Source organism: Anaerolineae bacterium (assembly GCA_016931895.1).
Lineage (GTDB): Bacteria > Chloroflexota > Anaerolineae > 4572-78 > J111 > JAFGNV01.
Map to the genome: position 1 here is coordinate 1 of JAFGDY010000213.1, position 47,797 is coordinate 47,797.

Here is a 47,797-nt window from a genome sequence, read left to right on the forward strand (position 1 = left end):
ACCCCTGGAGTGCGGAATTTATTCCGCTTTTTGGCAGAGGCAGAATGAATTCTGCACTCCTTCAACTGATTTGAAACACACCCTATTTATTAATATCCCGGATCATTTGGTAAAGTTGTCCGGCAATTTCCAGATTGACTGCTTGATTGGGGTGAGCATCAAGGGGACTGGTGGTAGTTTCAGCCGGATCCCGGCCGGCCAAAAGAGAGCTTATATCCAATACCGGCACGTTTTGTTCTCTAAAAAAATCAACCACAATTTGGGTGATAGAACGGCTTTTTTCAACATCGTCCAGGCTGGGAAAGACCACCACCAAAAGAGGAATGTTTTCGGCATGAGCGCCCTCGATAATGGTGAACAATTCTTGACGATGCTGCCACCATAATTCGGGATTCCGGTAAAGAGAAGCGATCCAGGTTAAATAATCGGGCCGGGGCGGCGGTTGGGTAAAACGGTACCAACGCCAGTAGAGAAAATTCAAGGCGTAAGAGTTGTTGACCAGGCTGCCCCAAATTCCGGTGGGCCTGGACACAAACTCCGGCCGCTCAAAGCCCCGGTTATAGGCCGCCTGTTCAATGTCGTTGATAAAATAGGATAAAATCAAAATATCAGGGGCGTGGGGGTAGTCAATCATGGCCTTGATTTCGTTTTCAGTGGACCAGCCCGGCGACGCCACGACAAAAACCGCGTATTCCGGCCCCAACAATTTAGCCAGTTGGTTGGGAAAACGGTCTTCATAGTTTTTGATGCCCGTGCCGGCCACAAACGAGTCGCCTACAACCATTACCCTGGTTTTGCCGGCAACATCTTCAGGCGTCCATTCCCGGTCCCGATACCCCAACGAATTGATAGGCTGCCAGTACTTTTGGCGCCAGTTTTGGGCCGCCAGAACAAAAGTGTAGCCATCGGTTTGGGCAAAAAACAGTTTAAAATAAATTTCGGCCATCATTAAAATGATAAACAAGCCCAAGAGGCCCAGCGTTAAATTTTCTAAAATACGCCGTTTCGGGGTTTCAGAGGGCCACCAGCGGCGATAGGTCAAAAAAGCGCCAACGATTAATCCCAGCCCTAAAAGTAAAATCGAGATAAATACAAGCCAATACATTATGGATTTTTCTCCCGGGCCGGTTTGGCGCGAGCGTGCCTATACAGGCCGGCCACAACCAGGGCTATCACAATCCCCACCAGCGTGCCAACGCCAAGATATATTCCCCAACGGAAAGACTGCGGCTCATAAGAAAAAACCACCTGATGCCGGCCCGGCTCAAGATAAACTCCCCGCATTACCAAATTAACGGCCAACAGCGAGCGTAGTTGACCATCCACGTACACCTGCCAGCCGGGGTAATACAAATCCGATAAAATCAACAGGCCGGCTTCCGCCAATTCGGCGGAAATCTCAACCCGAGAAGGGTGGTAACGGGTAATATTGACCTTCTCCGCCGCGGGAGTTTCAGGCAAAGGTGAAGTAAGCATGGCCGGGGCGGGACCTTCTACAACGGCCTCAAGCGCCGGGTCAAAATCGGGCCGGGCCAGTTGGGCCTTGACCGCCGCCAGGTTACCGGGCGGGGCTGTTGTTACCCGGTGCACAACCCAGGCTCGCGGCAAAACTTGTTTATTTTCATAGATGCTGTTGGGGCCGTAATATAGCAACTGCCATTGCTCGGCGTTGACCAGGAGGGGATTGGCCCAGCCGCCACGCGAGCCGGGCGCGCCCTGGGGTTTGGTGACAAAGGATAAAACGAGAGGCTGTTGGGCGTACGCCGATAAATCAAGTTGAACAGGAATCCATTGCCGGTCATCAGGATTTTCGCGGGGGCGCAACGCCTGAGAAAAAATAGGCGCAGCCGGCGGCTGTCCGGGTTGGGTGGCGTATATTTCAAATAGAACACCGTCGGCTTGCCAAAATTGAGGGTCAACGGCAATAGCGGTTTCCAATTGAAACCGGCCGGGCAACGCCCCGTGATAGTGAACGACCGACGGCGCCGGCGCGACAAGAACTTCTTGAGACCAATTGTTGATGGCCCATTCAAAAACCTGTCCCGCCTCGCTAAAATCCGATTCAATTTGCGGCGGCTCAACTTCGGTCAAAAGAGAAATTCCGTCTCCGGCGGCCAACAGATCGCGGGGAGTGTAGAGATATTTCACGTTCAGGGCGTCGAGCAAACGGCTGGCCTGGGCATAATAGGTGATGACCCGCAGATTACTGGGCGCGCGCGCGCCGCTGGCTTCGGCGTATTCAAAATAACGCTGAGACAAAAACGAATTGTAAACTTGAACAACCGGCAGGGAAAAAACCCCGCCGGTATTAGGCCACAATACTCTCCCTACCCCTGATATGCGAAAGGGTTGAGTTTCTTTTTTAACTTCTTGCTGTAAAAAGCTAAGGCTGGGCGTAACCGGATAGAGCAAGTGTTTGGGCAGAACGGGCGCAAAATCTAGGTGGGCTAAAAACAGATCAAAAATGATAAGAGCAATGGAAAGAGTGACAAACATTGCGGGTGAAATACGCGCTCTGATCCAACTCCAGAGCAGAAACAGTATTGCGGCCAGCAGTACCAGGGAAAAAAGCACGCTGCTTAGATGATACAACAACGAGGGTTGAAACTCCGGCAGAGCAGGCAAGTTCCAAAAATGCCGGTCTTGATACTTGGATAAAAAGGCCAGCATCATCAAATAGAATAGAGCCAGGCCGCCTAAAACCAGACCTCCTGTAAGGAGCAAACGCAAAACCCGCGAGGGTCGGGATGATAATAACCAATCCGCCCCAATCCCGGCGGCCACAGCCCACCAGAAAACAATAATAAACATAGTGCGCAGCAGCCCCAGGGTAGGAAAAGTGGGATAAAGATAGTAAAAAAGTTGAAAGAAGGGCGGCACGTTAAAGATGACCAGCAGGAAAAATACGCCCAGCCCCACCAAACATCGCGCCAGCCAGGCCCGCGGGGAAAAAAGAGAAGCCATCATAAAAAACAGGGGCAAGAGTCCCAGGTACAGGTACACTTCAAAACGGTAGCCGGGCATGGTCAGGCCGTCAATGTTGGCGCCCCAGATATCCGGGATGAGAGTGCGCAGTAACCCCCATGCGGAGTTATATAAATCCACATTTCCTTCGCTGCGCCGGATGGTGGGGATCAATTCAGCCAGGGGCAAAAGCTGAAAAGCGCCCAGGGCGCTGCCGGCGGCCAAACTCAGCGCCGCGTAAATGAGCGGCGATAGAGCCGTCCATCCCCGTTTCCGCTCTTGTTGCCAGAGGATGACGGCCCGGCAACAGGCGTAAAGCAGCAAGGCCGTAAAGGTGTACAGCACTAACTGCACCTGGCCGGCCAAAATTTGCATCAACACCCCAAAAGCGCCCAGCAAACTCCATTGCCAATTTTGCCGGCCAATGGCCCGCTCCACGGCCCAAAAGATAAACGGCAGCCAGACCATTGTGCTTAAAGAAGAGGGTAATCCCAGCCAAATAACCAGGCTACTGCTGTAAGTAAAAGAGACAGCCGCCACCATCCGGCCAAAATTTTTAACTCCCAATTCTTGCATAAACATAACGGTGAAGAGACTACCCAAGAAGAGGTGGAGAATGGTTGACCAGCCAAAAGCGTGGTACACCGGCATAATTTGCCAGAGAAGGTTGTTAAGAGGATACAGCACCTGAAAATAACCGGCTGAAAGAATAGGCATGCCGTTGCCGGCGTAAGGATACCAAAAGGGGATTTGCCCGTTTTGCCAACTTTCTCGAATGTAGAGCGCGACCGGGTAGAATTTGCGGACCGGGTCGGCCATCAACTCATTCCAAAGGGGGAAGGCGATTGAACCCGGTATTTCGCTGCGCCAGGGTTCGTAGGTAAGCAGCATGTCGAGCGAGAGCAAAATATCGCCCTGGAAGACCACCCGCCAGAGGAACAGTAAGGGTAGACCGGCCAACAAGGCCATACTACCGATGAGTAACCGCTTCTCTTTTACGCCGCTCATCATGGAAGCAGATTGACGCTTGAAAAATTTCATTGTTTGCTTTCTGTTTCCGCGGCTGTTGGTAACTGCTGAATCTTCGCCAAATACTCAACCATTAATGGCGCTAACGCTTTGGCGTAGAGCAGATTGCCCTGCACGCTATAGTGGCTGTCATAACCCAGGGTCAGTTTTTCGCCTGCATTATCGCCATTGACCCCAAGTTGCTGCATATTGTGATAAGGATTGAGCAATGGCAAATCCAAACGCCGGCAAATATCTTCCATCTGCCCAATCATTTCCTGATGACCGGCAAGATTTGCCGGGGCAAATGTATCGTGTTTGGGCAGGTAAACCACCACCGGCTGGATACCATTGGTCTCGGCCATGGTTTTGAAGGCTTTTAAGGCTTCATAGTTCACCGCTACGGGATCAACATTTTCAGGCCGAGCATCCCAATCATCCTCAAAACGAAGCGTTAGAAATAAAGACAACAAAAAATAAAGTCTGCTCTTTGAAAGCAAAGCCTGGTGCGGGCTTTGCAGGCAATCCGGGCCGGGCAGGAGCAGAGTATCAAGGCCTTTCTCTTTAATCAAACGTTCAGGCAGGTTGACAATAGCCTGTCGTAGAGAGCTATACATCACCACATCATTTATTACCGTAAACCGACCGGCCGGGCCATAAAGGTTACGTCCCCAAATTTCGGAAAAGAAAGATAAAAGGGCTACTTTGGGCTTGAGACCTTGCTGCGCCATATCTTTGAGCAAGGCGTCAAACAACAGCACCTCTTGAAAAGTGTTATAGCCGCTCACGCCGCCATTGATAAAATGATATACCTCCGGCTCCGATCCAATTTCAGCTACCTGCTCATCTAAGCGGCGGGGCCAACTCTCTGTAACATTGCCCACCACGCCAAAAGTCATCGAGTCGCCCAAAATTAGCACCAGCCAGGTTTCATCTGTGAGGGAAGGAACTTCAATATCTCTTGCGCCCAGAGCATTGCTCACAATCTCTACCCGGTCGCCATGTTCATTGGTGATTATCCGGGAAGGATAATTTTTTGCCAGGCGATAACTTTGGCCATGGGCAAAAGGCACGTGGTAACCACGCGGCCAATGAGAGCTAACCAAACGAATAGGGATAAATCTAACCACCACTTCAAGCATCATAATGGTCAGAAACAGCGAAGCAATTATCAACCCGCCATTAACCATCACCTTGCGCCGAATTGGCCACAAATTTTGACCCAATTTGTAACCAATAAGCCCGACAATCACTAAAAGCGCTCCCACAGCCACGGGATCAGCCAAAATTGCGTTGAACCAGGGAGGATAAACCTGAAACATAACACTATCAATTTCAACCCTGGCCGCGTCACTACTGAAAAAGCCTACTCCCAATTCAATCTCCACAGCCTGCCCATCAGTGATGAGGGTATGAGTTAGTGAATGCCAGTCTGGTTGGCTCTTTGCCCTGGTAAGAGAGGGTGGGTTCAGGATTTCATCCTGTTTGATTAGTTCACCGGCTCTATTGAATTGTGAGAGGCGCAACAGTGTTTGCACTGAGTCGGGTGGGGTGTCGACAAATCGAAAATTTGCCGTAAATTTGTAGCGATGAAGAGAGATAATGGCCAATCTTTGTCCAACGCCGGCACCACTCCCTTCGACGGTATCGGGTATGGTCAATTCTAGAATGGGGTTATTGCGATCAACAGTAGCGGGTTTGGGAACAGCTTGGGCCTCCCCCACAGCCACAATTTGCCATGCCGTATCAGCCTGCGCAAAATCAGGGTTGGTTAGTAAGTTGGGCGTATGCCGGGCCTGGGATATACGCCATCCAAAAAAACTGGCAACCCCAATAATCAAGAGAAGCCATAAAATCTCGGAAGGCAAATGAAACCTGTTTCCAAACTGTTTATTCATTGCATTGATTCTCACGTGACAACCGCCTGAATCTCCAATCCAGCCCCAACAAAACAGCCAACAGTATAATGGTTCCCAGGCTGATGTACAAACCTACGGTCAACGAAAACGGCTCATAGACAAATTCAACCTGATGATTTCCGGCAGGCAGGTAAACGCCGCGCATAACTAAATTTGTGACATAGAGAGGCTGCGGCACGTTATCCACGTAAACGGACCAGCCGGGATAGTAAAAGCCGGATAACACCAGCAAGCCGGGGGTACTCATAGCCACTTCCATTTTGACCGCGTTGGGAGCATACTCCACAAAATGAGGTATTTCCATCACGTCTGAAGATTGGACGGATTGAGGCAGTTCACCCTCAATAACGGCCTCGCAGGTGGGGTCAAAGTCTGACGCGGCCAATCGTTCTTTTGCTTCAGCCGCGTTAGCCACAGGTATAACTTGATGAACTACCCAGGCTCTGGGTAAAGATTTTTTATTCCGGTAAATACTGTTGACGCCATAATATACCTGTTCAAATTTGGAACTGTCGGTAATCAGTGGGTCGGCCCAACCGCCGGGAATCACCTGGCCATCGTTGGAGGAGGTGACCAGGGAAATCATAACTTCCTGCTGCGCAAAATCGGCCAAATCTACCACTACCGGCCGCCACGTTGCCTGGCTATCTTGGGCTTCCAAACGTTCGGAAAAAAGAGGGGAACCAGGTTCCTGGCCGGGCCGGGTAACGTAGATGGCAAAGGTTATGCTGCCCTGAACCGGGGCCAGAGGGTCAACGGCAATGGCGGTTTCCAGGGTGGCCGGATACGGCAGCATACCTGGATAACTTAAGATACTGTTGGTAGGAGCAAATAGCACCGGCTGAGTCCAATCGCCAATATTCCAATATTTCACCTGACCCGCTTGGGGATGTTCGGAAATCACCTGGGGCTGGCCCATCCTCTCCAACACCGAAAACCAATCACCCTGCGTTAAAACCTGGCGAGAGGCATAGATATACTTTACATTAAGGGCGTCAAGCAAGGCATTGCTGGCCGGTTCAAAAATAATGTCTCTAAAATGTCCGGCGCCACGCAAGCCGGTCAAGTTGGCATAATCACTGAATCGGGCAGATAAAAAAGAATCATGTATCTGCACTGAGGCAATACCATACATGCCGGTTGTATCGGAAGGCAGCATATTCCTCACCCCGGAGACGCGAAACGGCTCGCTCTCTTGGGCGGCCAATTGTTGCAGGTTGACCAAACTGGGGGGAGGATGGGTTAGCATCCGTTTAGGAAAGGTTGGGGTGAAATCAAGATGGGCCAGAAAAAGGTCCAGTACCAGTAATAGGACAGCCGCGCTCATAAAAAAAGTTTTTGACAATCTGGCTGTCGCCCATAACCAAAGCAGGCTTAGGGTTAGGCCAAAAAAGAATAAAAATAAAAGCAGGTTGGCAAAATAATAATCTAAACTTGGTATCTTGTCAGGCGGAAGGGGCAAATTCCAAAAATGGCGGGCCTGATATTTGGAAATAAAGGCCAGATACAGGGTAACCAACAGGGCAACAGCACCGATGAATGAACCGGCCCCAACCAACCGCTTTAAGAATTGTTGGGGTCGCTCGGTTAAAAGCCAATCGGCGCCAATTCCGGCGGCAGCGGCCCATAGAAACGTAAGGGCATACAAAGAGCGATAGAAACCGAGGGAGGAAAAAGCCGGATAAACGTAACGAAAAATCTGATAAAAGGGCGGCACATTGTAAATGACCAACAGATACAACAGGCCAATCCCAAATAGAATGCGGGCTATGGCCGCCCGTTTGGAAAATAAAGACGCAGTCAGAAAAAACAAAGGTAAAAGGCCAAAATAGAGATAGGCCTCAAACTCAAGAGAAGAGAGGTCATGACCGTCTACCGGCGTGCCCCTCACATCGGGCATCAACAACCGGAGCAAGTTCCGAGGAGGGATGTAGAGTGAGGTGTCAACTTCTGCACGGGTGATGCCGGTAGAAACCAGTTCCAGGGTTGACAAAATCTGGAATGCGACCAGGCCGCATCCCAACCCAAAAATAAGGCCGGTATAAAACAAGGGGTAGATTGCCTGCCGCCAATTTTGTTGCTGCCGCCAGGCCAATAAAGAGCGGGCCACTGCGTAAAGGGCCAAAGTGATCAGGCTATAAGAGGCCAACTGCAAACTGCCGGAGAGTATCTGCAAGGCCACGCCTGAAACACCCAGCAGGCTCCAACGCCAATCGCGGCGGTTCATACTCCGTTCCAGGCCCAAAAATAACAACGGTATCCAGACCATGGGGTCAAAGGTAAAGGGCAGGCCCAGCCAAGTTATCAAATGGCTGCTGTAAGAAAAACTAACAGCCGCCACCAGACTGCCAAAATGGCCCACCTGCAACTCTCGCATATAAAAATGGGTAAAACAACCGGCCAAAAATAAATGGAGAATGGCAGACCAGCCAAAGGCCGTTGGCACATCCATAATTTGCCATAAAATATTGTTAACCGGATACAACGCCTGCCCAATTGCCCGGCCCACAATCGGCAAACCGAGACCTACGTAAGGATACCAGAGGGGCACCTGCCCCTGCCGCCAGCTTTCCTTAATGAAGACTGCCAGGCCGTAAGAGTCGAACAGCGGATCGGCGGTTTTTTCGTTCCAAATAGGAACGGCTTTGGCTCCCGGCAGTTCGCTGCGCCAGGGCTCATAGAGCAGCAGCATATCGGCGGAAAGGAGAATATCACCCTTAAAGGCCACCCGCCACAAAAATAGAAAGGAAAGTAAAGCCAATAGTAATAAACTGGCCGCAGTGAGCCATTTGCCCTGTAATTTAAATTTCATCTGAACGACACATATTTTCTAATCAACTATTTCAACAGACGTGATAAAAACAGAATCATTTGCCCCGCCCTGTTCCTGCGCCATCAACCGCTCGCCCGTATCTGGAACATACAAGCCCATATAGAGTTTGTACTGCCCTGCCGGCAGGTCGGCAGGCAGGGCAAGCAAGATAATCTCTCTGACTCGCAGGCCGGAAGCCCAAGTATTGGTGGGCCACATGCCTTTAGCCGGATAAATGGCCGCATCCTCCGGGGCATAATTTTGCAGAGTGTCAATATTGAGCCTTAGCCGGTGCTGACCCTTCGGCGCGGGAAAGGGAAAATGGTCGGCATTGGCAACAGGCCGGCCAGCCTGGTTACGCAATTGCACAAAAATTTTATAAGGCCGGTCAGGAGGTTCCAGGACCGTCCAGTAAGCGGCTAAACCGATTTTTTGACCGGGCTGCCAGGGTGATGGAGGGTCAAGGTCAACGCCTTCCAGCACAATGGCTGAACCGATTTGACTGCCGATAGAAAGGTCGGGTTGACGACTAAGCTGCCGATTACCAACGTAAACTATCACATCTTCCCCAAAGGTTATTTCAAAAAAATACAACTCTCGTAATTGGAGCTGTAGTTCCGGCAACTGCTGTTGAAAACGGCGGTCAGAATAGACCACCGCCGGGCAATGGCGCTGAAGCACTTGCCGGGCAATATCGTCTGCGGTTAGCCAGCCGGTGATAATCCGCGCCCAGGACGTTTCTGAGAGGGCTGCCGGAACCAAGCGTTTTACGGCAAAGGCAAACCGTTGGTCGTCGGTGATAATGCAATCATCCGCCAGGGTATTTTGCCAAACATATTGCACGGCATCCAGATTTAATCCCGGAAACGTGTCCGGCGATGGGGTGGAGGCCGCGCTTTTGACCGGCGTCCATAACGCCCACCCCACAAGGCCCAGCAGGAGCAACCCTGTCACCACACCGCCAAGATATTTAATGCGAACACGCTGTAACCGACCATTCAACCAGATAAGGCTATCAGCCACCCCCAGGCCGCTTAAAACGGCTAACGGAGGAACGAGCAGCACGGCATAACGGTCTCGCAGGGGAATATGCCAAATGAGCAAACCTGTAGCCAGGCCCAACCAGGTCAACCAGAGTACCACCTCCAAACGACGCTGCCGCCAGCCAGTAATGCTTCCCAAGATAGCGCCAACCACCAGCGGAGCCACGGCCAGCCACATTTGCCCTACCCAGACCACATTGTCCAGCAAACTCATCTGCTGAGACCAGACCTGGCGTAACTCCATGCGGAAACGGAATACTTGTTGGTACATGGCCAGGGGATCGTAAATAAGCACAAAGATAACCAAAACAAGCCCAAACCCGGCCAGCCAAATCCCTCCGGTCACAGCCAAGTAACGAATTGCCGAAACTAATGCTTTTCTTTGGCTGGTTAGCGCAGTCCGCAACACCAAAATACCGATAAGCAATGGCACAAAAATCACAAAAATCTTTAGCGCCAAACTCAAGGCAAAGGTCAAGCCGGATAGGGCCAGCCAAAACAGTTTGCCATCGGCATCATATTGCCGGGCCATAGCCAGTGACAGGACGGCCAGCGCTACTGCCGGCACTTCCGCCATAAGAGAGGCGGAATTTTGAAAATAGAGCGTGTTAAAGGATAGGAACACTGCAGCCAATAGACCGGCCCAAAATCCCGGCCAACTCTGCCAGGGTTGAAATGACCAGAAGACACCGATGATGCCTAACAGACTGAAAAACATCATCGGATAGCGCACCGCCAAGGTTACGTCAAAAAGCAAGGCGCCCAGTTGAATGGCCCACAAAGCCAGGGGTGGAATCCCAACAAAGGTTTCGGTGTAGGCCGGATGACCGGCATTGACTAACGCGCCAAACATCAGCCAGTGCCCTTCATCATAATCTAACGGTTGAACCCACAGGTAACGGGCGCGTAGCCACCAGGAGAGAAGCAGCACCAGGGCCAACCCTACCCATCCCCAAAAATATCTGGGTTTGGCAGAGAACGAAACAACGGCAGGGGTCATTCTTGGCGGGCCTCGGCAGGTTGGACTAATTTTTGTGCAACAAACAGATCATACAACGCTTCAGCGACCAGGGCATGCACCCGTTCGCCGGGATGCGGGTCAACCGGGCTGGCAGTCAGCTCATCCGTAGGGATGCCCTGAATTAAATTGGCCACATCCAGCACCGGCACATTCCAAGACTCAAGGAGGGCTATAATACGTTCTGTAACCACTTTACTTTCTTCAGGGCGATTCATACTTGGAAAAACAATAACCATGAACGGAATCTGCTCAGACTTTGCGCCTTCATAGATAGAGAGCAAGTCTTGTTGGTGTGTCCACCAGGCCTCGAGATTATTGTATAAACCAAGCAAATGCAACCATTCGGCATCGGGCTGACCGGCCTGCAACAGACGATATAATCGCCAATACAGAAAATTGAAGGCGTAGGAATTTCTGACCAGGGGGGAGAGAAGCGGCGGCACAGACGGCCCCAATTCTCGGCCGGTGTTATACCACCACCGCACGTCGTCAATATCATTCACAAAATAAGATAGGACCAGAATATCGGGAGGATAGGGATAATTGAGAATGGCTTCAATTTCCTGAACTGTGTTAGCCCTACGTTTACCAAGATTTAAAACTACATACTTAGGGCCAAGTTTTTGGGCCAATTGGTCCGGGAAACGATCTTGCGGATTCTCAATGCCCACTCCCTCCACAAACGAATCCCCCACCACCATCACTTTGGTCTTGTTATCTACCAGTTCCGGCGTCCACTCTACATCTCTATATCCCCAAGAGTTTATGGTGCCCTCGTAATACCGCTGATGCCAATTTTGCACCGCCAGCGTGGGCAAAGCGTCAGGCTGGGCAAAAAACACTTTAAAGTAAAATTCCACTGCCATCAGGGTCAGAAAGATGGTCAGCATCATCAAGATAACGTTTTGCAGGATAGGGCGAGTTGGTTTAGCGCGAGACACATAAACCAGCCCTATCGCCAAACCACCAACGCCCAAAACTAAAAGTAGAAGATAAGCAACCCAATAACTCATGAATTCAGTCCGCCGCGCCTAATCCGAAATAATAACCGTTTTGGGTAAAATCTCATCTATTATCAGCCGATCAGTGGCAGCTTCGTTTGGTATTTGTACGGTGAGCCATTCGCCAGCATTTTCAAACCTAACCTTAACAATTAAGAAGGCAGGCAAATTATTTAACGGCAATTCGTAATGGCTGACACTCTGCCAGGTTAAAGAATTTTCCGGAAGCGGAACCGGCAAAATTTGTTGGGCGATGATTGCCCCATTGTCGGCGATCACCTCAACTTGGGCTTCAAGGGGGTCAAGCGGAGCGCGGTTCAGCCAATACAGGCCCAACAGCAGCACGCCAGCCGGGCCGCCTCCCTTTCCCCCTAAATTATAACCCAGCACATCGAGCGTTTGTCCAAAGGTAACATTTTCAACCTGATATTGAGGGGTGGCTGCCGGGGAGCCTGGGCTGAAATCGCCGGGGATATCGGCCAGGTTTATTGTGGCTACAGCATTTGCCATATCCATCGGTTGTAGCAAAAGCGACAGATGATAATCACCTGGCGCAAACATGCCGCCCGTTTCTAAAGGCCAGGATAATTTGACCACTTCACCGGGCTGCCACTTGGTCAGGGGGTGGAACTCAGGTGACAGGGCATTGCTCCAGGTAGTGATAGCTTGACCTTGAACGTCAAGCAAGGCCAACTTTACGCGATATTCCCAATCAAGAGGTCTATCGGCTTGCCAATATAACTCAATATAGGACGGTTCATTGATCAGATTATAACCCAAGAGAGTCAGGCCGGTATCACCGGCGGGCTGTTCCAGGCGGTATTGAATGGGTAAGGTTTGGATAGGCACACCCAATGCCCCTCGATTGACGACGATGGTACTGGTTGGTTTGGGCAAGGGGAAAGTCCAGGTTTCTTGGCCAGAGTCTTTGAGCCTCAAGCCGATTTCAAGGGGGTAATATCCCAACGGTATATCCTGGGGCAGTTCAAGCGATGCGGCAAAAACCAATAAGGCGCCAGGTTGCAATAAATAAGGTTGAAATTCAGGTTTTAATTGAGCCGCTGCGGCTTGATATACCTGTCCGGTTTGATCCAATAGTTTGATAAAAAACTCACTGTCGGTCAATTGCCAGCCCTGGGCCTCGCCATTTTCCCAGAAAATCGTCACTTTTAGGCTGTCACCTGCCGCTACCTTTGCCGCAGAAGGCCGATATCCAAGCAGTCTGCCATGAGAGCCAAGCCACTGCTCAACCTGATGGAAGTTTTTGGGCAGGCGATATAGCTCGGCATAATCTATTCCATCCCGGCTAAATTTTTGCACCAATTCGCCCTCTGAACGAACAGCTTGAACCGTGGAAGGTTTCACTGTTTCCCGTTGCGCGGCAAAGACCTGAAGTAAAAAATAATCAGTGACCAAAAAGTTAGATTCCTCAAGGCAATCTCCAGGAAAAACCAAACGAGAAATATAACAAACATCCAAATCGCCGGAAAGGCTTATTTCCTCTGGCTGGGGCAGGGTATTAAGGTATGCAAACATGATGTCCAAACCCTCACCACTCCCCACGGGAAGTATTTTTGCCGCTCCCCGGCCACCCCCCAACAGCGGATTCCAATAACTAAAGTAGTAGGGATGATGGGGCAAAGCTAACCAGGCGCTACAAACTAATAATATTCCCCAGACCCACTCGGGCCTTACAGGATTCATACGAACCCGTTCAGAGATGAAAGTGGCCAAGACCAGGAAACCAATTGCAGCGAGAATAGATAAGCCCGGAAAAATGGGCAACAGGTAATGAGGCACTTTGGAAGCCCCCAAGTTCATGGCAATGAAGTAAAAAAACACATACGCTATGATAAGCAAAGTTGGCGCGGCAAATGGGATAAACGACTGCAAGGCTTGAGGTAGTTCTTGTTGTCGCCAACGATTCAATAACAAAAGAAGCAAACTCGCCACAGTAACTGCCCCCCCTAACCAAACAAGAGGCGTTGTCCGATAAGCCAATAACCATAGATAAAACAAAATGCCGGGATCATCCGTCCCGATTTCCCCCCAGAAGAAAAACTGCTGCTCTCCTCCCCAAACAGCACCTGCATTTTCAGCCGTTAGCTGCATGATTTTGTACATGTCATAAAAAGTGGTCAAAGGTGAGACCCATAAGGCCGGCCAGAGCACAAAGAATGTACCGCCCATGATCAAGGCCCACCAAAAAACATCGCGGACCGTTGATTTTAATATTTTTAAGACATCTCGCTCGCCCACCCATAGCGGCCAGACCAAGAGCGTTAAGCCCGCAAAAGTTAACAAATAAAGGGACGTGATCTTTGTGAGGGCGGCTAAACTACCCAAGGTACTACTGGCCACCAACCAACGCTTTCTCCCCTCTTTAGCATATAGCAGAATAGCAAGCACGCTTAACAACATCAAACCGGCGTTTAAACCATCCGTCCGAAACACCCGCGCTTGGGTCAACAGAAAAGGGTCAAGCGCCATCAGAATGGTGGCGGTGACAGCCACAAAGTTATTGAATATTCGCCGGAGTAGCCAAAAGCTGATAAAAATAATGCCCGAATTTATCAAGGCCAAGACCAGGCGGCGGCGGGGTAAGGCAGCAAATACAACTTCATCCGCAGCCGATAACATTTGGGCTACGTTTGGGCGGCCCAACCACTCAAACGCCTTAACCTGAGCAGCCTCCACCCACATGAGCGTAACCGCCGGATAATTATTGGCTGTTTTGGTCCAATCCCCTGCCAGAACGGCTTGAGTCATTTGGCTAATCCAACGGCCAATCGTTATTTCATCAAAGGTTAAGAATAGGGGAGAAAAGGGTAATATCCGGGGCAATAATACAATACAAAAAAGAAGTAATATGAGGGCAACAGGCATAATAATACGCCTCACCGCTGCTCTCCTCGCCTGGTGGTCGCCTCGATCAGATAGCGGGGGCGAGAACGAGTTTCATCCAACGCCCGCCACAGATACTCGCCTAAAACACCAAGCATCACCATCTGAATCCCTCCCAGAATGAGTACCACTATCATCAACGAAGCCCAACCTTGAGGGGGCAGGCCCCGCAAAGCATTAAAAGTAACAATTCCGGCGTAGAAAAAACCAAGCAGCGCCGTGACAAAGCCCACGTAAGACATCAGGCGAATAGGGAGATGGGTGAACGAGGTCACCGAGTCGACCACTAATTTCAGCTTCTTTTCCAAACTCCAACCCGATTGACCATGCATACGGGTGCGCTTACTATAGGTCACGACCGCCTGGCGGAAGCCCATCCAGGTTATGAGCGCCATTATACTAACATTACGCTCATTAAACTGGACAAAAGCATCCAGCACCCGCCGGTCAACAAGAAAAAAATCGGCCCCGGTGGCGGGCATTTGGTTGAGACCAACAAATCGGCGCATGAGCAGATAATATAACCGGGCAAAGCCAACCCTAGAAGCTTTCTCGCCCTCTCGCCGGGCGCGAACGGCCCAAACTACCTGAGCCCCGGCCCGCCACTGCTCCACAAATTCTGGCAATATTTGGGGCGGGTCCTGCATATCAGCCGCCATAACAACGGCGCAATCGCCTTTGGCCTGATGCAAACCACAGGTGATAGCCGTATGTGAGCCAAAATTGCGGGCAAAACGGATACCCTGAACCTGAACATTCTGCCCGGCAATCTGCTCAATAACGGCAAAAGTTTCATCGCTCGAATGGTCATCAACCACAATCCATTCCCAAGCCAAATCCAGGGAGTTTAGGGATTGGATGAGTTGCTCGTATAGGAGCGGCAAATTGTCAGCTTCATTATAAGCAGGCGTAACAATGGACAATAGTGGTTGTTTATTTGGGTATTGCTTGCATTGCATAAGCTGGTCAACCTGAATAATTTACCCCCGTTTTTTTACGGCTCTATACTGACTCTAATGCTTCACGGAGGGCTGTCACCACCGTCTCTTGCTCGGCTTCGGTCATTTGGTGAAACAGCGGTAAAATAATGGCTTGATCTTGAGCCTGTTCACTCTCGGCCAGATTTCGACAAGTGCCTGACGGACAATCACAGTTACCGGAAGCAGGGCCACAAGACCAAGCTACCTGGTTATACGCCGGTTCACGATGAGCGCACATAATGCCCCGCCGCGTGGCCACGCCGGCATCCAGCATACGTTGCATAACCTGATACTGGTCATACTCGCCGGAGAGACGAATGCAGTAACTTTGCCAATTGCTCCTGGCCCACCCCGGTTTTACCGGGAGGTAGACTCCCGGCACATCATTTAACAGGGCGTGATATCGAGCGGCCAATACACGACGTTGCCCAATCATCTCCGGCAAACGTTTGAGTTGCTCCCGGCCAATAGCCGCCTGAATATCCGTCATCCGGTAGTTATACCCTAACCTGGAATAAGTCTCAAAGATTACCTGTTTGGCCGCATGCCGGACCGTATCGGGCACATCCATGCCGTGCTGGCGCCAAAGGCGAAACCGGTGATCCCATTCGGCATTGGAGGTGGTGATGAGGCCCCCGTCGCCGGTGGTAACAATTTTGCGCGGGTGAAACGAAAAACAGGCAATATCCCCATGCGGTTTGCCAATCTTTTCCCATTGCTCCTGCCACAGTATTTCACTGCCAATGGCGCAAGCCGCATCCTCAACCACCGGCAATGCATAAGCTTGGGCCATCTTCAGAATTGCCGGCAAATTACACGGCATTCCCATTTGATGGACGCATAGAATGGCTCGGGTCCGCTCGGTAATCACGCGCTCAAGCAAAGCGGGGTTAAGATTAAAAGTTTCAGGCTCAATATCAACAAAAACCGGCGTTGCCCCACAATAACAAATGGCGTTAGCCGTAGCAATAAAGGAGTGGCTGACCGTAATCACCTCATCGCCGGGTTGAACGCCAACGGCCAGGAGGGCCAGGTGCAAAGCAGTAGTGCAACTGGACACGGCACAAGCATGGGCAGCGCCCACATAAGCGGTAAATTCCCGTTCAAAGGCGGCCACTTCTGGCCCTTGGGTTACCCAACCCGACAAAATTGCCCGGCTGGCCGCTTGAGCATCTTGCTCATCCAGCCAGGGTTTGGTGACAGGAATGAATCCGTTTTTTTTAGCCACCGGCTTTTATCTCTGCTAACTGCCAATTGCGCACAACCTCTTGTTCCAACAAAGCTTCCGGTGACTGTTCAAGACTGAGATACCAGTCCCTCAGTTTGGTCAGCCCCTGGCGCAAACTTAGCTGCGGCTCAAAACCAAGTAACTGACGCGCCTTTGTGGTATCCGCATAGAGTCGCAAAACATCACCCGGCCGAGGTTGATCATAGGTTATGTTTGCGTTTTTGCCAAGCACTTCAGCTATCTCACCGGCCAATTGTTTGATACCGATTTCGCGGCCTTGGCCCAGGTTGATTGTCTGCCCGATAGCCTCCTGGGTCAAACCGGCCATGAGAATAGCCCTGGCGGTGTCGCTCACGTAGGTAAAGTCTCGCGTTTGGCGGCCATCGCCAAAAATCACCATGGGGCGACCAGCCATAGAACGCAATAAAAATTTAGGAATCACTTCCCCACTATCGCCTTCATGATGACAGCGAGGCCCGTAAGCATTAAAGGGTCTGACCACTACCGTTGGATAACCGTAGGTTCGATAATAAGCGCGAGCATAAGCCTCACCGGCCAATTTGGAAGCGCCGTACACCGTCATCGGAAAAGTGGGATGGTCCTCGGTCATTGGCGCCCAGCGCGCCGTTCCGTACACTTCAGAAGTGGATACATACACAAAACGGGCCACTCCTACATCTTTGGCAATGGACAACAGGTTTAAAGTAGCCGTGGCATTTACCGCATGATTTTCGCCAGGCGAATGAATTGAATGGCGCACGCCCAGGCAGGCTAGGTGGAACATAATCTCCGTATCTTTCATTAGTCCTACCATCCGGTTGCTGTCTCGAATATCAACTACCTCCAGTTGAACCTGGCTGCCTGACAGTCCCTCTAAATTTTCCCGCCGACCATTAACCAAATTATCCACAACCAAAACTTTAACCCCCTGCTTGGCCAGTTGATGAACAAGCTCAGAACCAATAAAACCGGCTCCTCCCGTAACCAGCACTTTTTTCTTTAATTTTTGTAAGCGGGAAATTACTGTCATCGGCGTTTCTCTTCAAACCACCTGTGCAAGGTAACCAGCGTGCAAATCACTTTAAAATTAAGTTTGTTATGCAGATTCAGAGAAGCTACATTACGGATAGTAAGTCCAGAGTCAACCACATCTAACCCCTCTTCCCACCGATGATAATGAGCCAGCGCAGTAAAAAAAGCAGTGCCTAGGCCCCGGCCTCGCGCCAACGGGTCTAGCAAGGCCATTTTCCACATGGCAAATTGCAGGCCAAAATAGGGCTGCAAATCACTTTGGTAATAAATCATGAAAGCTACCGGCCTCTCTTCAACATCAAGGCATAATATCTGTTGGTTAGGGTCATCAAAAGCTGTCCGAATCCACTTTTTATAGAGAGAATCTGCTTTATGCTGATCAATGTGGGCGTCGGCATGAAATCTTTGCGTGATAAATGCGCTGTCGGCGTAGTCAAGCATAACGTCACGATCACGCGCTTGCGCTAATCGCAGGGTATGGGCAGGCTGGCTCAGTTTATCCAATTTTCTTAAGTCATACTTATTGTAAATCCAATTTTCAAGATAGTGATAACCACTCTGTTCAAAACCGTGAATGACCGCCAGATCCAAAGACGGTAGCCTGACCGAAGTAAAACGAATAGTCATCTCCTGGGCCCATTGGTGAAATGCACCTAACAAAAACTCGGTGATTTCTACGCGCCGGTGATAATCCACTTCGCATATAATGGCCGAATCAATAAGGGCTACCCTGTAACCAAAATGTTCGGTATCCCACTGCGATAGCCGGAACAACAATAATCCCAAAAGTTGCCCGCCGGGAGCAAAAACTGCTATATGTTGGGTGTCTTCACGCGCCAAATAGTGGCGCGTCTGGTCCAAAACCAAACGCCTTGACGCTTCTATAGGCAGGCTTTGATCTTCGCAATATCGGCCATATTTGTACTGGCCAATCAAAAGCTCCAGTTTGCTGTCAGAAATTCGGGGATTAATATCTCTTTGCACTATTAATAATCTTCCTGTTCAATTCACCTATTCGCTGCTTGAATAGCCTGGCAGACACTCAGGATTTGCGCTACGGATAGCTCGGCATACATGGGTAAAGAAAGCGTCTCGCTGGCCATTTGTTCCGAATGAGGAAAATCGCCAATTTGATACCCCAAATCAACGTAAGCTGGCTGTAAGTGTACCGGGATGGGATAATGAATGCCGGTTTGAATCTTTTGTTTTTGTAACATTTGCTGTAAGGCATCTCGTTGTTTGGAACGCACGGCGTAAACGTGATACACGTGGCGGGCGTAAGGCATAACGGCTGGCGTTTGGACCGCTGCATCCGACAAAAGTTGATCATACTGCGCCGCATTAGCCCGGCGGGCCTCGGTCCAGGCGTCTAAATGTCTCAATTTGACCCGCAAGATAGCGCCCTGAATACCATCCATCCGGTAGTTGTACCCCTTTAACTCATGGTGATATTTACGCGCCTGTCCCCAATCACGTAACATCCTGACGGTATGGGCATATTCAGGATTGTTAGTGACCACCATCCCGGCTTCGCCATAGGCCCCCAAATTTTTGCCGGGATAAAAACTGAAACAGCCCAAATCTCCCATCCTGCCCACCCGATGCCCTTTGTATTCTGCACCATGAGCTTGAGCCGCATCCTCAATAACCACCAAACCATAGCGGCGAGCAATTTCTACAATAGGGTCCATGTCGGCCGGCTGGCCATAAATATGGACAGGCAAAATGGCCCTGGTTTGCGCCGTAATAGCTTGCTCAATCTGTTTTATATCTATGGTAGATGACTGCGGCTCTATATCAACAAATACAGGGCAGGCCCCAGTATAACAAATTGCCGCAACAGTAGCAACAAAGGTAAAAGGAACGGTAATCACCTGGTCGCCCGGACCAATGCCTGCGGCCAATAACGCCAGATGCAAGGCACTGGTGCCAGAATTAACCGCAATGCCTTGCCCCGCCGCACAATAGGCTGCAAATTCCTGTTCAAAAGCGGCCACCTCATTTCCCAAAGCAAATTGACTGCTCTCCAAAACTCGGATCACTGCGTTGTCAATTTCTTGCTTAATGCTGTGATATTGTAACTTTAAATCTATAAATGGAATCATGCCATTACCTTTCCTGTTTTTAATTCTATCGGGCGGCTTTGTTGGGCTATAGAAGCTGTGGCCGCTTCCAAAATCTGCACAATACGCCATCCGGCCTGGCCATCGGTTAGAGGGGTTTCATGGTGTTGAATACAATGAATAAAATGAAGCGCTTCTGTTCGTAACGCTTCGGTTACATCCAATTGGGGAGACCACATATCGCCGGTACGGTAGCCAATCAGCATCTGGTACACGCTCTCAGGGCCGTCATTAAGCGTAATCCCCTTATCATAAACTTTTATCTTTTCGCTCGGTTCTAAATCATCGTAAACAATCATCTTCTTACTGCCCCCAATCAAGGTACGCCGCACCTTCACCGGAGCCAACCAGTTTACGTGAATATGAGCCAGTAAATGATTATCAAAAAACAGGGTCAAATAAGCAATATTTTCCGGTTGGCCGGAGATATGGCTGACTCCCGTAGCCGATACAGCCAGGGGACGGGCAGATATTACATAATCCATAATTGAAAGGTCATGCACGGCCAAATCCCAAATAACATTCACATCATGTTGAAATAAACCCAAATTAACCCGCACCGAGTCATAGTAATAGAGGTCGCCCACGCTGCCATTCTCCACCAATTCCCGAATTTTGCGTACCGCGCCGGTATAAACAAAGGTATGATCCACCATTAATATTCGATTTCGCCGTTCAGCTTCTTCAATCAGCCGGAGAGCTTGGGCCGAAGTTGTGGTGAGGGGTTTCTCTAGCAATACGTGTTTATTTGCCTGTAAAGCTTGTAAAGCCAATTCAAAATGACTCGAAACCGGCGTGGCAATGGCAACGGCCTCAATTGCCGGATTGTTAAACAAATCAACCGGATTGGTTGTCACCTGAATAGATGGATAACGAGCCTGGACCAAATGCAAACGTTTTGGATTCAGGTCGCTCACCCCTAAAACCTGCGTTTCTGGGATCTCGACAAAATTACGCACCAAATTTGGCCCCCAATATCCATAACCGATGATACCCATATTAATCATTGCTCTACAATTCTCCCTTCTAATAAATTACAATCCGACCATCTTTGTATTTTACCGCCAATCGAATATTTAAGTTGGCCTTTAATAGAATGTCTGCCGCGTCTGACCGGATTAAATAACTATGGGTGGCCACGCTGGCCAACTCACTCGTCTCCCACAAACGCCAATCGCCAATTAAAAGCCAGCGATAGATTGAAGTTCTTGCCCCAGGCGAAAGTGCATATACGCTTGGCCCGTAAACAACTTGACTATCAGCAACAGCAAATGTTCCTCCTAATTTAACTTGAGACGCAACATTCGACTCAACTGTTGGATCTAGCTGAGATAGGGTCAAAGAAAGGTTATTTTTGTCAAGTAGTAAAGCCGGGTCTATCACCAGCCCCCACCATTGCGGCCAGGTAGTCATAGGGCGATGAGCAAACTTCATGTATTCTTCATAAACCGGACAATACGTCTGTTCTACATTGGTCACAAACAACACTTTTTGAGCGCAAAATAGACGTTGCCAGGAATATTCCTGTGGCGATAGGAGGGACTCATTTACCCTCACCTGCAAAGGAGGCGGGGCGGCATTTGCCTGCAAATCTACCAACCATATTACCAATTCAAGTTTATCCTCTGATATTGGGGCAGGTAACTGAATCTCCTGTCTCACTACCTGATTGGTTTGATTCAAAGATATATTCCAGGCCCACCACCTGGGACCCGAATTAATGTAAGCATAAGAACTAATTAGAATAATTAATAAAACAGCAGGCACAAAACCTGCCACTGCGGCTGAGAGACGACCCCATGCAGGCGTAGACAAACGAAACACAAGCCCCCCTACCAGTAAACTGAAAATAACTACGGCCAGGTCGCCCGCGATACCTAACGTGACAGGTTGTATCCACAACCAAAAAATTTCAGAACTAAAAAGAACCAATAATCTGGAGCCAATTAAAATAACACCGACCAAGATGATACCGACAACCAAAACAACAATGTCTTTAGTCCAACCAAAATAATTTTTGATCCACTCAAATAGATAAACAATAAATAATCCGGCAAATAGAAAAATAGCTGGCATGAAGGGTAAATTATGCCTAACCTCTATAACCTTTACGGAGACGAGACAAAAGGTTACCAAAACAGCGAAGAGAGGGGCAAAAGTGCGCCACCTGATTAAAGCAATCCCCACTCCGCCTAACCCTAACCCTAGCAGGATTTGCTGCGCCCAATGCATCGCAGTAGGTGAAAGCAAGAATGACTCTCGCCAGGCGTTCTCCGCAAACCAGAAATGGTAAAAAATGAGGTTTATGACCGCCGCTATGATATAAATGAACTTCAATGACGACGTTTCGTTCTGCCACCAATACAAATCTATGGTCTGCCTGTAATCAGGGCGCCAACCTCGCACCAGGGGATTCGTTTCCATTGAGAATTCACTCATCATAAAGTCAATACCAGCCACGCCTATCGTTGGGCTTGAATTCACTGTTTTGGCCACAACATACCAAATGAACAGAAGCCCCACAAGAGAAACGCCAAAAATCCCGGTCAAAATTATGCGACGACGCCAGGTTATCTCTTGTAAACCTATCCCAACGGCCACAATAAAAAAAGGAACGCCGGGCAATAGCGTGGGCCTGGCTAAACAGGCTAAACCAATCATTAAGCCGGACGCTACCAACCAGTTTAACCCCTTACAGCGCAAACCTCGTACCAGCAAAAACATCCCCGTCCAGAACAAAAAATTTGCTAAGGTTTCCGTCAACATTCGTCCTGTGAACAAGATGAAAGGGAGATATAGGACCATCAGGAAACCTGAAATTAAACCGACATACCGATTGACCAATTCTTTGCCAATCAAATATACAAAAACACAACTCAAAGCATCAAGAACAGCCTGGATATAACGAACAGGCCATGGGTCTACATCAAAAATAAAGAAATTGCCCGCCAGAAATAAGGCATAGATAGGGCCTCTGGAACTTAACAAAGGCCAAATATCAGCACCCCATGGCTGTAATAATTCACTGGTGGCCCCCATAACCAAAGAACGGCCAAGCTCAAAATAACCAAGCGCGTCGTAAACAATAGGTGGTTGTGGTTTAAGAAAGAGGTAGAGCAAGCGTAATCCCAACGCCGCTCCAAAAATAACAATTAGATCATACCGATCTTGTATTACTGAGATTTTTTTTACAAACAATTGTTTCATTTTAGTTGGTTGGCTCTGTATTGCTACGACGCGTGCGCACATCACCCAGCACACAAGCCGGTACGCCAGCCACTATGGCATAGGGTGGAACATTATGGGCTACTACTGCTCCTGCCCCAACCAGCGCATTTTCTCCAATAATAACCCCCGCCAAAATAGTAGCATTACTGCCAATTGAGGCCCGACGCTTGACCTGGGTTTCTATTAATGTCCAATCACCTTCACCTTGCAAGCGGCCATCATCATTTGTGGCCCGAGGATAAAGGTCATTGGTGAACATAACTCCGTGTCCAATAAAAACCTCATCTTCAATGGTGACTCCCTCGCAAATGAAAGTGTGTGACGATATCTTACAGCGAGCGCCGACCACAACATTTTTTTGGATCTCAACAAATGCGCCAATCTTGGTTTCAGCTCCAATTATACAACCATAGAGGTTAACGAGATGGGGATGGAAAATTTTTACGTGACTACCCAGTTGAACATCTTCTGTAATTGCCATTATGTTTACCTGTTAGTTCATGATATTTGCCACTTACGTATTGACGCCCCAACGACAGGGTATTTTTATTGGCCTTCCACAACAAACAAGATGATACTATCATCAGTGGACCCGGCCACCGGCAACCGCGCTCCGGTAGCAAAGTTGTACATGCCGGTCGCAATAGTGTAGTCGCCTGGCGGTAGACTGGCCGGCAAGGCAAGTTGGATTTCATCTGGAATGATCTCACCCGGCTCCCATAATGAGGTAGGATACACCTCTCCGGTTGGCGGGCGGTCTACCTGGGCAACCACTTCTCCGTTTTGGTTGCGCACGTGTAAAAAAACGGTTTGGTCGGTGGCCAGGGGGGCGATACTTTGCCAATATAACTTCAGGGTCAGGGTCTCTTGACTTTGTCCAACATCATACCCCAACAGCCGAATCGCATTCCCTAATTCTGCGTCAAGAGAATGTTCAGGCGAGGCATCAGTGACCACTATACCGGGCGGCGGCCCGCCAATTTTCACCGGCCCAAAAGTAACGCTGGTGACCTCGCCTGGCTGGTCGCCGGCCATCAGCGGCAGGGGGATGGTTGATTGGTCTAACCCTAGGTACAGGCCGACATTTAGCCAATAAATTCCGGCGGGCATAGCCGGGTCGGTGGGCAGTTCAAAGGAGTCAACCACAACTTCATTTTCCAGCCAGTGTGTGGTTTTGTAACCGTCTTTGGCGTATCTATCACGGCTGCTCCACTGTTGCCGCCGATCATCTAACAATTTAATAAAAAACGTATAATCGTGCTCCATTGTGCGCAACCCCTGCCAGTATAAAGTGATGGGAATACCCTGGCCGGGAGTCAACGAACGAAGGGGCAGATCATAGCCCAACAGTTTAATCCGATTGGCAAAATTAGCCTCAAAAGGGTAAGGGACAGGCGGCGGCTCCATGAGACGCGGCTGTTTGTTAAACACCGTCAGCAAAGGCGCTGTTTCCTGGGAGGCAATCACTGCCCCGTCACGCCATACCTCAGCCCGCAGACGATAAGGGCCGGGTTGAAAATCGGGGCCGACCATAAAGTATTCAAATTGGAGCGACGCCTGCCGGGCCGGATAGGCCTGGCCATCATCGGCCACCAATAACCATTTGACCTGTTCCGTGGGTCCGGTTTGGCCCTGCCACACAAACGGAATAGCCATACGGGGACGGTACTCCAGTTGGTCTAATTTCTGGTAGGCGTCTGTCTGCCATAAAGTCAACCCGCGCACCACCTCCCGCCCATCTACGGAAATAGATAATGGAACAGTAGGGGCAGGCGCAGCTATGGGTGGAATTGTAATCCGGCCTAAAACAAGCGTATCGCCCCCATTAACCGGGAGTGTCTGGTAAGCGCCGCGCAATTGGAGTTGAACTTCATAATCGCCCGGTGGCAGGTTAAACAACGGCAATTCCAAATCATCCCGAATGGTCTCCCAATTTTCCCAAATCCGGGTGGGGTATCGCCCGTTGGTAGGATAAGCTTCCCACTGCAATTTAGGTTCGCCGTCTTGAACCAGCGTGACCGTCATTAGATAATCTTCGTCGGGATAGGTGGGGCTTTGCCAATATAAACGTATCCGCAAGGCACCGGTTTCCGGCGCCAGTTGGGTATCGTGCCCCAACAACACCAAATGCGGGCCAAACGGCTGGTCAAGCCGGTGCGGAATATTGGGCGTCGCCTCAGATGTAGTACGGATGGGCAATGGAGCCGTGCAGCAAGCCGTGACATGTACCAGTTGGGCCAAACTCCAACCCACCAACCCACCCACCAGGGCCAGCGCCAGCCAGCGCTGCGCTCTTATGGACAGAGATTGCCAACCATAAATCAAGAGCAAGGGGAACGCCGTAGCCACTGGAAACAGCACGTGTCTTCCCTGGGCCGTATGGCTCAACTCCCCCTGAAAAATATAGCGCAGGAAAGGAAAAACCAGAAAAAAAAGAAAGTGAGAAACAAGCAAGCCTATCCAAATGCGGCTGGCGGGTCGGCGCTGCCACGTTTTAACCAGGCCAAGCACGGCCACAAGGCAAACCAAACCCATCAACAGATGGGGCACTACGCCCAATGGATAATACCCAATTTTTTCTACCCAAAATGATTCAAACGTCCGCCAGACCCAGGCTGAAAAAGGAGGAGGGTTAAACCCGCCGGCGTAGCCAATTTTACCGCCGGTCAGAAAAAAGGCGGTTACATTCTGGCTGGTGTCCGTGCCCCCGGCAATGACCGGCTTGAGCAGGCCCACCACCAAACCATATTGGTCAATCTGGTTAAAGTTGACCATCAGAAATATAAACCACCAGCTTGAGGCCACCATCGCGGCTAATCCGGTCAAGACGACCCGCTTGAACCAGCCCCACCAGCCCCAACCTCGCCGCCAGGCCAGGTACGCCACCACCGCCATAACCTGTACCGGCAAGATAACGGCGGCATATTTAACCGTAACCGACAATCCCAGCAGCAGCCCCAGCAAAATATACCGGCCCCAGGGCCAGGCAGTTGGTTGCGCGTCGCGCTTGACAATTTTGACCAGCACCGGGAAATAAAGACCGGTCAGCAAAGCAACTAATACTTCATAAGAGATAGATGAGGTGATAAAAATAAAAGTTGGCACAAAGGCCGTAATAGCCGCTGCCACAAGCGCCAGGTTATACTTTTTTGGAAAAATCTCCAGCGCGGTAAAGAAGGAGACCACAATCACGCCCAGCGCCAACACTATGGAAACGCCCCGCCCTAAATGCCACATCAACACATTGCCGCGATAGGGAGCAAATTCATCTTCGGTATTGAGAAAATATTGGGTATGAAATAGAGCCTGTACCAAATCGGAGCGGGGCGATTGGAAGACAAACTTGAGCAAGGGGGGAACGTCGCTGCTGCTCCAACCCACCAGGGCCGCATTCAGGCTGTGATAAAGGGCGGGCAGATAAGCTTTGTTACCGGCAGTCTCGCGCTCCTCGTAACTCAGCGGGAGGCGGCTATGTTGAGCAATAAAGAGGGTATATCGAAAATGGTCAATTTCATCAGGCGCCTGGGCCAGCGGCAGCCAGAGGCTATGGGCCAGACTCAAGGCAAAATATACCAATAGAATGAGGGTCAATCGCCAATAGGCCTGAGTGCGGGTCATTCTGCCTCTATGACCTTAATCTGAGTTAACCAAAGAACATCATTTTCGGTCGGAACGCTGCCGGATAGCGATTGTAGCGGCAGCCGAACAAAGGTAGCCGGATCATACATGCCCAGATAAAGGTCGTAAACTCCTGGCTCCAGATCAGGTAACGGTAAGGTGGTTATCTCTCTGATGGTTTGGCCCACCGGCCAGGCATTGGTGGGGATCATGCCTTTGGCCGGATAGGCCGCAATTTCTTCCGCCGGGATGGCCTGAACATCAATATGGGGGGTCAAGCGGTACTGGTAATCAAACTCCGGCAATAATTGATACCGGTCGCCGGGCACGGCAAAGGGAAAATAATCAAAACTGGCGATAGTTTCATTTTGACGATCACGCAGTTGAACAAATATCTTGCAAGCCCGGTCCGGTTGGGTCAGCGCCGTCCAATACGTGGCCAGGCCCACTTTCTGCCCGGAAGACCAGGGTGACGCAGCCAGGTCAATCCCGTTCAGCACAAACGCCTGCCCAAACTGAGCGTTAAGGGGGATGGCCGGCTCTCGCCGGACATGTTTTTTGCCGGTGTAAACCGTAAAATCCTCATCGTAAACAATCTCTAAAAAATAAAGTTCACGCAATTTATCCGCCAGGTCGGGTAAAAATTGAGTAAAGTAGTTGACCATATACACCACGGCGGGGCAATCGTGCTGCTGAATCTGGCTCACAATTTCGTCGCCGGTCAGCCAGCCTGTGGCCAAACGTCCCTGGCCGGTTTCTGAGAGAGCAGGAGGTACCAAACGGTGGGCGGCAAAAGCAAAACGTTGGTCATCGGTGACGATGCAATCATTTTCAAGGGTAGTCTGTTGAATGTATTCAACCACATCAAAATTCAAATTAGGAAAGGGATAGGGATCGGCAGGGCGTAATAAGTTTTTGACCGGTATGCTCAAGGCAGCCACAAAAATGACGGTCAAGGTTAAACCGACAACGGCATAACCCACCCAGGCAGACGCCTTCTTTTGCAGCCGGTCAAAGAGCCAACGGACAAGATACACAATCCCGATCCCACTCAAGGCGGCCAGCGGCGGCAGCAGCGCCACCGAGTAACGTGGTCTTAAGGGTGACTGCCAAACCAGGGGGACTACAGCCAAAACCAGCCAAATCAACCAGGTAAAAACTTCAAACCGGCGCTTCCGCCAACCACTAATAACGCCCAGCACAGCCCCAAGCGCCAACGGCCAGCGGTCAACCATCATCCGGGCCACCCCCGCCGAGTTTTCAAGCAACACCGCCCCCCGGCTTAAATTGACCTCCCGAAAAGCTAGGCGGAAGAGAAACACCTCTCGATACAAGGCTTGGGGGGTGTAAATTGTAAAGAATATTCCCCAAGGAATGGTAACGCCCAAGCCCCAAACCAAGCCGGTAATAATCACTTGTTTGAGTGCAGAAATTTTTAAACCGCCGCCATCTTTCAGCGCGATGATGAGCAAAAGTATCCCCACAAAGGCCGGGAAAAATACCATAAATAATTTAAGCGCCAGGCTCAGGCCAAAAGCCAGCCCCGATAAGAGCAGCCAGAACAATTTACGGTTATCCCGGTATTGTTGCCACAATACAAAGGATAAAACGGCCATCGCCAGGGCCGGGCCTTCGCCCATAAAGGTGCTAGACTCCCGGAAGCTGACCAGATCAAACGAATAGAAGAGTGCCGCCAGCAATCCGGCTAATAAGTTAAAACTGTTTTGCCAGGGCCGCAGCGATAAATACATACTCCCAACGCCTATCACGCTAAAGAGCATCATAGGATAGCGCACGGCCAGGGTCACATCAAATAGTTTGGCCCCCAATTGAATGGTTAATAAGGCCAGAGGAGGAATACCCACAAAGGTGACGGTGTAGGGGGCATAACCCAGGTTGGCTAACACAGCAAACATGAGCCAATGACCCTCGTCGTAGGTCATAGCCCGCAGCCACAGGTAACGGCTACGCAGCCAAAACGAGAGTATCAGCAACAGGGCCAGGATAAGCCAGGGCAAAATTTTCTGAAGTTGTTTTTTTGCGGTTATCGGTGTCATTTAATCCAATGGCGCTATTTTGTTTAAAACCTGGTCAATCGTCACTTGCTCAACAACGCCTTGCTCATGCTCTTGCACTTTATACCACGTTTCGTCATTCACAGAACGAACTTTGATCACCATTGAGTCTGGCAAATCGTTTAAAGTAAATTCTAACTGGCTGGCGCTTTGCCAGGTTGAGGCAGAGGTTGAAGCAGGAACCGGCGCAGTTTGTTGAGCAATGACTTCGCCCCTGTGATTAAAAACTTGAACGTCCGCCTCTGCCGCTTCAAGGGGATGACGATTTAACCAATACAGAGTAACAAAGAACAATCCTGAGGACGTATTTCCCGCGCCCTTTAAATCGTACCCCAGTAAATCAAGTTTTTCCCCAAAGGTAATATCCTCAAGTTGATGCTGCATGTTAACCGGAAGTCGGTCAAGCGCAAAATTTTCCAGGGGGATAAGGTCAACGGAATCAATCAGGGCAGTGTCGGCAGACAAAATGGATAGAACTGGCTGATAATGCCCCGGGGGTAAAGGGTACCCTGACGCCAGCGGAAATGTTATCTTGACCACTTCTCCAGCCTGCCACGCTGTGGCCGGATGAACTGGAGGGGACAATGTATTGCGCCAGGATACAACCACTTTTCCGGTCTGGTCTAGCAAAGCCAATTCCAAAATATAATCCTCGATCAACGGCCGGTTGGCCTGCCAATAAAGATCAAAATGGGGGGGCGTCTCTCCGGTTAAATCGTTGTATCCCAACAAGGTCAACCCCGTCGCCCCCACCTCATACTCCAGGTGATTTTGAATAGGCAACGCTTCTACAAAATCGGCCAAAGCGCCACGATTGACCGTGATAGTATTTTCCGTATCCTTCAACGAAAATTTCCAGGTCTCTTGACCGCCATCTTTTAGGCGGAGACCTATTTCAACAGGATAAGTGCCCAACAACATATCGGAAGGTATGGGTAAAAACGCATTAAACACTACCATGTCGCCGGGTGCGGATAGCTCAGGATTGGCGGGCACACCGGGTTGGGCCGGGGCAACTTGCTGCACTTGTCCATTTTCATCCAGCAATTTGATAAAAAATTCACTATTGGCCAACGTCCAACCATCTTCCCCATTTATCCAAAAGATTGAGACTTGCAAGGAGTCGCCGGCGCCTACTTGTGGCGGTAAAAATCCATACCCCCTGAGTTTACCATGCGTGCCCAACCATTGTTCGGTATGATGAAGCCCGGCGGGCATTTTGTACAGCCAGGCATAATCAACCCCATCTTTGGTATATTGGTGGACCAATTCCGTCTCCGGGATGATTTTATGAATATTGGCCAGGTACGCGCCTCTTTGCAGCGAAAAAATATCACTCTGAATGTAATCAGCCAGCAGAAACTGAGAGGGTTGCAGGCAGGTGCCGGTAAAAATTACCGGACAATCTCGAAGGCCAGGGCCAGTAATCTTAAGCTGCTGCGCTTCCGGCAAGGCATTCACATACTCCACCATCATATTAATGCCCTGCCGACCTCCCGCCGGAAGAATTTTGACCGCCTGCCGCGCTCCGCCCAGAAGAGGATTCCAATAGGTGTAATAATAAGGGTGCTGCGGCAAGGCCAGCCAGGCGCTGCTTATCAAAACTGTTCCCCAAACCGCCCCTTTCAACCCAGGAACAGGGACCACGGCAGATAAGTGGTCAACAAACGCCTGGAATCCAACCGCCGCCAGAATAGAAAATGCCGGGAAAATAGGCAGTAAATAACGATCAACTTTGGAAGCCCCCAGGCTCATGGCGATGAAATAAAAAACTACATAAGCCACCAGCAACACCGTCACTGCCACAGAGGGGCGTGAAAAGATTGAAGAGCATTTTATTTTGACAAATTTAGATCGGCGTTGTAACAGGGGACAGAAAGCACCGACTACAACAAGCAGCAGGCCCACCAAAGCCACTGGCGTGATGCGGTAAGCCAGGGACCACCAGTAAAACGATACACCGGGGTCTTCTCGTAAGGTTTGGCCCCAAAAGAAAAGGGCGCTGCCTTTGCCTCCCCAGATCATTTCAATATTGGTGCTGGTCAGTTGCAAATAGGTGTACACCAGCTTGATGGTTTCAAACGGCGCTACCCACAAGGCCGGCCAAAAGACAAAAAAAATCAGCCCCGTTAACAAACTCCACAAAACAACATCCCGCGTAGCCTGTTTTACCAACGGGGCTATGGGACGCTGCCCCATCATCAGAGGCCAAATTAACAGCGTTAGTCCGGCAAAAGGTAACAAAAAGATAGAGGTAATTTTGGTTAACGTGGCAAAACTGCTCAAAACGGCGCTGGCGACCAGCCAGCCAGTACGTTGTTCTTTGGCATAGAGAATAATGGTTAAAGCGCCCAACAGCATCAAGCCGGTGGTAATGCCTTCGGTGCGGAATACGCGCGATTGGGTAAGCAAGAAAGGGTCCAGGGCCATTAAAATAGTGGCTGTAACGGCAATAAAGTCATTGTAAAGGCGGCGAAGGAGCCAGAAGGTAACCAGAACCGCCACCGTATTAAACAAAGCCAGGGCCAAACGCCGGCGCGGTAATGCGGCAAATACATCCGTTCCATCATCAGAGACCATCTGCTCCGCAGTCAACCCTTGACCCGACGCCAACGGGGCTAATTTTACCTGCGCCGCTTCAATCCAGGCCAAGGTGACCGCCGGATAGGCGTTATTGACCGTATTGCGCCAGTCACCGTTTAACAGAGCGCCGGTCATTTGGCTGGTCCAACGGCCAATTTGCATTTCATCGTCGGTGAAAAAAATGGAGGGAAAGGGGAGAACACGGGGAAGCAGAATGATTGTAATCAAAATAATTACGGTAACAAAACGCAACCCATAAGCCGTGATGCAACGTGACATTATTGAACTACTCATTCAGCTTCAGCATATCCGGTATTAATGGCCTGTTCAATTTTTCCTATAATCAAATCAAGCTACCTTGTCCCGGCGAAAAACTTACGTTCAAGAGAATAACCATTTATGATAAAACAAGGTCATGGAACGAGTAAAAAAGCCCATTTGCTGGTAAAGGCGTTGGGCCGGCACGTTACGGGCCTGCGTGACCACTTGCATCCTGCGCGCCTGCTGAGACCTGGCCCAATCCAAAGCGCCCTGCACCAGGCCGGTGCCAACACCCCGCTGACGGTAGTGAGCATGCACGCCGGCCAGTTGGATATGAGCAATAGCATCACGCCAGGTACAGGTAATCAAGCCTACTGCCTCGCCATCTTGATGCCAACGAGCTACCAAAACAGCATCGGCAAAGCCATGGCAGGCATTTTCTATCCATACCCGATACAATCGTTCACTTTGCCCCGGCGCAAACTGTTTGTCAAAATCAAAACGACTGGTCAGGCCAATCTGGGCCGAAATATCTTGCAAACGAGGCATTTCGTCAGGGCGATACGAACCGATTACCAACTCTTCCGGCACCGGATAACGCGGTACAGGGGCCGGACGATCATCAAACGGATGCTCTAACACCACCCGCACGTCAACCAAATGAAACCCATATTGTTCCACTGCCGCCACCGTGGCCGGATCGTTGGGATCCGCTTCAAAGTAAAGACACCTAAGTTTAGCTGCCTGCGCCTGCTCCATCAATTCCTTTATCCCAGCCCCATCCAATCTGGTAGCGGTGATTCGAGCTATGGCCAGGCCAAAAAATTCCGAATCCCAGGGCAGGGGTTCAAGTAATTTTTGTGTCACCGTGTGCCGGTTCTTCCTTTCTGGCTAAAATTGTTCTGATGAGATAATAGGGACGCCCTCGCACTTCCACGTAAATCCGGCCAATATATTCGCCCACAATGCCCAAACCCGCCAGTTGGATGCCAAATAATACCAGCAACAAGGCAATAAAGGAACTGAGACCGGTAATGTTGGTGCCGGAGATAACGCGCCAGGCTAACAAAAACAGGCCGGAACTGATGCCAATGGCAGCCATCAACAAACCAACCGCGGTGACAATTTGGATGGGCACCATAGAATATCCTGTGGCCAGATCTATGGTCATCCGAAAGAGTCGGCGAAAATTATAACGAGATTGTCCAGCAGCCGTAGCCTCATGCCGAACCGGCACTTCAACAATGTTAGCGCCCAGCCAACTGGTTAAAGCAGTAATGAATTTGGCCGACTCTTCGGTTTGATTCAACAACTGCACTACCTCCCGCCGATACACCCGCAACATGCTGCCATAATCGTGTAACTTGACTCCCGTTGACCTGGAAATAAGCCAGTTGATAAATTTTGAAGGAAGCGTGCGCAAAAGAGAGTCTTGCCGCATCTGCCGCCAACCAACCACCACATCGTACCCTTCGGCCAATTTTTCCAGCAATTTTGGCACTTCTTCGGGGGGATTCTGTAAATCGGCATCAAGGGTGATAACAATTTGGCCGCCGGTCTGTTCAAATCCGGCCGTAACAGCCGGGTGCTGGCCAAAGTTGCGCAGTAAACGTAGCCCTTTGATATGCGTCGGATCGGTCTGGTACACCTCGCTTAAAACGGCAAAGGTATTGTCACCACTCCCATCATCAACATACACAATCTCATAGGGCTGGCCCAGGGATGCCATCACTGCCGCTACCCGCCGGTGCAATTCCGGCAAAATATAGGCATGGTTAAAGAGAGGGATCACCACAGAATAAGCCAGGGTGGGAGGTTGATGCAGCGGCGTTTGTTCATTAATTGGAAAGACTGTTGGAGATTTAAATAACATGTTTAAAACCATCGTTTAGAACTTCAAGAACATAATCAACCTGTTCAGACGATAACTCCGGGTAAAGCGGCAAGCGCACTAACGAAGCGCTGACCCGTTCGGTGATGGGAAAATCACCCTCTTTGTAACCCAAACGTTCCTGCCCATACGGTGATGAATGAAGAGGGATAAAGTGAAACGTTGCCCCCACGCCTCGGCTTTTTAAATAATCCAACAGCGCGTTACGCCGGCGGGCGGCTTCGTTTGCTTCACCGGCCACGCGAAAAGCGTAAATATGGCCATTGTGTTCGGTCTGGGGATCAAGCCCGGGCCGGATAATTAAGCCTGCTGTTTCCAGATCGGCCATCTGCTGATAATAGCGCCACCATACTTTTTGCCGGGCCTGGGTAAGCTCATTTACACGCTGTAACTGGGCATACAAGAGAGCGGCCAGCAAGTCTGAAATAACATAACTACTGCCAAGGTCTACCCAGGTATATTTATCCACTTCGCCCCGCAAAAATTGGGAGCGATTGGTACCTTTTTCACGCACAATTTCGGCTTTGCGAGCAATATCTTCATCATTGGTGACAAACGCGCCGCCCTCGCCGGCCACCACATTTTTGGTGCTGTGAAAACTGTAACAACCAATATGGCCTTGCGTGCCTAAAGGCTGCCCCATATAGCTTGCCCCAATCGCCTGGGCCGCGTCTTCGACCACAAAAAGATGATGCGTTTGAGCGATAGACAAGATTTCGGCCATTTTGCAGCCCAGACCGGCGTAATGAACCACCACAATTGCTTTAGAGCGAGAAGTGATACGCTGTTTGACATCCTGGGGGGCGATATTGAAGGTGGTCTCATCAATTTCAGCAAAAACGGGCCGCGCGCCCTGGCGCACTATGGCGCTGGCCGCCGTAACAAAGGCAAAAGAAGGCAAAATCACTTCATCGCCCGGCCCAATGTTCAGGGCCATCATGGCCATCTCCAAAGCGTGAGAGCAGGATGTGGTGAGCAAGGCATGCTTAACCCGCAAATAGTCGGCCAGCCATTGTTGGGTTTGCAGGCCAATTCGGCCATTGCCGCCAATCGCGCCCTCTTTCAGGGCAATCAAGACGGCATCATATTCAACTTGGGTTAAACTGGGTTTGACAAAAGGGATTTTTAAAACCACGACAGGTTCACTTTCTAAAAAGATTTTCTCATAGATTATTAATTGAGGGTAGGCTATTATGGTTCTTTCGCTTCCAATTGGACAACCATCTTATAGAGTTCGTTGGCTACTTGGGCATGCAGCCATTCGTTGGGGTGGGAGTCGATATTACTCACAACAAGTTGTTCGCGGGGCACACCCTCAACAAGCTCGGCCACATTCAATACCGGCACGCCTCGTTCTTCATAAAATTTAACAACCCTATCACTCAAATGCCTGGTAGCCGAAACATCGCTCAAGTCAGGGAAGACCACCACCAGTAACTTTACCTGTTCCGAAACAGCGCCCTGGTAAACTGTGAGCAATTCTTGCTGATGAACCCACCACACTTCTGGATCATTATAAGCCCGCTCGAGCCAATCTAAATTGCTCCCTTGCCAACTCGATGGCCCCATCAGTACGCTCCGCCAATAAATAAAGTTCAGCGCATAAGAGTGATCAACCAAAGGTTTAAACACAGCCCACGGGGACAGGTCCGGCCCAACATATTTCATATTACGACTATAAGCAGCATTTCTGATATCGTTGATATAGTATTGATGAATCAAAATGTCCGGCTTGTAAGGGAAACTCTTAACTTTGTCTATTTCCTCTTTGGTACTGAATCCCATCTCGCCCATATTCATCACGATATAATCATCACCCAACTTTTTACCTAATATATTGGAAAATCTATCTTCGGGAGATTTGATCCCATGTCCTGCCGTAAATGAGTCTCCCATCACCAAAACTCTTCGCTTACCCTGCACATCTGCGTTGGCCCACTCAATATCCCTATATCCCCATGAATTTAAAGACCAATAACGTTCGAACCAATTTTTGGAAGCCAGGGTAAAATTTCGATTATCTGATTGAGCAAAAAACACCTTAAAGAAGAATTCAAGAACCATAAATGTTAGGAATATAGCTAACAGAGCTAACACAGTATTTTCAAGCACTTTTGAAAATTTGGAGGCATGTCCAAAACGATGAATACTGATAAGTGTTCCGGCACCGATAATCATACCGATGATGAGGACAAGTAGATAAATTACCCAATAACTCAATGTTTACTCCCGGAAACAAAATTATCGATCAAACCCCATGTTGAATCATGGAGAAAAAACCGACCACTGCAAGGCTTACCTGTACGCAATTCCTTCAATCATCCGGCTTGGTGATAATCTTCAAATCATCTAAGGCCTGGCTAATTACTTTGGCTATAACGGCATGTCCAGACGGGGTTAAATGTAAATCGTATCGATAATAAAGCAAATCTGACGAACCTTTCTCTTGGGCGGCAGCCTGGAGCGCAGGGGTAAGGTCAATAAAAATATAACCCTGTTTGTTTGCCATTTGCTGAAGATACTCCTGTTGCACTTGGCTGAACCAGGGCATCAGGTCCTTTAAGGCAGGGTCATCAAAAACAACCTGATCCGCGTAGGCGGTATGGACCGACGGCGTATAGGTAACTACGGGCACAAAGTTGTACGTTTGTGAGAGTTCAACAAAAGTAGCCAGGGCTTCCTGCACCGTAACAAAAACACCCGCATCTATTTTTAAGAGATATAATTGTTTGGCATAGTCAACTTCATCCGTATCAGTGTTTCCCAGATTCCAGGGTATCACCTGATCCGGGAAGACAAGACTATATCTAAAATTGATCGTTTCAGGCTCAGGTTCAGATAAAGAGTCACCAGTTTGAGGAGCAAAAAACAAGCCGTTTTCCTGAATATTTTTATCAACAGAATAGGCTAAATTAAATGCATAACTGTAACGTTCTACTACCCCTGCTGACGGAGTTGGCGTTGGTTGGAAGTCTCCCTTGGCCACAAGCAGACGATGTTCGTAAAATTTCCAGGCGTCCCGAAAATCGTTACCTTCGTAGATATTCATGATCACAATACGGGGTGACTTTTGCAGACCAAATTTCTTCAAAATCTGAAGGTACTCGTGGATGCCAACTCCACCTTGACCCAGGTTATAAGTTGAGAGACCGGTCAGGTCAGCAAGCTGGCTGGTCCAGGTATCTTGCGGGTCAACAGCATGGCAAGTTGTAAACGAGTCGCCCAGAGTAATAATGTCAATCTCCGGAAGATGATAACTTTGCTGGGGAGGGTTACAGAAACCAATATCGTCCATCATCACAATACTATTAGTCCCGTAATCCCTGATTGGCCACTCGATCCTGGTAAACGGTTTAAAAACGCTAAAATCAGGCCCACCATCATCACGCTCAACCAACACCACATCCCATCTGGTGGGCAATCCCCGCCTACGGGCAATTTGCGCCCGTGGCGTTTTGTCAAAGTAAGTCAACAGGTCGAGGGGAATCACACGGGGAAAAATATGCAACCCGATTTCAAGCAACACTAAAGTGAGCAAGACGCTGAAACATATTTTAGATAAAAAAAGTAATGTCTTCTTCATTCCAATTATTTTTGCAAGAAAAAATCGCGCTGCAATCCTTTTTTACTCACCCAGGTTAATGGTTATTAACTCAACACTATCATCCTCAGAAGCCGGAACCTTAAGCCGTTGGCCCGTATCCAGCCGATATAAACCCGTGACCAGGGTATACTGCCCTGCCGCCATACGGGGCGGAACACGCAACGATACGGGATCGGCGACCATTTCTCCAACCTCCCATAAAGAGGTGGGGAAAAAACCGCCGCCTGTTTGATTGTCTTGTTGCGCTACAATTTCCCCCGTCTCATTTTTTAGATGGACAAACGTCATCCAATCAACCGGCGTGGGGGTCAAGCTTTCCCAATAAAGGGTCAACTGAATTGAGTCATTCTGCCGGTTCATATTGTAACCGTGTAATAAAATTACAGGCGGCTGGCCCAGTTTAACGTTCAATAAATTGTCAGGGGATAATTGACGGCGGTCTATCACCTGAGCCGGTACGCCAACCAGAACTGGCCCTAGGACAATACTTGTTTCCTCACTTTGATGACCATCCACCACCAATGGTAAGGCGGCAAATCCAGCTGCGGTGGGTTGATAAAGGCCCAGCCGCAGCCAGAGCAATCCAGGCCCTGTCTCAGCGCCGACCGGAATTTTAACTTGATCCGTCACAATCTCACCCGGATACCAAAGTTTAATAGGATACTCTTCTTGCAATTGCCTGTCAAGGCCGCCCTGCCTGAACTGCTTTTCATCCAAGAGATGAGTAAAAATAAAATAGTCATCTAGCACCACCCGCAATAATTGCCAATACAGGGTTAGCTCCAAATCCAGGCCTGGTTCGACACGCCGCGCCGGAAGATCATATCCCAACAACACCACCTCATTATTAAAATTAGCCTCAAGCCGATGGCTCATGTTGGGCATTTGAAAATTATGCGTTGGTCCATCATTATTACGGGTTATTGGCTGACTACCGGGCAAACTCAGATTGGTCTTAACCGCCAGGTAAGGAATGTTAGCGCGTAAGTTTATAAAAAAGGGGGGGTGAATTTGATGCCACGTGGCCCGCACTCCCTGGTACGCCGAAAACACCGATACAACTACAGCCACCCCCCACAACGCCGCCACCCATTTGCCGCCCGGTTTATAGAAACGGACCGGAACCACAAAAACCATAAAAAAATATAAGATAGGAATACCCGGGATGAAAAAACGCCCACCATAAGCGTCGCCGCCAAAATTATTGGTGCGAGTCCAAACAAAAAGAAAATGTCCGGTAATGCCCAGCAGGATTAAAGCACTTTTGACCGATAGCAAAGGATTCTTTTTTGTAGCAATGTAAACCAAGCCAATCGTTGCAAAAATTAACAGAGGCGAATAAACAAACAGGCCATGGTCGCCCGCTATATTACGGAAGGTATGTAAGAGAACGTTATCAGGGGCATGTTGGCCGCCAACGGTTATGTCAAAAGGAGAACCGGGATAACCATAGCCTTCTCCGGAAAAATAGGGCAACAGAAGCCCGCCGGTAATCTGGTAATTAAAGATTATCGTGACAATCCCCGGAATTAACGCCGCAACCCCAAAGGGAAAAATTCCCCGCCGATAATAGATCATCACAATCAACAAGAGCGCCAGCGCCAGAAAGACAGAGGTTAAATCTAACATAACCGCCACACCAGCCAAGCATCCCGCGCTCATAAGCTTTAAGTGATTTGGACAAAGGTCAAACAACAAATAAAAACTGATAAACAAAGCCACAGCGGCCGGCAAATGATGGTTGAACACCAGGCTATACGGCCACACCGCCGTGCCGAAACAAAGCAATAGGGTTAACCCAAGCGCCCAGGCATTTGAGGAGAGTTGCCTAAAAACAAGTTTGTAGAATAAGGCAGCCATCAGAGCAGACGGCATGCCCACCAACAACACTGTCAGCCAGTAGTAAACGCAAAAGTCGCCCGGCAGACAGCCGTCAATAGCCAGGGCAGCGCCCAAACCGTAATATATGGCGGCGTACGGAATGGCGCCTATGGCCGCAAACAGGGGGGGTTTGTCGGAATAATAGTGGCCGTCTAACAACACCTTATCGCCGGTTTCGTGACCATAGGGCGAGGCATCAATACGCCAGGTGCCGCGCTCCACCAGCGACTGAATAGCAGCCAGGCGAGTCGACTCATTCCACGACTCGTGGATTGTTTTGGTCTGAACCAGCCACAAGATCAGAATGACCAGAAAAATTATAAGGCTATACCAGCGAGCCGAAAGTTTGATTTTTGTTGCCATACTGCGATCAATCCAGGTTGATTTCTGTTAACAGTAAACTATTATCCATCGCGTCCGGTACGGACAAACGAGTTCCGGTTAACGGGTCATATAACCCTATCACCAGATGATATGTCTCCAGCTCAATCTCCGGCGGCAGATTCAAAGTGAAAGCGTCGGGGATAATCTCTCCAGGGTTCCACAAGGAAGTGGGATATTGACCTGCCGCCGGAGGGCCGTCAACTTGGGCCACCATTTCTCCGACTTCACTCTGCAAATGAACAAAAACGGTGTAATCAATATCCGTTGGGGTGAAGCTCTGCCAATATAACTTTAAGTGGATGGCGGTATCGGTCTGATTTAAATCATAACCCCGCACAGCAATGGTTTCACCTAAATCAACATCCAAAGGATGCTGCGGCGAAATGTCCGGTGCCACCACGCCCGCTGGAGGGCCGCCCACTTTGAGCGGGCCAATGACCACGCTGGTTTCAGCCTGGGATTGACCATCTTGCATTAAAGAGAGTGACTCGCTCTGCCCATCTTCTTGACGATACAGGCCCACTCTGATGGTGTAGACTCCATCAGGTGCATCGGCCTCAACCGGCACGGCAAAACCGTCATCTACTACTTCGCCGGGAACCCAGAGGTAGGTATTGTAAGTTTCGCGGGGTAAACGATCATAGCCACCCCGCCGTTCCAGATTGGCATCAAGCAGTTGCACAAAAATAGTGTAATCTTCACGCATTTGGGTGAAGCCTCGCCAATAGAGCACCAGCGGAATGCCACCGCCAGCCTCCACCCGACGAGTCGGCAGGTCATATCCCAGCAATTCAATTTTGTCGGCAAAATTGGCCTGCACCGGATACATCATGGGGGGCGGGGTAAAGTTCCACCCATTTTGGGCGATATCGAAATTTTCTACCCGTAAGGCCAAATCGCTTTCAACACCATTAATTTGCAGACGATAGTTACCGGAGGGCCAATCATGATCAACCATAAAAATTCGTAAATGCCCTATGTCACCGGCGGGTAACCGGGGCTGCCCATCCGGGCCAATTAAAGACACATTGTCTGATTCCGCCAATGTTACCGGGATGGTTGAGTGATAGCGGTAGGTGAAGGGAGCAGAGGAAAAGGCGTATACTTCTGCTTGCTGCCACAATATGGGTGGGGTTAGTTGAGTGATATTCTCAAGAGTTACACTGGTTAGAGATACCATTTCCCCCTGGCCAGACTCTAGGGGGTTGTTCCAACCTAACAGGCGCAGTTGCACTTTGTAATCATCGGGAGGTAGACCAACCACTGGAATGGGCAGAGTATCGCGTACCAGGTCACCCGGCTGCCAGGCGCGAGTCGGGAAACGCCCGTTGGCCGGATGGCTGAGCCAACGCAATTGGGGTTGGCCCTGATGGTCAACCAGAGTAATTTCGGTGCGATAATCTTCATCGGCCTGGGCCAAACTTTGCCAGAGCAGGTCAATTTGTAAGATTGAGCCGTTAGCAGACAGGTGGGTTTGATAACCAGCCAATAACAAACTGTCACCAAAATTAATGTGGGTTGACTGCTCAACCTGCATTTGCGGACCAGAGGTGGTGCGTACAGGCAAGGGTGGGGGGTAAGCCTGCCACAAATATCCTAAATGCCCAACGCCCCAAACCAGCATCAATCCCCCGGCGGCCAGAGCCACTCGATGACGCCACTGTGGTTTGAACCAGGCCAGCCAACCGGCCATCAACAGAATCGCAATGGCCGGACCCGCCGGAAAAAGCAGGTGACGTCCCTGCGCAGCATCATTCAAGCGACGCGATAGGGCAAAACGAAGCAACGGCAAGGGGAAAAAGGCCAGTATTTGAATGACCAGCGCCAGCCAGAGGATTTTTTCCTCTGCCTGCGCCCGGCGATAGACCCGCCACAAGCCAATCAGGACGACCCCACAACATAGCGCCAATACAATCAGAATAAAGTTATGGGGATACGGCCACCCTGGTTCCGCCCCAAACACGGTAACGCTCCAGAAAGTAACAAAAGTGTTTCTGGCCCAGTCCAAAAAACTGCCCCCGGCTCCCGGCGCTTGGCCCAACTCTGCTACCGATTGGCCGCTGAGCAAAGCCGTGAGGCGGGACGTGGTGGGATTATCGTCTACGGCGGCACCGGGCAGTAGGGGTTTAACCAGACCCATTACCAGCCCCAACGTAGACACTTGATTGAAATGCCACCAGACCCACCCCACCAACCCACCGACAACCACCAACAGTGTCCCGACAAATACCACACCGCGCCGCATGGTGTCGGGCCAGGGCCAGCATTTTTTATAAGCCACCCAACCGCCGGTAATCAGCGCCCCCCCGACAACGGGAATGGCCGTATATTTGGTCACAATCGCCAGCCCTGCCGTAAGACCCAGTCCGGCAAAAAGCAATAACGAGGGATAAGTTGTTTTGACAATACGGATTAACAGCAGTAAATAGAGCGCCAAACAAAAGCCCAGCATTGTATCATCACTAAGCACGGCGTGGGTAAATAAAAAGCGGGGGATGAAGACAAGCAGGGCCGTGCTGCCTGTCGCCAGGATGGAGCGGTTCGGCCAGAGGGTCAAACAGATAAGATAGGTGACAATGAGCGCTCCAGCACCCAGTCCCATAGATACCCACCGGCCCGTTTGCCACACCGCATAAACACCCCGATAGGGCGGCTGTTCATCCTCGGTGCGGATGAGGGTGGCGCGGGGCAAAACAATATCAATCAATTGGCGCGTGGGCGGCTCCCAGGTTACTTTTAGTTCAGGTGGTGGGGTGAGGGAAATAGGCGCAGCAATCAAACCGCCAACAAGATGATAAAACGGCTGCCAATCGGCCTTAACCCCGGCCTCCTGCCGTTCGGCAATGGTGGCCGGTAAACGGTGGTGTTTGGCAATGAAGAGGATGTATTGGTAGTTGATGTATTCGTCGGGGCCTTTGCTAAAGGGAATGGCGTAATTATAGGCCAGGGACAGGATGATATAAATAATCAGTAATAACCCCGCCCCTCCATATTGGCGCAAATAGAGACGATAATTCATTCTAACAAATTCACAATATTCAACGAACAGTCTGGCGATTGGGTTAAGCCTACGATAACATCTTCCGGTACGCCCGGCCAGATGATAATATTCCGAAAGCCCATTTCCACAAAACTTTGGCAGGAACCGGTTTTTAACGCTTCCTGGTAAAGAACTTCTAAGGTGTGATAATGCGCCCACTGTGCTGCGGTATTGCGCGAAATTTCGCCGGTGGCTACGGGCTGGTGGTGGAACATCTGTAAAGACAGCGCCCAGCCATTATGAAATTTTAAGGGGAGATTTATCACCGGACCTGCCACAATTCCCTCAAGTTGAGGCGGGATAACATAAGGTTGTTGATGAGGTACAGGCAGATATATCTCGGAAACTACCCATAAGAAAATAAACAACATCGCCGCGGCTGCCACCAACTGCCCATACTTTTTAAGGATGATATTTTGGAACCACTGCAACCCAAACGCCGCCACAACCATCCAAAAGAACAACCCTATAACCACAAAACGAACCGGAGCACGCCCCACGTCAAATGGGGGAATGAGAGCCAGTAACCCATAAGGCATCAATAGAGCCGTATCAAACGTGAATACTTTTAATACCGGCCCAAGACTTAACACGAAAAAAATTATCGAGATCAAGGCCGAAATCCTGACCAATCTCTGATTTGTTCTAAAAATTGAGACCAACCCAAAAATCAGTAACGGGAAACCAATAAAAATGGCAGAGCCGGCAATACCATAAGTGAAACCTTGCCCGACCATTTTTTTATTGAGCCAAGAAAAAAGGAGGTCATACAAAAATGCGGCCCCTTCAGGGGGAATAAAAAAACCAAGCAGATTTGACGAGTAGAGATATGCTTCTTGAGGATCTGGAGGCAAAACATCTGAGGATGCAAGCCAATTTAAGATAAAGGGGAGGGCGATAAGTATAAAAAGCCCCAACGAGGCCAAGAGCGACTTTAGACCTAGCTCACAAAATTTAGTAAAGAGCTGCTTCCGCCCCCCAGAAGACGCACTCATTACCCCGCCCAAAAATAAAAAACCCATATAAATAAATAAGGCATACTCGGTAAAATACAGTACAGCCGCACTCAACAAACTGGTAATCAGGGCAGTTGATATTTTTGGTTTTTTAAATAGACAGATCACAAAAAAAGCTATGGCTGGAATAAAAAAGCCTGAGATATGATTGAGACCAAGATCGATACTTTTCATATAATAATTACTAAACGTATAGGCTACCGCAGCGATGACAGAAGGCCATTGCGCCAGGCCAAGCTCTCTTAAAACCCAATAACTAAACCAAAGCAATAGCGGAAAAGTTATCAAAACAAGAATTCTACGTGTATAAAGCGGATACAGGCTGTCACCGCCTGATAATTTCTCTACCAAAAAGGTGATCAGGAAGAAACCAGAACTGAGGTTGTATCGAGCCAGATTAGCGCCAACCGGATAATAAATCAAGTTGGTAACGTAAGGATTTTGTCCCTCTTTGATTGCCTCATTAACCACCCACAAGTTCCACAATTGGATCACATAATCTCTATCCCACACCATCACATTGAGAGGAAGAATATGATCGTATAACATAATCAAGATAAAAATAGAACTAAGAAGATATGTTCCCCGTTTACTTTGGGTAATCCACTTGCCCCACCAGGCGGCCCACCTCTTCCAACTGTGGTTTTTCATAAAAAAATTCCAATGACGAATATAAAATTATTCAACAGGATTTATTTTCAAAGCAACAAAAGCCAACCCTAACTGGCGCGAGTCTCCTTTGGGAACGGTGGCGTTTGGTATAAAAAAATGAATTCTATTATTATGTTCCTTGAGCAAACTTCCCTCAAAAGATAATCCATGCGTCTCCGGTGCTGTACCGGCAAAAGTTAGGGAACCAATATCAGCGCCGTTAAGTATTATCTTCACTTCTTGAACGCCCAATGCGCCTGAAATTATTTCCATTACATATTCCCGGTTGGGATCAACAACCTCCAAGGGGTAGACCAAAACTGCTTCAGGGCCATCAGTCCAGCGCCACTCCTGTTCCGCATCGCTAAAACCAGCTTGAAAAAACTCGGAGTCAAAATAATGAACACCCTGGTTATCGCTGGTAAAGGGGTATATTTTCAGAGATACAAAAGCCATTCCTGCCGTCCGCGCCTCTTGATTTTCAGTAATGGCAACATTGGGGATATAAAAATCAACTTTATTGAGACTGTTTTCCTGGAGCAACATCCCTTTAAAAATTAAAGTTTGTGTTTCAGGCACATCACCGGCAAAAGCCTCAAGCTCTAATTCGCCAAGCTTACGGTCATTTAGGGTAACTCCAATCTTTTGCGCTTCTGCAACCCCAGCTAAAATTTCTATAACATACTGCCTGCCGGGAACAATCGTACCACTGGCCAATTTAAAAACAATCCCGGCTGATGTTCCCTGGCTCCAACGCCAGCCGATTTCAGGTTCATACCAATTCCAAAAAACTGCGTCGCTACTTTCATAGGTGATTGTATCACCCAAAGCGTAAGTGTTTAATCTTTTTTGCTGATGCTCAAGACTTCTCTGACGCAGCGACTCTTCAGAGGCCAAAAATTGCGGATATTTCCAATTGAACAGGTATTCAGGATAGCGGTCAATATTGGGATTTTTCAGCCACAGATAGGTATACGGATTGTAAAGCCCCTGGTAGACGTTGATAAAAACTGCCACTACTCCTAGAGTCATATAACCGCCTGCAAAGATAATTTTTACTTTTGCAGATGTTCGCTGTAATATTTCTCGCCAGAGGAGAATGGTCAACAAAATTAAAGCAGGCAGGCCATCAGTCAGGATACGCGGGCCAAAATTATGACCATCCCACCAGTGGGGATACCGAGAAATGAGGATATAATACAGGCCAAACCAGGCCAGACTAAACCAGAACAAATCATTTCTCTTTAAATCGTGGAAAAACCATCCCCCGCCTATCACCATCAAACCAAAGAAAGGCCAAAAAATAAACAGCCCCCGGGCCGGGCTGAAGGCGTTGCCATAAAGAGCCACCCAAAACGTTGACGTTGAGAGTAGTTTGTCGGGTGAAGAGAACGTTGGTAATAACTGTCCATACGTAAGCCAGGACCAACCTAAAAATAGGAGAAAGGGGATTAACGAAGCAATCACCAATTTCAAAAAAATTGCCCGATGTCTGGCAAAAATATAAACAAAAACCATGAGAATAAAGGGCGCCGCAGTTGGTCGCGACCAGAAGGCCAAAAAAAGAAACAAACCTAACCAATAAGAATTAATCCTTTTAGCCTGACCGGTGTCGTACCGGGCAATGAGTAACAGACTGAGGGTAATAAAGATAACGGCAAAATTCATCGAGGAGAGCGCCATACCCAACGAGCTTACCAAATTTGTCCCCAGCACCGAGACAAGCGCTATGACCAGGCTGGATAATGGATCAAGGTAACATCGGCCAAGAGCATATAAAATCAGGAATATCAGCACACAAGATACAGCCGCCATCAATTTAAGAAGTTCATACTCCTGCTCCTGAACAGTCATATCTTGCCTCATAAAGTTTGCCCCCCAAACAATCGGCGTTGAAAGAACAGAAGGAGCTAATGGCAGAAAATAATAATAATGCCCATTTACCTTTTCAATACGGTAATCATGGTCAAAGTGGCGATTCCCATCTATTTTGTTTTTATACGCATCCAGTTGAATGGTCTGATGCTCAAGAATAGCCTGAGATACCAAAAGCGAGTAGGTAAAATCACCGTTTTTGGTTTCAACAGTGGCCAAATAGGTTAAACCAAAAATCAAGAGACTACAGATAATCAACAATAACCTGTGGTGTTTTTTCAAGAAGACAATCATGGTAATAAATTCTCAGATTCAAAAAGGGTCAGGTGAATGGCATTATCTAAAGATGCAGGAATATGCAGGCGCTCTCCGGTGTTAAAATCGTACATGCCTACTAATAGAGCGTAATTACCGGCTGAGACACTATCCGATATGGGCAAAACAATTTCATCTTTGATGATTTCACCCGCATCCCACAGCGAGGTTGGATAAGCCCCGCCCGCCGGGGGGCTATCTTTTTGGGCCACAACTTGGCCCTGTTCATTTTGTAAATGCAAAAATGTTGTATAATCTTTTTCGGTGGGGGCCAGGCTTTCCCAATACAGCGTTAGTTTGAGTGCTTGCGTCTCAGGAGAAGCCGCCAGGTCATACCCTTTTAATTTTATCACCTCGCCTAAACGGTCGTCACGAGGATATTGAGGGTCCGCGTTAAGGGCCAACACATCTGCCGGGGCGGAACCAATTTTGATTGGCCCTAACGTAACATACGTTACATCTGAAACCTGCCCATCATTAATCAGCGACAACGGCACCCAAGCATCTTCCCCCATTGGCAAAAAAAGGCCCACCCGCAAGGTGTAGATCCCCTCCGGCACATCCGACGCAATGGGAATGGTGTACCCATCGCTCACAAACTCGCCAGGGACCCACATGATGGCGCCACCATAATATGGCGGAAGAACATGGTCAAAACTGGCCCATAATTGGTTACCCATATCATACAAATGATTAAATACCTTGGGGCTAGCATTGACAATTTGCAAACTCTGCCAATGCACAAAAACCGATAGGTTTTCGCCCGGTTCGACTCGCGTATCAGGCAGGTCGTAGCCCGCCAGTTTGATGTAGTGGTAAAAATTGGCGTCAAGCTGGTGGGCCATCAAGGGCAGCGTAAATTGTCGCTGCCCATTCTTTACCGAAATAAAAGGTGCGGACAGACTCTGGCCAAGCACTTCATCTCCCTGGACAATTTCTGCCTTTAACCGATACAGGCCGGCAGGCCAATAAGCTTCAACCATAAAGAGTTTTAAATTCCCCTCAGGTGTCAGTGACTCAAACGTCCGCCCATCAGGGCCTACTAACTTAATCAGCAATCGCTGGTTGGGCTGAAGGGTGTCACTGGCCTCCCACACAATAGAGATGGTCGCTCGATGATGATACTCTGGACGGCTAAAACTAAAAAAATCAAAAGGCCATAATTGATAACCCACCTTAACCAGGCCGTTTTTAGTATCAATGGACAGTTGTTTAAAATCTGGGGCATGCCTTGAACCATCTTTAATTGTGATCGGCTCAGAAAAAAGAGGCCCGGCCACCTGGAGCAAGGGTTGTTGATAGGCTTCCAGGAGATAAGCTTGTAGAGTATAAGAACCGGC

Annotated in this window: 28 protein-coding genes; all 28 read right to left on the minus strand. The window is 49.3% G+C overall.

The window, feature by feature from the left end:
* Positions 1 to 82: 82 nt before the first annotated feature.
* Positions 83 to 1,105: an SGNH/GDSL hydrolase family protein gene (locus JW953_15805; protein MBN1994163.1), complete on the minus strand. Its 1,023-nt coding sequence runs from the start codon at positions 1,103 to 1,105 to the stop codon at positions 83 to 85.
* Positions 1,105 to 4,005 (minus strand): YfhO family protein, encoded by a 2,901-nt coding sequence (locus tag JW953_15810; GenBank protein ID MBN1994164.1) that lies wholly within the window; start codon positions 4,003 to 4,005, stop codon positions 1,105 to 1,107. The genes JW953_15805 and JW953_15810 overlap by 1 nt, the downstream gene beginning before the upstream one ends.
* Positions 4,002 to 5,870 carry a hypothetical protein gene (locus JW953_15815; protein ID MBN1994165.1) on the minus strand — a complete coding sequence of 623 codons (1,869 nt, stop codon included), beginning with the start codon at positions 5,868 to 5,870 and terminating at the stop codon, positions 4,002 to 4,004. Before JW953_15815 ends, JW953_15810 begins: the two co-directional genes overlap by 4 nt.
* Complete coding sequence (locus JW953_15820) at positions 5,863 to 8,703, minus strand: YfhO family protein (protein ID MBN1994166.1); 2,841 nt, start codon at positions 8,701 to 8,703, stop codon at positions 5,863 to 5,865. The genes JW953_15815 and JW953_15820 overlap by 8 nt, the downstream gene beginning before the upstream one ends.
* 18 nt (positions 8,704 to 8,721) lie before the next feature.
* Positions 8,722 to 10,746, minus strand: a complete 2,025-nt coding sequence (locus JW953_15825) for a hypothetical protein (protein ID MBN1994167.1) — start codon at positions 10,744 to 10,746, stop codon at positions 8,722 to 8,724.
* On the minus strand, positions 10,743 to 11,780 hold the full coding sequence (locus JW953_15830; protein ID MBN1994168.1) for an SGNH/GDSL hydrolase family protein: 1,038 nt from the start codon (positions 11,778 to 11,780) through the stop codon (positions 10,743 to 10,745). Before JW953_15830 ends, JW953_15825 begins: the two co-directional genes overlap by 4 nt.
* An 18-nt stretch (positions 11,781 to 11,798) precedes the next feature.
* Positions 11,799 to 14,537, minus strand: coding sequence for a glycosyltransferase family 39 protein (locus tag JW953_15835; GenBank protein MBN1994169.1), 2,739 nt, complete (start codon positions 14,535 to 14,537; stop codon positions 11,799 to 11,801).
* A 128-nt stretch (positions 14,538 to 14,665) separates the two neighbouring features.
* Positions 14,666 to 15,631 carry a glycosyltransferase gene (locus JW953_15840; GenBank protein MBN1994170.1) on the minus strand — a complete coding sequence of 322 codons (966 nt, stop codon included), beginning with the start codon at positions 15,629 to 15,631 and terminating at the stop codon, positions 14,666 to 14,668.
* 43 nt (positions 15,632 to 15,674) lie between these two features.
* Positions 15,675 to 16,880, minus strand: a complete 1,206-nt coding sequence (locus JW953_15845) for a DegT/DnrJ/EryC1/StrS family aminotransferase (GenBank protein MBN1994171.1) — start codon at positions 16,878 to 16,880, stop codon at positions 15,675 to 15,677.
* Positions 16,873 to 17,910 carry an SDR family NAD(P)-dependent oxidoreductase gene (locus tag JW953_15850; protein MBN1994172.1) on the minus strand — a complete coding sequence of 346 codons (1,038 nt, stop codon included), beginning with the start codon at positions 17,908 to 17,910 and terminating at the stop codon, positions 16,873 to 16,875. The genes JW953_15845 and JW953_15850 overlap by 8 nt, the downstream gene beginning before the upstream one ends.
* The gene (locus tag JW953_15855; GenBank protein MBN1994173.1) at positions 17,907 to 18,896 is read right to left on the minus strand and encodes a GNAT family N-acetyltransferase; all 990 of its coding nucleotides are present in this window, start codon (positions 18,894 to 18,896) and stop codon (positions 17,907 to 17,909) included. The genes JW953_15850 and JW953_15855 overlap by 4 nt, the downstream gene beginning before the upstream one ends.
* 23 nt (positions 18,897 to 18,919) lie before the next feature.
* The gene (locus JW953_15860) at positions 18,920 to 20,017 is read right to left on the minus strand and encodes a DegT/DnrJ/EryC1/StrS family aminotransferase (GenBank protein ID MBN1994174.1); all 1,098 of its coding nucleotides are present in this window, start codon (positions 20,015 to 20,017) and stop codon (positions 18,920 to 18,922) included.
* Positions 20,014 to 21,042, minus strand: a complete 1,029-nt coding sequence (locus tag JW953_15865; GenBank protein ID MBN1994175.1) for a Gfo/Idh/MocA family oxidoreductase — start codon at positions 21,040 to 21,042, stop codon at positions 20,014 to 20,016. The genes JW953_15860 and JW953_15865 overlap by 4 nt, the downstream gene beginning before the upstream one ends.
* 19 nt (positions 21,043 to 21,061) lie before the next feature.
* The gene (locus tag JW953_15870) at positions 21,062 to 23,242 is read right to left on the minus strand and encodes a glycosyltransferase family 39 protein (GenBank protein ID MBN1994176.1); all 2,181 of its coding nucleotides are present in this window, start codon (positions 23,240 to 23,242) and stop codon (positions 21,062 to 21,064) included.
* A gap of 1 nt (position 23,243) precedes the next feature.
* Positions 23,244 to 23,744 carry an N-acetyltransferase gene (locus JW953_15875; protein MBN1994177.1) on the minus strand — a complete coding sequence of 167 codons (501 nt, stop codon included), beginning with the start codon at positions 23,742 to 23,744 and terminating at the stop codon, positions 23,244 to 23,246.
* A 65-nt stretch (positions 23,745 to 23,809) separates the two neighbouring features.
* On the minus strand, positions 23,810 to 26,881 hold the full coding sequence (locus tag JW953_15880) for a hypothetical protein (protein ID MBN1994178.1): 3,072 nt from the start codon (positions 26,879 to 26,881) through the stop codon (positions 23,810 to 23,812).
* The gene (locus JW953_15885) at positions 26,878 to 28,938 is read right to left on the minus strand and encodes a glycosyltransferase family 39 protein (protein MBN1994179.1); all 2,061 of its coding nucleotides are present in this window, start codon (positions 28,936 to 28,938) and stop codon (positions 26,878 to 26,880) included. Before JW953_15885 ends, JW953_15880 begins: the two co-directional genes overlap by 4 nt.
* Positions 28,939 to 31,818 (minus strand): glycosyltransferase family 39 protein, encoded by a 2,880-nt coding sequence (locus JW953_15890; GenBank protein ID MBN1994180.1) that lies wholly within the window; start codon positions 31,816 to 31,818, stop codon positions 28,939 to 28,941. It lies immediately after the preceding gene.
* Positions 31,819 to 31,920: 102 nt separating this feature from the next.
* Positions 31,921 to 32,667 (minus strand): GNAT family N-acetyltransferase, encoded by a 747-nt coding sequence (locus tag JW953_15895; protein MBN1994181.1) that lies wholly within the window; start codon positions 32,665 to 32,667, stop codon positions 31,921 to 31,923.
* Positions 32,648 to 33,673, minus strand: coding sequence for a glycosyltransferase (locus JW953_15900; GenBank protein MBN1994182.1), 1,026 nt, complete (start codon positions 33,671 to 33,673; stop codon positions 32,648 to 32,650). Before JW953_15900 ends, JW953_15895 begins: the two co-directional genes overlap by 20 nt.
* On the minus strand, positions 33,663 to 34,826 hold the full coding sequence (gene rffA, locus JW953_15905) for a dTDP-4-amino-4,6-dideoxygalactose transaminase (GenBank protein ID MBN1994183.1): 1,164 nt from the start codon (positions 34,824 to 34,826) through the stop codon (positions 33,663 to 33,665). Before rffA ends, JW953_15900 begins: the two co-directional genes overlap by 11 nt.
* 56 nt (positions 34,827 to 34,882) lie before the next feature.
* Entirely contained in the window at positions 34,883 to 35,911 is a 1,029-nt protein-coding gene (locus JW953_15910; GenBank protein ID MBN1994184.1) for a hypothetical protein, read from the minus strand.
* 94 nt (positions 35,912 to 36,005) lie between these two features.
* Complete coding sequence (locus tag JW953_15915) at positions 36,006 to 37,088, minus strand: hypothetical protein (protein ID MBN1994185.1); 1,083 nt, start codon at positions 37,086 to 37,088, stop codon at positions 36,006 to 36,008.
* 228 nt (positions 37,089 to 37,316) lie between these two features.
* On the minus strand, positions 37,317 to 39,539 hold the full coding sequence (locus JW953_15920) for a hypothetical protein (GenBank protein ID MBN1994186.1): 2,223 nt from the start codon (positions 39,537 to 39,539) through the stop codon (positions 37,317 to 37,319).
* A 7-nt stretch (positions 39,540 to 39,546) separates the two neighbouring features.
* The gene (locus JW953_15925; GenBank protein ID MBN1994187.1) at positions 39,547 to 42,579 is read right to left on the minus strand and encodes a hypothetical protein; all 3,033 of its coding nucleotides are present in this window, start codon (positions 42,577 to 42,579) and stop codon (positions 39,547 to 39,549) included.
* On the minus strand, positions 42,576 to 44,267 hold the full coding sequence (locus JW953_15930; GenBank protein MBN1994188.1) for a hypothetical protein: 1,692 nt from the start codon (positions 44,265 to 44,267) through the stop codon (positions 42,576 to 42,578). The genes JW953_15925 and JW953_15930 overlap by 4 nt, the downstream gene beginning before the upstream one ends.
* A gap of 27 nt (positions 44,268 to 44,294) precedes the next feature.
* Positions 44,295 to 46,436 (minus strand): hypothetical protein, encoded by a 2,142-nt coding sequence (locus tag JW953_15935; GenBank protein ID MBN1994189.1) that lies wholly within the window; start codon positions 46,434 to 46,436, stop codon positions 44,295 to 44,297.
* On the minus strand, positions 46,433 to 47,797 hold a 1,365-nt coding region (locus tag JW953_15940; GenBank protein ID MBN1994190.1), incomplete at its 5' end, for a hypothetical protein. The genes JW953_15940 and JW953_15935, both read right to left, overlap by 4 nt.

What these genes read in the sequence shown, in the direction of transcription:
- JW953_15805 (MBN1994163.1), bottom strand. Translation starts at nt 1,105, where the DNA reads ATGTATTGGCTTGTATTTATCTCGATTTTACTTTTAGGGCTGGGATTA.
- JW953_15810 (MBN1994164.1), bottom strand. Translation starts at nt 4,005, where the DNA reads ATGAAATTTTTCAAGCGTCAATCTGCTTCCATGATGAGCGGCGTAAAA.
- JW953_15815 (MBN1994165.1), bottom strand. Translation starts at nt 5,870, where the DNA reads ATGAATAAACAGTTTGGAAACAGGTTTCATTTGCCTTCCGAGATTTTA.
- JW953_15820 (MBN1994166.1), bottom strand. Translation starts at nt 8,703, where the DNA reads ATGAAATTTAAATTACAGGGCAAATGGCTCACTGCGGCCAGTTTATTA.
- JW953_15825 (MBN1994167.1), bottom strand. Translation starts at nt 10,746, where the DNA reads ATGACCCCTGCCGTTGTTTCGTTCTCTGCCAAACCCAGATATTTTTGG.
- JW953_15830 (MBN1994168.1), bottom strand. Translation starts at nt 11,780, where the DNA reads ATGAGTTATTGGGTTGCTTATCTTCTACTTTTAGTTTTGGGCGTTGGT.
- JW953_15835 (MBN1994169.1), bottom strand. Translation starts at nt 14,537, where the DNA reads ATGACTCAAGCCGTTCTGGCAGGGGATTGGACCAAAACAGCCAATAAT.
- JW953_15840 (MBN1994170.1), bottom strand. Translation starts at nt 15,631, where the DNA reads ATGCAATGCAAGCAATACCCAAATAAACAACCACTATTGTCCATTGTT.
- JW953_15850 (MBN1994172.1), bottom strand. Translation starts at nt 17,910, where the DNA reads ATGACAGTAATTTCCCGCTTACAAAAATTAAAGAAAAAAGTGCTGGTT.
- JW953_15860 (MBN1994174.1), bottom strand. Translation starts at nt 20,017, where the DNA reads ATGATTCCATTTATAGATTTAAAGTTACAATATCACAGCATTAAGCAA.
- JW953_15865 (MBN1994175.1), bottom strand. Translation starts at nt 21,042, where the DNA reads ATGATTAATATGGGTATCATCGGTTATGGATATTGGGGGCCAAATTTG.
- JW953_15870 (MBN1994176.1), bottom strand. Translation starts at nt 23,242, where the DNA reads ATGAAACAATTGTTTGTAAAAAAAATCTCAGTAATACAAGATCGGTAT.
- JW953_15875 (MBN1994177.1), bottom strand. Translation starts at nt 23,744, where the DNA reads ATGGCAATTACAGAAGATGTTCAACTGGGTAGTCACGTAAAAATTTTC.
- JW953_15880 (MBN1994178.1), bottom strand. Translation starts at nt 26,881, where the DNA reads ATGACCCGCACTCAGGCCTATTGGCGATTGACCCTCATTCTATTGGTA.
- JW953_15885 (MBN1994179.1), bottom strand. Translation starts at nt 28,938, where the DNA reads ATGACACCGATAACCGCAAAAAAACAACTTCAGAAAATTTTGCCCTGG.
- JW953_15890 (MBN1994180.1), bottom strand. Translation starts at nt 31,818, where the DNA reads ATGTCACGTTGCATCACGGCTTATGGGTTGCGTTTTGTTACCGTAATT.
- JW953_15900 (MBN1994182.1), bottom strand. Translation starts at nt 33,673, where the DNA reads ATGTTATTTAAATCTCCAACAGTCTTTCCAATTAATGAACAAACGCCG.
- JW953_15920 (MBN1994186.1), bottom strand. Translation starts at nt 39,539, where the DNA reads ATGGCAACAAAAATCAAACTTTCGGCTCGCTGGTATAGCCTTATAATT.
- JW953_15925 (MBN1994187.1), bottom strand. Translation starts at nt 42,579, where the DNA reads ATGAATTATCGTCTCTATTTGCGCCAATATGGAGGGGCGGGGTTATTA.
- JW953_15930 (MBN1994188.1), bottom strand. Translation starts at nt 44,267, where the DNA reads ATGAAAAACCACAGTTGGAAGAGGTGGGCCGCCTGGTGGGGCAAGTGG.
- JW953_15935 (MBN1994189.1), bottom strand. Translation starts at nt 46,436, where the DNA reads ATGATTGTCTTCTTGAAAAAACACCACAGGTTATTGTTGATTATCTGT.